The organism is Ulvibacter sp. MAR_2010_11 (assembly GCF_002813135.1).
In the GTDB taxonomy this organism is placed as follows: domain Bacteria; phylum Bacteroidota; class Bacteroidia; order Flavobacteriales; family Flavobacteriaceae; genus Altibacter.
This window is the reverse complement of record NZ_PHTY01000001.1, coordinates 2,247,226-2,304,896: the sequence shown is the minus strand read 5'-3', so window position 1 is coordinate 2,304,896 and position 57,671 is coordinate 2,247,226. Positions and strand designations below refer to the sequence as shown.

General features: G+C 39.5%; 55 protein-coding genes and 1 riboswitch (2 of these 56 only partly in view). Of the genes, 25 read left to right on the top strand and 30 right to left on the bottom strand.

The genetic code is table 11. The features are described from left to right. Positions 1-1,626, bottom strand: partial view of a primosomal protein N' gene (gene priA, locus ATE92_RS10535; protein WP_100803673.1) — the 5' portion only. 825 nt of this gene lie to the left of the window's left edge; 1,626 of the gene's 2,451 nt are visible here — the first part of the coding sequence; the start codon lies at positions 1,624-1,626; its stop codon lies beyond the left edge, outside the window. A gap of 489 nt (positions 1,627-2,115) precedes the next feature. On the opposite strand from priA, the gene ATE92_RS10530 reads away from it, so the two are divergent. Together ATE92_RS10530 and ATE92_RS10525 are read left to right on the top strand one after the other, a co-directional pair. After that, positions 2,116-2,817, top strand: coding sequence for a hypothetical protein (locus tag ATE92_RS10530; protein WP_157809617.1), 702 nt, complete (start codon positions 2,116-2,118; stop codon positions 2,815-2,817). Positions 2,818-2,838: 21 nt separating this feature from the next. Next, positions 2,839-3,390: a hypothetical protein gene (locus tag ATE92_RS10525; RefSeq protein WP_157809616.1), complete on the top strand. Its 552-nt coding sequence runs from the start codon at positions 2,839-2,841 to the stop codon at positions 3,388-3,390. Positions 3,391-3,469: 79 nt separating this feature from the next. On the opposite strand, the gene ATE92_RS10520 is transcribed toward ATE92_RS10525, so the two are convergent. The 4 genes from ATE92_RS10520 to nadC are packed head-to-tail and all read right to left on the bottom strand — an operon-like array spanning position 3,470 to position 6,288. Next, the gene (locus ATE92_RS10520; protein ID WP_100803670.1) at positions 3,470-3,901 is read right to left on the bottom strand and encodes a DUF2147 domain-containing protein; all 432 of its coding nucleotides are present in this window, start codon (positions 3,899-3,901) and stop codon (positions 3,470-3,472) included. A gap of 10 nt (positions 3,902-3,911) precedes the next feature. Continuing rightward, a complete protein-coding gene (locus ATE92_RS10515; RefSeq protein ID WP_100803669.1) occupies positions 3,912-4,475 on the bottom strand; it encodes a chalcone isomerase family protein in 564 nt (187 codons plus the stop codon). A 35-nt stretch (positions 4,476-4,510) separates the two neighbouring features. Next, on the bottom strand, positions 4,511-5,431 hold the full coding sequence (locus ATE92_RS10510; protein ID WP_100803668.1) for a YihY/virulence factor BrkB family protein: 921 nt from the start codon (positions 5,429-5,431) through the stop codon (positions 4,511-4,513). Further along, complete coding sequence (nadC, locus tag ATE92_RS10505) at positions 5,431-6,288, bottom strand: carboxylating nicotinate-nucleotide diphosphorylase (RefSeq protein WP_100803667.1); 858 nt, start codon at positions 6,286-6,288, stop codon at positions 5,431-5,433. The genes ATE92_RS10510 and nadC overlap by 1 nt, the downstream gene beginning before the upstream one ends. A gap of 101 nt (positions 6,289-6,389) precedes the next feature. Here nadC and rlmH point away from each other — a divergent pair, with 101 nt between their 5' ends. Further along, positions 6,390-6,863 carry a 23S rRNA (pseudouridine(1915)-N(3))-methyltransferase RlmH gene (gene rlmH / locus ATE92_RS10500; protein WP_100803666.1) on the top strand — a complete coding sequence of 158 codons (474 nt, stop codon included), beginning with the start codon at positions 6,390-6,392 and terminating at the stop codon, positions 6,861-6,863. 44 nt (positions 6,864-6,907) lie between these two features. On the opposite strand, the gene ATE92_RS10495 is transcribed toward rlmH, so the two are convergent. From ATE92_RS10495 to ATE92_RS10465, 7 genes are all read right to left on the bottom strand, one after another. Further along, complete coding sequence (locus ATE92_RS10495; protein WP_100803665.1) at positions 6,908-7,219, bottom strand: DUF6122 family protein; 312 nt, start codon at positions 7,217-7,219, stop codon at positions 6,908-6,910. A 6-nt stretch (positions 7,220-7,225) separates the two neighbouring features. After that, positions 7,226-8,002, bottom strand: a complete 777-nt coding sequence (locus ATE92_RS10490; protein WP_100804416.1) for a carboxypeptidase-like regulatory domain-containing protein — start codon at positions 8,000-8,002, stop codon at positions 7,226-7,228. A gap of 80 nt (positions 8,003-8,082) precedes the next feature. Further along, positions 8,083-9,990 (bottom strand): DEAD/DEAH box helicase, encoded by a 1,908-nt coding sequence (locus ATE92_RS10485; RefSeq protein ID WP_100803664.1) that lies wholly within the window; start codon positions 9,988-9,990, stop codon positions 8,083-8,085. A gap of 182 nt (positions 9,991-10,172) precedes the next feature. Further along, positions 10,173-10,745 carry a non-canonical purine NTP diphosphatase gene (locus ATE92_RS10480; protein WP_100803663.1) on the bottom strand — a complete coding sequence of 191 codons (573 nt, stop codon included), beginning with the start codon at positions 10,743-10,745 and terminating at the stop codon, positions 10,173-10,175. Positions 10,746-10,873: 128 nt separating this feature from the next. Continuing rightward, positions 10,874-11,248 carry a VOC family protein gene (locus ATE92_RS10475; protein WP_100803662.1) on the bottom strand — a complete coding sequence of 125 codons (375 nt, stop codon included), beginning with the start codon at positions 11,246-11,248 and terminating at the stop codon, positions 10,874-10,876. Positions 11,249-11,262: 14 nt separating this feature from the next. Further along, the gene (locus ATE92_RS10470) at positions 11,263-11,787 is read right to left on the bottom strand and encodes an SRPBCC family protein (protein WP_100803661.1); all 525 of its coding nucleotides are present in this window, start codon (positions 11,785-11,787) and stop codon (positions 11,263-11,265) included. A gap of 30 nt (positions 11,788-11,817) precedes the next feature. Next, the gene (locus tag ATE92_RS10465) at positions 11,818-12,477 is read right to left on the bottom strand and encodes an RNA methyltransferase (protein WP_100803660.1); all 660 of its coding nucleotides are present in this window, start codon (positions 12,475-12,477) and stop codon (positions 11,818-11,820) included. Positions 12,478-12,893: 416 nt separating this feature from the next. Here ATE92_RS10465 and ATE92_RS10460 point away from each other — a divergent pair, with 416 nt between their 5' ends. The 3 genes from ATE92_RS10460 to purB all read left to right on the top strand — a co-directional run bounded on the left by ATE92_RS10460 (position 12,894) and on the right by purB (position 15,617). Continuing rightward, entirely contained in the window at positions 12,894-13,571 is a 678-nt protein-coding gene (locus ATE92_RS10460) for an NAD-dependent deacylase (RefSeq protein ID WP_100803659.1), read from the top strand. 1 nt (position 13,572) lies between these two features. Then, positions 13,573-14,166 (top strand): adenylosuccinate lyase, encoded by a 594-nt coding sequence (locus ATE92_RS10455; protein ID WP_100803658.1) that lies wholly within the window; start codon positions 13,573-13,575, stop codon positions 14,164-14,166. A gap of 107 nt (positions 14,167-14,273) precedes the next feature. Further along, complete coding sequence (gene purB / locus ATE92_RS10450; RefSeq protein WP_100803657.1) at positions 14,274-15,617, top strand: adenylosuccinate lyase; 1,344 nt, start codon at positions 14,274-14,276, stop codon at positions 15,615-15,617. Positions 15,618-15,854: 237 nt separating this feature from the next. Here the strand turns inward: purB and ATE92_RS10445 are convergent, their stop codons facing one another. Genes ATE92_RS10445 through ATE92_RS10430 form a run of 4 tightly spaced genes read right to left on the bottom strand, consistent with a single transcriptional unit; the run spans position 15,855 to position 17,934 of the window. Continuing rightward, positions 15,855-16,412, bottom strand: a complete 558-nt coding sequence (locus ATE92_RS10445; protein ID WP_100803656.1) for a DUF4252 domain-containing protein — start codon at positions 16,410-16,412, stop codon at positions 15,855-15,857. Positions 16,413-16,414: 2 nt separating this feature from the next. After that, positions 16,415-16,951, bottom strand: coding sequence for a DUF4252 domain-containing protein (locus ATE92_RS10440; protein WP_100803655.1), 537 nt, complete (start codon positions 16,949-16,951; stop codon positions 16,415-16,417). 16 nt (positions 16,952-16,967) lie between these two features. Continuing rightward, positions 16,968-17,441 (bottom strand): hypothetical protein, encoded by a 474-nt coding sequence (locus ATE92_RS10435; RefSeq protein WP_100803654.1) that lies wholly within the window; start codon positions 17,439-17,441, stop codon positions 16,968-16,970. Further along, a complete protein-coding gene (locus ATE92_RS10430) occupies positions 17,428-17,934 on the bottom strand; it encodes an RNA polymerase sigma factor (RefSeq protein WP_100803653.1) in 507 nt (168 codons plus the stop codon). Before ATE92_RS10430 ends, ATE92_RS10435 begins: the two co-directional genes overlap by 14 nt. A gap of 209 nt (positions 17,935-18,143) precedes the next feature. Here ATE92_RS10430 and ATE92_RS10425 point away from each other — a divergent pair, with 209 nt between their 5' ends. Beyond that, positions 18,144-19,541, top strand: a complete 1,398-nt coding sequence (locus tag ATE92_RS10425; protein ID WP_100803652.1) for a S41 family peptidase — start codon at positions 18,144-18,146, stop codon at positions 19,539-19,541. 17 nt (positions 19,542-19,558) lie between these two features. Here the strand turns inward: ATE92_RS10425 and ATE92_RS10420 are convergent, their stop codons facing one another. Further along, a complete protein-coding gene (locus ATE92_RS10420) occupies positions 19,559-21,493 on the bottom strand; it encodes a TonB-dependent siderophore receptor (RefSeq protein WP_100803651.1) in 1,935 nt (644 codons plus the stop codon). Between the two features lie 114 nt (positions 21,494-21,607). Continuing rightward, positions 21,608-21,807, bottom strand: a riboswitch (cobalamin riboswitch). A 49-nt stretch (positions 21,808-21,856) separates the two neighbouring features. Between ATE92_RS10420 and ATE92_RS10415 the strand changes: the two genes are divergently transcribed. The 4 genes from ATE92_RS10415 to rmuC are packed head-to-tail and all read left to right on the top strand — an operon-like array spanning position 21,857 to position 26,161. Further along, positions 21,857-22,993, top strand: coding sequence for an ABC transporter substrate-binding protein (locus ATE92_RS10415; RefSeq protein ID WP_100803650.1), 1,137 nt, complete (start codon positions 21,857-21,859; stop codon positions 22,991-22,993). After that, a complete protein-coding gene (locus ATE92_RS10410) occupies positions 22,993-24,024 on the top strand; it encodes an iron ABC transporter permease (RefSeq protein ID WP_100803649.1) in 1,032 nt (343 codons plus the stop codon). Before ATE92_RS10415 ends, ATE92_RS10410 begins: the two co-directional genes overlap by 1 nt. Continuing rightward, entirely contained in the window at positions 24,024-24,818 is a 795-nt protein-coding gene (locus ATE92_RS10405; protein WP_100803648.1) for an ABC transporter ATP-binding protein, read from the top strand. The genes ATE92_RS10410 and ATE92_RS10405 overlap by 1 nt, the downstream gene beginning before the upstream one ends. A 26-nt stretch (positions 24,819-24,844) precedes the next feature. Beyond that, positions 24,845-26,161, top strand: coding sequence for a DNA recombination protein RmuC (gene rmuC, locus ATE92_RS10400; RefSeq protein WP_100803647.1), 1,317 nt, complete (start codon positions 24,845-24,847; stop codon positions 26,159-26,161). On the opposite strand, the gene ATE92_RS10395 is transcribed toward rmuC, so the two are convergent. The 6 genes from ATE92_RS10395 to rpmH form a co-directional block, all read right to left on the bottom strand. Continuing rightward, a complete protein-coding gene (locus tag ATE92_RS10395; protein ID WP_100803646.1) occupies positions 26,158-27,045 on the bottom strand; it encodes a T9SS type A sorting domain-containing protein in 888 nt (295 codons plus the stop codon). The genes rmuC and ATE92_RS10395 overlap by 4 nt on opposite strands. 182 nt (positions 27,046-27,227) lie before the next feature. After that, positions 27,228-27,803 (bottom strand): T9SS type A sorting domain-containing protein, encoded by a 576-nt coding sequence (locus tag ATE92_RS10390; protein ID WP_100803645.1) that lies wholly within the window; start codon positions 27,801-27,803, stop codon positions 27,228-27,230. 94 nt (positions 27,804-27,897) lie between these two features. Beyond that, positions 27,898-30,072 carry a DUF3857 domain-containing protein gene (locus tag ATE92_RS10385; protein ID WP_100803644.1) on the bottom strand — a complete coding sequence of 725 codons (2,175 nt, stop codon included), beginning with the start codon at positions 30,070-30,072 and terminating at the stop codon, positions 27,898-27,900. 17 nt (positions 30,073-30,089) lie between these two features. Then, positions 30,090-32,009 carry a transglutaminase domain-containing protein gene (locus ATE92_RS10380; RefSeq protein ID WP_100803643.1) on the bottom strand — a complete coding sequence of 640 codons (1,920 nt, stop codon included), beginning with the start codon at positions 32,007-32,009 and terminating at the stop codon, positions 30,090-30,092. A gap of 37 nt (positions 32,010-32,046) precedes the next feature. Continuing rightward, positions 32,047-34,899, bottom strand: a complete 2,853-nt coding sequence (carB, locus tag ATE92_RS10375) for a carbamoyl-phosphate synthase large subunit (RefSeq protein ID WP_100803642.1) — start codon at positions 34,897-34,899, stop codon at positions 32,047-32,049. A 102-nt stretch (positions 34,900-35,001) separates the two neighbouring features. Continuing rightward, positions 35,002-35,163 carry a 50S ribosomal protein L34 gene (gene rpmH / locus ATE92_RS10370; protein WP_100803641.1) on the bottom strand — a complete coding sequence of 54 codons (162 nt, stop codon included), beginning with the start codon at positions 35,161-35,163 and terminating at the stop codon, positions 35,002-35,004. A gap of 210 nt (positions 35,164-35,373) precedes the next feature. Between rpmH and ATE92_RS10365 the strand changes: the two genes are divergently transcribed. Beyond that, complete coding sequence (locus tag ATE92_RS10365) at positions 35,374-35,946, top strand: hypothetical protein (RefSeq protein WP_100803640.1); 573 nt, start codon at positions 35,374-35,376, stop codon at positions 35,944-35,946. A gap of 138 nt (positions 35,947-36,084) precedes the next feature. Then, entirely contained in the window at positions 36,085-36,750 is a 666-nt protein-coding gene (locus ATE92_RS10360; protein WP_100803639.1) for a redoxin domain-containing protein, read from the top strand. A gap of 23 nt (positions 36,751-36,773) precedes the next feature. On the opposite strand, the gene ATE92_RS10355 is transcribed toward ATE92_RS10360, so the two are convergent. Continuing rightward, complete coding sequence (locus ATE92_RS10355; RefSeq protein ID WP_100803638.1) at positions 36,774-37,706, bottom strand: lytic transglycosylase domain-containing protein; 933 nt, start codon at positions 37,704-37,706, stop codon at positions 36,774-36,776. Between the two features lie 62 nt (positions 37,707-37,768). Next, positions 37,769-38,431 (bottom strand): alpha/beta fold hydrolase, encoded by a 663-nt coding sequence (locus tag ATE92_RS10350; RefSeq protein WP_100803637.1) that lies wholly within the window; start codon positions 38,429-38,431, stop codon positions 37,769-37,771. A gap of 323 nt (positions 38,432-38,754) precedes the next feature. Here ATE92_RS10350 and ATE92_RS10345 point away from each other — a divergent pair, with 323 nt between their 5' ends. After that, the gene (locus ATE92_RS10345; protein ID WP_100803636.1) at positions 38,755-39,054 is read left to right on the top strand and encodes a GNAT family N-acetyltransferase; all 300 of its coding nucleotides are present in this window, start codon (positions 38,755-38,757) and stop codon (positions 39,052-39,054) included. A gap of 3 nt (positions 39,055-39,057) precedes the next feature. Here the strand turns inward: ATE92_RS10345 and mtaB are convergent, their stop codons facing one another. Then, positions 39,058-40,416 (bottom strand): tRNA (N(6)-L-threonylcarbamoyladenosine(37)-C(2))-methylthiotransferase MtaB, encoded by a 1,359-nt coding sequence (mtaB, locus tag ATE92_RS10340; RefSeq protein ID WP_100803635.1) that lies wholly within the window; start codon positions 40,414-40,416, stop codon positions 39,058-39,060. Positions 40,417-40,615: 199 nt separating this feature from the next. On the opposite strand from mtaB, the gene ATE92_RS10335 reads away from it, so the two are divergent. The 3 genes from ATE92_RS10335 to ATE92_RS10325 all read left to right on the top strand — a co-directional run bounded on the left by ATE92_RS10335 (position 40,616) and on the right by ATE92_RS10325 (position 43,227). Next, positions 40,616-42,214 carry an ABC transporter substrate-binding protein gene (locus ATE92_RS10335; protein ID WP_100803634.1) on the top strand — a complete coding sequence of 533 codons (1,599 nt, stop codon included), beginning with the start codon at positions 40,616-40,618 and terminating at the stop codon, positions 42,212-42,214. Positions 42,215-42,316: 102 nt separating this feature from the next. Continuing rightward, positions 42,317-42,622, top strand: a complete 306-nt coding sequence (locus ATE92_RS10330) for a hypothetical protein (RefSeq protein ID WP_100803633.1) — start codon at positions 42,317-42,319, stop codon at positions 42,620-42,622. Positions 42,623-42,720: 98 nt separating this feature from the next. Continuing rightward, positions 42,721-43,227, top strand: a complete 507-nt coding sequence (locus ATE92_RS10325; protein WP_198515617.1) for a hypothetical protein — start codon at positions 42,721-42,723, stop codon at positions 43,225-43,227. Here the strand turns inward: ATE92_RS10325 and ATE92_RS10320 are convergent. Both ATE92_RS10320 and ATE92_RS10315 read right to left on the bottom strand, forming a co-directional pair. Beyond that, positions 43,224-44,399, bottom strand: a complete 1,176-nt coding sequence (locus tag ATE92_RS10320; protein WP_100803632.1) for a GlmU family protein — start codon at positions 44,397-44,399, stop codon at positions 43,224-43,226. The two genes, ATE92_RS10325 and ATE92_RS10320, sit on opposite strands and share 4 nt — an antisense overlap. A 304-nt stretch (positions 44,400-44,703) precedes the next feature. Next, a complete protein-coding gene (locus ATE92_RS10315; RefSeq protein ID WP_100803631.1) occupies positions 44,704-44,961 on the bottom strand; it encodes a type B 50S ribosomal protein L31 in 258 nt (85 codons plus the stop codon). A 231-nt stretch (positions 44,962-45,192) separates the two neighbouring features. Between ATE92_RS10315 and ATE92_RS10310 the strand changes: the two genes are divergently transcribed. The 7 genes from ATE92_RS10310 (at position 45,193) to ATE92_RS10280 (ending at position 52,289) form a co-directional block, all read left to right on the top strand. Continuing rightward, positions 45,193-45,723, top strand: coding sequence for a DUF4199 domain-containing protein (locus tag ATE92_RS10310; protein WP_100803630.1), 531 nt, complete (start codon positions 45,193-45,195; stop codon positions 45,721-45,723). Between the two features lie 12 nt (positions 45,724-45,735). Next, on the top strand, positions 45,736-46,689 hold the full coding sequence (locus tag ATE92_RS10305) for a glycosyltransferase family 2 protein (protein ID WP_100803629.1): 954 nt from the start codon (positions 45,736-45,738) through the stop codon (positions 46,687-46,689). A gap of 59 nt (positions 46,690-46,748) precedes the next feature. Then, complete coding sequence (locus ATE92_RS10300; protein WP_198515616.1) at positions 46,749-48,458, top strand: phospho-sugar mutase; 1,710 nt, start codon at positions 46,749-46,751, stop codon at positions 48,456-48,458. Continuing rightward, on the top strand, positions 48,458-50,281 hold the full coding sequence (locus ATE92_RS10295) for an ABC transporter ATP-binding protein (protein ID WP_100803628.1): 1,824 nt from the start codon (positions 48,458-48,460) through the stop codon (positions 50,279-50,281). The genes ATE92_RS10300 and ATE92_RS10295 overlap by 1 nt, the downstream gene beginning before the upstream one ends. A gap of 491 nt (positions 50,282-50,772) precedes the next feature. Beyond that, entirely contained in the window at positions 50,773-51,324 is a 552-nt protein-coding gene (locus tag ATE92_RS10290; protein WP_100803627.1) for an RNA polymerase sigma factor, read from the top strand. 24 nt (positions 51,325-51,348) lie between these two features. After that, positions 51,349-51,852: a hypothetical protein gene (locus tag ATE92_RS10285; RefSeq protein WP_100803626.1), complete on the top strand. Its 504-nt coding sequence runs from the start codon at positions 51,349-51,351 to the stop codon at positions 51,850-51,852. Between the two features lie 2 nt (positions 51,853-51,854). Further along, on the top strand, positions 51,855-52,289 hold the full coding sequence (locus ATE92_RS10280; protein WP_100803625.1) for a sensor of ECF-type sigma factor: 435 nt from the start codon (positions 51,855-51,857) through the stop codon (positions 52,287-52,289). Positions 52,290-52,368: 79 nt separating this feature from the next. Here the strand turns inward: ATE92_RS10280 and ATE92_RS10275 are convergent, their stop codons facing one another. After that, positions 52,369-53,412 carry an oxidoreductase gene (locus ATE92_RS10275; protein ID WP_100803624.1) on the bottom strand — a complete coding sequence of 348 codons (1,044 nt, stop codon included), beginning with the start codon at positions 53,410-53,412 and terminating at the stop codon, positions 52,369-52,371. A 107-nt stretch (positions 53,413-53,519) separates the two neighbouring features. On the opposite strand from ATE92_RS10275, the gene ATE92_RS10270 reads away from it, so the two are divergent. Beyond that, on the top strand, positions 53,520-54,737 hold the full coding sequence (locus tag ATE92_RS10270; RefSeq protein ID WP_100803623.1) for an RsmB/NOP family class I SAM-dependent RNA methyltransferase: 1,218 nt from the start codon (positions 53,520-53,522) through the stop codon (positions 54,735-54,737). Positions 54,738-54,803: 66 nt separating this feature from the next. Here ATE92_RS10270 and ATE92_RS10265 read toward each other — a convergent pair whose 3' ends face one another. Continuing rightward, positions 54,804-57,671, bottom strand: the 3' portion of a protein-coding gene (locus tag ATE92_RS10265; protein ID WP_100803622.1) for a GEVED domain-containing protein. Its footprint extends 60 nt past the window's final position; 2,868 of the gene's 2,928 nt are visible here — the last part of the coding sequence; its start codon lies beyond the right edge, outside the window; it ends in the stop codon at positions 54,804-54,806.

Sequence of the window (57,671 nt, the reverse complement as noted above, 5' to 3'; positions counted from 1 at the left end):
GTGGAAGGTTAAACTCACATCACAGTTAGGGCATTGTGGCGCAATTCCGCAGGTAGTACATTCAATAACAGGAGAATAGCCACGCCTGTTCTGGAACAATATTATTTGCTCGTTGAGTGCCAATGCTTCGGTCATTTCGGCCAATAATTGATCACTGAAATGTCCCGTCATCCGCTTCTTGCGATGCTTTTCCTTGATATCCACCAATTCGATTTCGGGGAGCAACATATTCCCGAAGCGTTTTTTCAGCGTAACCAAACCATACTTGGGAGATTTGGCATTGTGATAGCTTTCCAAAGCCGGAGTTGCCGATCCCATCAAGGTTTTTGCGCTGTGAAGGTTTGCAAGCACAATCGCACTATCCCGACCGTGATAGCGTGGCGACGGACTGTATTGCTTAAATGAAGGCTCGTGTTCTTCGTCTACTATAATGAGTCCCAGATTGTTGAAAGGTAAAAACAAGGACGAACGTGCCCCGATTACAATTTGCGCCTTCGGTTTTTGTTGGAGCACATTATTCCACACCTCTACACGTTCATTGACGGAATATTTTGAATGGTACACCGACACTTTTTCACCAAAATAATTTTGTAATCGGCCAATAAGTTGCGTGGTCAAGGCGATTTCCGGAAGCATATAAAGCACCTGTTTCCCGGTTTCTATTATTTCTGAAATGAGTCTTACATAGATTTCGGTTTTCCCGCTGGAGGTAATTCCGTGCAGCAAGGTGACATCATAGGTTTCGAAAGAAGTTTTAATTTCATCGAAAGCCACTATCTGGGCTTCATTGAGTTCTTTTATTTCTGAAGCAGCCTCGCCTGAGTATTCTATTCGGTCTTTCTGAACAAAATATTCTTCCAATATCCCTTTATCGATTAAGGTTTTAATTACTGCCGAAGTAGTATCGCTCTTTTTCTGAAGCCGTATAGAATCGACCGGTTTTTTATCCTGTGCAGACAACATAAACAGTGTCATGAGTATTTGTCGTTGCTTGGGCGCTCGGGACATGCTGTCCAGCAGTTCACGTAACGCATCTTCCTGAGTATACTGCAGGGCTAGTTTTATATATCGCTTCAGTTTTGGAGTATATTGTTCAAATACTTCTTCCTGAACCTGAATCACTCCTTTTTCCAGTAGTTTCTGAAGCACTTTTACCACATTGCTTCGGTCCAAAATCGATCGGATGTCATTAATATGCAGCGACGGTTGATGTTGTAATGCATCAAACACCAAAAATTCGTCATCGCTAAAGTTAGATTCATCCACGTTTTTTTCCGAAGTCAGCATAACGATGGTCTCACTTTCCAGTAAAAAAGCACTTGGTAAGGCTGCTCGAATCACTTCGCCCAGGGTACACATATAATAACTCGCCATCCATTCCCAATGTTTAATTTGGAGTTTTGTAACGACGGATGTTTCATCTAGAATCTGATCGATAGATTTGGTTTCATAACCGGAAGGAGGAGATTGATGGACTGCATAGACAATCCCGGTATACACCTTCGATTTCCCAAAAGGCACGGCCACCCGCATTCCCTGTTTTAAGAAATGAGCCTCATCGCGGTTCACGTTGTAGGTAAAACGCTGCTTTAAAGGAATGGGAAGAATGACATCTATAAAATACAAATTGATTAGTAATTAGGAATTAGGGATTGGTGATTAGTGATTAGTGATTAGGAAAATAAAATACACATTGCAACCTTTCAACTTTCAACTTTCAAAAGCTAAAAATAAAAAAAGTGTTTGTTTTTAAACAGTTTATGGAAGTGTATTATAAACAATTCTCCAAATAATTTAAATTTTTGGAAACATATTGGTTAGAGCTCACTGTTCACACTTCAGTCTTCACACTTCACTGCTCACTACTCACTGCTCACTGCTCACTGCTCATTGTTCACAAAAAAAAAAGAACATGTTACATATGTGGTATACTTTGTAATATTTGTGCTATCTAATTAATTGATTTTCATATAGTTTTATACTAACTAAAACAATCATTGTATGAAAACAAAATTCATCACCGCAGTATTAATTGCCCTTTTTGGTATGTATTCTGCACATGGGCAGGTCGATTTTAAATTACAAAGTTTAACTAACAACTAATACCTAACGATTATGAAAATTCATAAACTATTTTTCGTTCTTATAATGCTGTTTCCATTTGTTGTTTCAGCACAACTTGAAGGTCTTGGGGAAGTTTTCAAACAAGCCGGTGAGGATATGAAAGAAAAACGGCGTAATACTCCTGAGTCGGACGCGAATCCCCAAGAACAAAATGTCACTTTGTCTCCCCAAGAGGAACAAAATGCTGCAGACTGGAAGGAGAAGTACGAGGATAATTTAGATGAATTAAAGGAAGGCACAAAGTATTTCAACACCAAAGAATTAAGCTGTATTTTTCTTATGGTTATTTATCTTGACAGTTATTTTGACCTGGTAGATATGACCGAGGAGGCCCAAAACTGTAAAGCAAAATACGATCTCTTTGGAATGCAAACCATGGCCATTGCCACCTCCACCACCTTTCTGTATTGTCCTGAAGGGCTCTACAATATGGGTTTAGGGCCGCTAAGCGATATTTATAGACGTGATCTAGAACCTATTATAAGGAACGAAAATAATGATCCATTTGTTGCAAAATGGGTAGCGAAACTAGTAAGAGTTTCAGGATTATCAGTTGAAGCCCTCTTAGATTGGCGAGATTCTTATCCTGGCGATACAATTCTAGAAATGACCTCGTATTGGATGCCTGGTTATATTTTACCTACGTTATTGGGAATTCAACAAAGAATGGAAGCTTTGGGCTGTGGAGGATAAATCCTATAAATATTAAAAACTATGAAAATTCTATTTGTACTAATTTTATGTATGCTCGGGGCATGCAATTTTGGGAATAAGGAAGTTCTAGCTACAGATGCCTCAACAGAAGTAACCAAATCCAATGATGTAAACGCAGTGAAAAAGATTGAAGCAGATTCTTGGAAAGGGTGGCAGCCTGCTGAACAATTGGATGGGTATACACTCGATGCATTTGTTGTTGACCCGTATAAACAAAACGACCTGTATTCGGCTTTGGCTGTATATATGCAAGGAGATCTTTTTATACGAGTACAAATTGTGGATGGTAGCACGGACAAAGGAGCCTCGGAAATCCGAGATCACTTTAAAATTGCAACTCAAAATATCAACAGTGAAAGTGACTATGGCTATGAAAAAACGCTGGAACACAAGGGTATGAAAACGAAAGAAGAATTCTTAAAAGCGCCCGGAGAATACCTCGTCAAATTCTTGTACAAGGAAAAATACGGCTGCTCTATAAAGTCTAATGCCGATAGTGCTGAAGCGGTTTGGAATCTAATCGATCAATTGGGCCTGGAACAACTACACTAATTAATTGTTTTAAAGAAAAAAATTAGTGGGTAATTAACTCTGTTCCTTCACCCCTTCACTGCTCACTGCTCACCGTTCACTATTTATTAGCACGATGCCAGTATTGTGTTCTTCCCAAAAGTGAAAAGCCAACATAGCCTCGTACTTTTAATTTATTGGGTTCCTCCAACACGATATAACATTTATAAAATTTACCATTTTCAGGATCTAAAACTTTTCCACCGTTATATTCATCCCCGTCTTTTTCTAATCCGCGAATAATCACCAAGCCCAGAACCGGTTTATCTTTATCCTCGCCTTCGCAAAAATCACATACAGCATCCCGCTTATTTTTATTGAAAATTTCGATCACTTTGCCATAGATCTTTCCGTTTTCTTCATAAATCTCTACAACCGATTTGGCAATGCCGGAGTTATCGTCTACCGTCTTCCATTTTCCAATAACGTTCTGAGCCGATATAGACAAAGAAAATAAAGAAAGACAAAAACCGGCAATTATTGAATTTTTCATGTAGGTGCTATTATTTGCCTAACATGGCCTTTTTCAACTTGCTATCGACCGGCTCGTTTCCTAACCAGATTCCAAAAAGGGCTTTTTTAAATTTCATGCCTGAAATAGTTCCTAGCTCCTTACCATTCTTATAGGCAACTACGCCGGTTCCTTTTTGATAGGTAATATCGAAGGTGTCGTTTTCTACAATTTCATCACTGAAAAAGCCTATGAATTTTTTAATTTCTGAAGCCAAAGAGGATGTATTTCCGTTCATAGAAGCATTAAAACCATCTTCTACAGCTTCGCTCATCGCTTCGCTCGATACAAAACCTGAAGTAATCACCAATTTAATGGCCATACTTTCGTCGGCACTCATAATATTTTTAGCATCACTAGATTTAGAAGTTAAGTAAAGACCCCCGGAATACAATTTTAATACCATGGCTTTTTTCCGGATTCCGGCGCCATTAAGTATGAGTTCCTGTCCGCCATAATTTACAGTATTTGGCAAGGTTACGCTTCCCACCTGGGTTTGAGCCACAGTTATATTGATAGAAGCAATGGAGATAAGAAGTAATAAAAGATTTTTCATTCGTGAATATTTAAAGTGTTAGGTTAAAAAGTGTATTAATATTTATCTTTTAGACGTTGCATCGAAATGTTTAGTTCGAACCCTAAAAGTAAGAGGTTTGCATTGATCCAAATATATAACATCATTATTAATAGTGCACCAATGGACCCGTATAACTCGTTGTAATTTGAAAAGTTATTGATATAAATTCCAAACAGATAGGTAGTTAACATAAACAATATTGTGGTTACCAAAGCTCCAATGGAGAAAAATTTTGTTGCCTTTCCCCGTTTGGTGCCATAGTAATAAAGGGTTGCAATGATTACATATACCATGACCACAAAGACCGTTAGCTGCAAAGCTGAAATCCAAAACAAATCATTTTCTATGTATGCTCTGCCCTTCAAACTGCTTATTGCATATTCACCATACAAGATGACTCCTACCGTAATTAACAACAACAATGCCAAAAAGATAGAGACTAATAACGCAACAAAGTATTGTCTTAAAAAGCCTCTGTTAATTGTGACATGAAATGAATACTCGAACGCACTAAAAATAGCATTTACCCCATTTGCTGCTAAAAACAACGATAGGAAAAACACAAAAGAAAGCAGGCCTCCACCTCTGGAGTTTACAGCAATGTCGGCAATGGTTGGATAAAAGAACTCGGCTGTTTGGGGTGGTAATAATTCTTCAATAAAAATTAAAAAACGAGTTTGGAAGCCTTCAATAGGGATAATCGGTATTAAATTCAACATAAAGAGCACGAAGGGAAACAGGGCAACAAAAAAGCTATAAGCAATCGAACTGGCCCTAGAAGAAAACGTACCGCGTACAATTCCGCGGCCGTACATTTCCAAAAAATCAAACATCGACAAACCCTTAAAACCCGGCAACTTAATTTGCTGACTGAGCTTTACCAGATTCCTAATCACAGGTATTTTTGTAGTGGTATCGTCGGTTTCTTCAGCCATTAAACAGCCTTTAAGCTTAAATCCATATTGTAAACCGAATGGGTTAATGCCCCGCTGGAAATGTAGTCCACACCGCAATCTGCATACTTTCTGGCAGTTTCCAAAGTAATTCCACCGCTAGACTCGGTAAGACATTTGCCGTTGATTAACTGAACCGCTTTGCGGGTATCTTCATAATTGAAATTATCGATTAGAATACGGTATACTCCGTCATTTTGCAGAATCTCTTCTATTTCCTGAAGGTTTCTCGCTTCAACGATAATTTTCAGGCCTAGGGTGTTTTCTTTCAGGTACTCTTTGGTTTGCTGAATTGCCTTCGTAATACTTCCGCAAAAATCGATGTGGTTGTCTTTCAGCATGATCATATCGTACAGCGCAAAACGATGGTTTTCACCTCCACCTATCTTCACCGCCCATTTTTCCAGGGCACGAATTCCGGGCGTGGTTTTACGAGTGTCTAAGATCTTTGTTTTAGTCCCTTCCAGCACTTTCACATATTCATTTGTTTTGGTCGCAATAGCACTCATACGCTGCATGGCATTTAACACCAAACGTTCACTTTTTAAAATAGATTGCGACAATCCCGAAACATAAAAACAAACATCACCATATTTCACCGGGCTACCATCAGTAATTCGAATATCCATCTTCAATCCCGGGTCTACAAACTCGAATACCTGTCGCGCAAATTCGATACCCGCAATCATTCCTTCGTCCTTTACCAACAGTTTGGCGCTGCCAATAGCATCCTCCGAAATACATGCCAGCGAACTGTGATCACCATCTCCTACATCCTCACGAATGGCATTCGAAATAATTCGGTCTATTTCCTTATTGAATTGTTTTTTTGAAATCATAGCGATTCAATTTTCAGTAAAAATAACAAAAAGAGTTGGCAGAATACAGTATTCGGTATACAGTAACTGAAAAAGCACATATTTTCTGTTATTTTTGTGATATGAAAATTACGCTTATCGCCATTGGCAAGACCGATGCCAAAGAACTCTCATCTCTTACCGAAGCCTATATAAAACGGTTGGGCTTTTACATTCCTTTTTCTTTTGACGTAATCCCAGATATTAAAAACACCAAAAATCTTTCGGAAACCCGGCAAAAAATACTGGAAGGTGAAGAAATTTTAAAGCGTACCGAAACAAGCGACACCCTCATTCTTCTTGATGAAAAGGGCAAATCCTACAGTTCCATTGCCTTTTCAGAATTTCTACAGAAAAAAATGAACACCGGACTTAAAAACCTGGTATTTGTAATTGGCGGGCCCTACGGATTTAGTGATGCGGTATATGAAAGAGCTAACGGCAAACTATCCCTTTCGCCAATGACTTTTTCGCATCAAATGGTGCGGTTATTTTTTATCGAACAATTATATAGAGCATTCACCATTCTAAAGAATGAGCCCTATCATCATCGCTAACTGTTCTTTTCGCTGTCTTTCGGAAACTATATGCAAACCGAAGCTTACTTTATCCACAAACAGTCCAAGGCATCGGTGAGCATGTGAAGCAGAAGTCCTACAGCTATAATGCGCGTCTTTTTGAAAACCAAAAGCACAACATAACCTGCAATTGCTAGGTAAGAGTGTAACGGGTGAAAGTTTATACTACACCTGTTTGAAGAAAAGATAGGATCTGCCAACAAATGATCTACATCCACTAACATGGTTCCTATCATAATAAGCCATGCCCTTTTCCACCGGCTCCTAAAAAAAACCCAGGCTATAAGACCCGGGAAAATTAAATGTAAACTGTAATGAATACTTTGTTGCAACATTACGTACTAACTTTTCTTTCGGTTTAGCACCTTATATTCTTCGTAACATTCGCTAATCGCATCCAGAATTTGCAAATCACTGGCAGTACGAATAAAGTCCTTGGAATAATTGCATTTACTTACAATTTCATCGATATCGGCCTTTTCCAGCTGCAAAACAGCCATCAGAGTTTCACGATCGTATTTGCTTTGCAACAGATTCCTAATCTCATCATCCTCCTTCATCTTACGAAGCTTTCGCATCTGCTGCGGACGTTTACCAAAGACGTTATAGAGGAAATCGGCCGGATTAAAGATGGCACTCAGTACTTTATTTACCGCTCCGGGTTGCTGGTTTCCTCCTTCGTATCCGGTATTTACACCACTAATTCGGTAGCGATAGTTATCGTAAATAGGAATGGTCTTGGCATCAACCTCAACATACCCCGTTAATTGTACCGGTCTTACAACTACCTCTTCCAAAGCTATGCCTAATTCGGTCATTTTAATTTTGATATCGCCAAATTTCAACCAGTCATTCGTCACTCTAACCCTTATGGATTTAAACCCTAAATAACTAAAATAGAGTGTGTCGTTTACCACTGCGCGAATCTCAAATTTCCCTTCTTGATCGGTGGTGGCACCAATCACACTGTTCAGGTTTACGATGTTCACATTCTCCAGTGCATTCTCGTCCGCATCGTTTAATACCTTCCCTTTTATGGTAGGAGGTTGCACAATCGACTCTTGTGCCACAACCAATGTAGAAGTGACTAATAAAAATAAAATCAGAATTTTTTTCATAGCATGTACAGGGTAAAAGTACATAATATAGACGTTAATTTTGCGCCAAAGTTTCATTGACGCAATCAAATTAAAGGTTTTTAACTTTTACGTCGACGTTTGCCTCCGGTTCCGGTATTCTGTGGCTTTTCGGTTCTTCTACGGCTCTTTCCTGCAAATTTAGGGCGATCATCGCTCGACCCGCTTTTGCGATCACTGAAACTACCGGTTCGTTCTCCCGAACCGCTGCGTTTGCTATAACTGCCTTTGTCTCCGCTTCCGCTTCCGCTTCCACTTCCGCCTTTACCTTTAAATCCGCGTCCGCCGCGATCACTTCTTCCTCCACGGTCTCTGTCACCACGTCCTCTTCCGCCACCCGATCTTCCACCGCCGGATCTGCTTCTTCCACCTCTGTCTTTTGAAATTTCGATAGAAATATTTCGTCCGTCCAATTTAAAGTCATTGAACACACCCATCACCAGCTCCTGGTGTTTTTCATCGGTGTTAAAGAATGAAAAAGTATCTTTTACATCTACCTTGTACACATCGTCTTTTTCAAGATCCAACAGATCACGCAAGAAATCTTTCAAGGTCATCCAATCGAAATCGTCTTTGGCTCCAATATTTACAAAGTACCGAACCGAATCTTTCGAATCGCTGTCACCGTAATCCACATTACCTCCAGAAGGAGCATTCAGGTCTTTCGCGTTCTTGTAGTAGTTGTAGAAACGTGTAAATTCAACAGAGAAGACCTTTTTAATAAGTTCTTCCTTGCTGAAATCTGCCAATACTTCATTGATGTTTGGCAAATACAAATCTATTTCGTGATTGATTTTGGTGTCTTTTATACTGTTGGCCAAATGAAACAACTGTACTTCGCAAATTTCCATGCCACCCGGAATGTCTTTTTGCTCAAATTTTTTCTGAATCATTTTTTCAATACTGTGAATTTTTCTCACTTCACTTTTTGAAACAATGACCATGGAAACACCACTCTTTCCGGCACGACCGGTACGGCCGCTACGGTGAGTGTACGTTTCAATTTCATCGGGTAATTGATAATGAATTACATGCGTAACATCATCTACATCAATTCCACGAGCAGCAACATCGGTGGCAACAAGCATTTTAATTTGACGGCTTCGGAAGGATTTCATCACGATATCCCGCTGGTTCTGACTCAAATCTCCATGCAATGCTGCAGCGTTGTAGCCGTCGGTAATTAATTGTTCGGCAACTTTTTGTGTATCACGCTTGGTTCTGCAGAATATCACCGAAAAAATATCGGGGTTGGCGTCGCTCAATCTTTTTAAAGCAGCATAACGATCTCTCGTATTCACCAAATAGAACTCGTGCGAGACATTTTCGGTACTTACGTTTTTAGAACCCACGGTAATTTCTACCGGAGTGCGCATAAACTTTTTAGCGATACTGGACACCTCTTTTGGCATGGTAGCACTAAACAACCAGGTACTTTTGGTTTCGGGTGAATGTGAAAGAATTTCAGTAATATCTTCATAGAAGCCCATGTTTAGCATCTCATCTGCCTCATCAAGCACACAGTATTCAATTTTTGAAATATCGATCATGCGTCGCCCAATCATATCCTTCATACGACCCGGAGTAGCAACGATAATCTGTGCTCCCTTTTTAATTTGTTTGGCTTGATCGGTGATACTAGCACCCCCGTAGATAGCTACAACGTTTAGTCCTTTTACATACTTTCCGTATTGGGCCATTTCATTGGCGATTTGCATACACAATTCGCGTGTAGGAGAAAGAATTAATCCTTGAGTGGTTCTGCTTTCGGAATCGATTTTCTGAAGCATTGGAAAACCGAAGGCAGCCGTTTTACCGGTTCCGGTTTGTGCCAGAGAAACAAGATCTGTTTCTTCGTTTAATAGTAAAGGGATTGTTTTAGCTTGTACTTCCGAAGGGGTTTCAAAACCCATATCGGTAATGGCCTTGAGTAAATTCTCGTTAAGGCCTAACGATTTAAATGTAGACATATAGTGTTATAAAAGTTTATTTGTACTTACTGAAGTTAGTTGGACAAATAAACCTTATCACTTCGTGCAGTACTACCTCACCCTGAGGATTTTTGAAGGTGCAAAGATACTCTTTAAAATGAGTTCTTGATTATAGTTTTGAATTATTTATGAAACAGCATAATTAAAAGGCTAATTAGCTGTCACTCTGAAAGATATTCAATTAATTGTCGCATGGCTTTTCCGCGATGTCCTATTTCGCTTTTTTGCAGCAGTGACATTTCGGCAAATGTTTCGGCAGAACCGTTGGGTAAAAAGATAGGATCGTACCCAAATCCTTTCTCTCCACGGGGAGCTTTGGTAATACTGCCTTCACAAATTCCCAAAAAAATAGTGTGTGCCCCTTTAAGAGTTAATGCAATTGCGGTTTTAAATCGCGCTTCCCTGTGTTCCTCACCTTTTAGCTTGGCAAGTAGTTTGTTAATATTGGCTTCGGCGTTGTTTTCAGGTCCGGCATAACGAGCACTATATACTCCCGGTTCCCCATTCAGGGCTTTTACCTCCAATCCGGTGTCATCGGCAAAACAATCAAATCCGTAGACACTTTTAACGTAATTTGCCTTTATCACCGCGTTACCTTCAATCGTATCGGCTGTCTCAGGGATGTCTTCATGGCAGCCAATATCGGTGAGACTAAGTAAGTCCAAATCGTGAGATAGAAGTGCTTTTACTTCTCTGAATTTATTCAGGTTATGAGTTGCGAAAACAAGCTGCATTCTAGATTGCTGGATTATTAGACCCGTCCGAACATCCGCCTGAACGTTTTTGGGCAGGTACCGTTCGGTATGGGCTGGTTGTTAGATTTAAGTTGATAATTGAAAGCTTACAAATTAATACTTACATCTTATTTTCGAGAATGTACTGCCACTCTGTTTCCTTCAGTATCGATAAAGACTCCCATGTAGCCGTGTTCCGGAGATATCTGTGTCTTCTCCTGATATATCTTACCGCCGGCCGCTTTTACCCTGCCCAATTCAATTTGTGCATCTTCGCTGTAAAAATAAACCAAAGGCCCTTCGGCGCTGGGAATATAGCTTTCTTGTTTGATAAGAGTTCCCGCAGCTCCTGGAGCATTTTCAACAAATGGGAACCATCCCATTTCCATACCACCAAAATTTACGAGATGCAGCTCGACTTTAAATACGGCCTCATAAAATTTTTGAGCCCGTGCCATATCGTTAACGGGTATTTCAACCCAGGCAAACATATTGTGTTTCATAGTATCAAATAATATTATTTTTCTAATTCCGTTTTTAAGGAGGCCAATCCTTCTTCAAAATCCTTACCTACCGCCTTATCCATATTGAAAAAAAGCATCATAATATTCATAGGCACCTTATTTGTGCCTTTAAATCCCCAAATAACTTTAGTTGAAGATGCATCCACAGCCTCAACGAGCAAATAACCATCGCTGGTAGATTTCCATGGTTTAAAGAATCTGAGTTCGGTATCGACCCGTTCATTTTCAACAATTTTTGTGATTTCTTGTTCGCCCGAACCTACCTGTTTATTTCCTTCCCATTTATTGATAAACCCAACCGTACCGTCAATTCCGACTGATTCACTTTTCATATCGGGGTCCTTTTTCTTCCAGGGTGACCAATGATCCTGATTTTTAACCAATTTTAAATACTGAAATACGTCACCCAAAGGGCGTTTTATCACCACACTGCGTTGAATGTTATAGGTTTTAGGAGCAACCAGCATGAGGATGAGCAAAATTGCGAGAATCCCTCCAAGAATGTATATTACTATCATGTTATATTGCTTTACTATGTTTCTTTAAAATTACGAATTATTATCCTTGTAATAGCGTTCTATAATCTCGGGAGCGCTTTTTATGGTTTTTTGAGTCCAGTGCATCTCCAATTCCAATTTTTCGGCTTCTGTCAAGCTCCATGGAACGCCTTCAATACGCATGCGTGTTACCACTTCTTGCAATATTATTGCCGCCGAAACCGAAATATTCAAACTTTCCGTAAAACCATACATCGGAATTTTTAAAAAGCCATCTGCCTGTCGCATTACCACATCACTCAGGCCGTCGTTTTCCTTTCCGAAGAAAAATGCACTTTTATTCGCCACATCAAAATCGTGCAATAAGGTAGAATCGTTGTGAGGTGTTGTGGCAATAATTTGATACCCCTTAGACCGCAAGGCTTCAATACAACTGTTCACACTGTCATAGCGATACAAACTCACCCACTTTTGAGCCCCCATGGCTATTTCTTTGTCAATCCGCTTTCCGTATTTCTCTTCAACCACATGCAAATCCTGCACTCCAAATACATCGCAGGTTCGCATCACGGCACTTGTGTTATGCAACTGATACACATCTTCGGTCACTACGGTAAAATGTCGTGTTCGTTGATCCAGAACCTCCTTGAAAAGTTCCCGGCGCCGTTCCGTTAGCAATGATTGTAGGAATTCGAAAAGTTGTAAATCCACTTAAAAATTTAGTTTTTGCTAAGATAAATGTAAATTGTGTAATTGGATAAAGGAATTACGAATTACGGGATTTTAGATTTTAGATTTTAGATTTTAGATTTGAAAACTATGATCAATAAATTAAATTATAATTTCTTCTCACGACTAACGTCTCACGTCTCATGACTCACTGCTCACGATGTACGATTTGGGATTTGGGATTTTAGATTTTAGATTTGAAAACTATGATCATTAAATTAAATTATAATTTCTTCTCACGACTAACGTCTCACATCTCATGACTCACTGCTCACTACTCACTACTCAATACTCACTACTCAATACTCACTACTCAATACTCACTACTCACTATTTGGCATTTGATATTTTTGAGTTGTATTTTAAAAGTAATAATTTAGTGATTTAATGCAAACTCTATGAAAATTGCAGTACTTACCGGTGCCGGGATGAGCGCGGAAAGCGGACTTAATACATTTCGAGACAGCAACGGATTGTGGGAAGGACACGATGTGATGTCTGTGGCTTCTCCCGAAGGGTTTCAGCGTAATCCGACTCTGGTTCTGAATTTTTACAATGAGCGGCGACGACAGTTATTGCAGGTCCAGCCCAATTCGGCTCATATTGCCCTGGCCGAACTTGAGAAGGAACATGAAGTAGTGATTATCACTCAAAACGTCGACGATTTACACGAACGAGCAGGGAGCAGCAGGGTGGTTCATCTACACGGCGAATTATTAAAAGTGAGAAGCACTTTTAAAGAAGACTTAATATTAGACTGGCGCGAAGACCTCAACCTGGGCGATTTTTGTGAATTTAATCACCAACTGCGTCCCCACATCGTTTGGTTTGGTGAAATGGTACCCATGATGGAGGTAGCAATGGAATTAGTTGCCGAAGCCGATGTAGTAATAATAGTTGGCACCTCTATGCAGGTCTATCCGGCTGCGGGTTTGGTGCAATATGCTTCTTATACCACCGAAATCTATTTTGTAGATCCCAATCCGTCAATGGGTTCCTCTGAAAGAATTACTGTTTTTGCTGAAAAAGCCACCACGGGAGTTCCTAAGGTAATCGATGCATTGAAAAAATTATAACATGGCTTCTGAAGTACTCTTCGAAAAATTAAGTTATACAAAAGCTTACAGGCAAACCCGTTTGGATGTGGCACAATGGGTGCTCGATCATCCCGAATCTTTTCCCGATTTGTTAGAGTACTGTTTTTTGGATAAAACCGAAATTTCGTATAAGGCTTCCTGGATACTGGAATTTGTTTGCCTGGAAAAATTATCGCTGCTGTATCCGCATCTGGATTTCTATTTTGAGCATTTGCCACACGTAGTTAGAGATCAGGCGTTGCGACCGTTGGCCAAGATTTGTGAAATGTTGGCGGTTGCCCACTATAAGGAAGATGACCCTAAGCTTAGGAACAACTTTACCGCAGCCCATAAAAAAGTAATGACCGAATGCTGCTTCGACTGGTTACTAACCGAGCAAAAAGTGGCGTGTAAAGCCTACGCAATGACCGCACTCTACTTTTTGGGGACAGCATACAAATGGATTCATCCCGAGCTTCAGCATATCATAAATGAAAATATCCATCAAAATACTGCAGCTTACAAGGCTCGTGGTAAAAACACCCTTCAGAAAATTGAACGGTTTCAGAAAAAGCAACAGCAATCACAAACATAATTAGGCTTTTCATTCCGACTTCTGAAAAGAATCTCCTTAAAACTTCCCTTATCCCGCTTCGTACTTCGTACTTAAAAGATTATCTTTGCACCTTCAAATTTACGCCAATGACAACCAACGCATTACAAGCAATTTCACCTATAGACGGCAGATACGCTTCAAAAACGGCATCGTTAATTCCTTTCTTTTCTGAAGAGGCACTAATACGCTATCGCATGCAGGTAGAGATTGAGTACTTTATTGCCTTGGTAGAATTGCCCTTACCGCAATTAAAAGATTTCAATAAAGAACTATTTACAGACCTTCGTGATTTGTATTTAAAATTTTCGGTGCAAGATGCAGTGCACATTAAAAACACCGAAAAAATTACCAATCACGATGTCAAGGCGGTCGAATATTTTATCAAGGAAAAATTTGATGCATTCGGACTTCAGCAATACAAAGAATTTATCCACTTCGGACTTACATCACAGGATATCAACAATACAGCGATCCCGCTTTCCCTGAAAGATGCCATGAATGAAGTGTATGTCCCGCAATTGTTCGCTGTTTTGGATAAACTGAAAGAATTGTCCAAAGAATGGGCAGATATTCCCATGTTGGCACGAACGCACGGACAACCCGCCTCTCCTACCCGACTAGGTAAAGAAATTGAGGTGTTTGTAGTGCGAATTCAGGAGCAATTCGATTTGCTGAATGACATAAAAAGCGCTGCCAAATTTGGAGGTGCTACAGGAAATTTTAATGCTCATAAAGTGGCATATCCCAAGGTCGATTGGAAAGCCTTCGGAACCCGGTTTGTGCAAGAACGTTTAGGCTTGCATCACTCCTTCCCTACTACTCAGATTGAGCATTACGATCATATGGCAGCCTTGTTCGATACCTTAAAGCGCATTAATACCATCCTTATAGATTTAGATCGTGATATCTGGGCCTATGTGTCGATGGAGTATTTCAAACAAAAAATTAAAAAAGGAGAAGTCGGCTCCAGTGCAATGCCGCACAAGGTAAATCCGATAGATTTTGAAAACAGCGAAGGGAATCTTGGGATTGCCAATGCGTTATTTGAACATCTTTCGGCAAAATTACCGGTAAGCAGGCTACAACGTGATCTTACTGATAGTACTGTGTTGCGAAACATTGGTGTGCCTATGGGACATACCGTCATTTCGTTTCAATCTACCTTGAAAGGACTGAACAAATTATTGTTGAACGAAGCAAAATTTGCTGAAGATCTTGAAAATAATTGGGCCGTAGTTGCTGAAGCCATTCAAACTATTTTACGTAGAGAAGGATATCCCAATCCGTATGAAGCCTTAAAAGGACTTACACGGACCAACGAAAAAATAAATAAGACTTCTATCGCAAATTTTATTGAGACATTGGAAATTCCTGAAGCCGTTAAAAAAGAAATGCGTGCTATCACCCCCGGAAATTATACCGGAATCTAATTGAAAAAGGCTTCCAAATGGAAGCCTTTTTGCTTTTCAACCTATCCCTCACAAAACAGGGGTCTCTGGTTGTAAGAAACGATTCATAAATGCGGGGACCATTTTATAAATCATTCCCCTTAGTAAGTACAAAGTACATACCAGACCTCTTAATAAGGTGTTAAGAGAAATTGGTTTTCGACCAAAAACAAAAAAGGCTCCGTAAACGGAACCTTTTTATTGGTAATAAACTCATTTTTAGATACTGTCGCCTTTTGTACCGAATAATTCTCCGATACTTTTAAGCTTCGAAGCATCAATATCACCACTGTTTATGGAGTTCATTAATTTCAGCATACTATCCGGCCTCATATTATCTCCCAACAATCGGAATATTGCAAAACCCCTTTCATCGTCGCTTGCAAATACAATTAATTCGTCTATCGCGTCTTCTTCGCCTAAATACTTCAATGTAGCACCCTTGTTATTGGAGCCGTACTTAATAAGCGTCTTATATTGCTCCTGTGCAATTATAGTGTTCAATTTGGCCTTTTCTGCTTCGTACTCAACCATATTGCCCTGCTTTACAGGATAGGCAACTACATTTATTTTCTTAACTGTGTTCAAAATGTCCCGCTCTTCCTTAGTAAACTGTGCATTCTCGCTTTGAAGCAAACTAGTAGCCAAATCGACCTTTACAAAGTTGTTGTCCTCTTGTTTGTCTACCAAATAACGTTGTAGCGATTCTTCAGAATTACATCCAAACAAGGCAAGAGCCATAATTCCTAATCCAATTATAAATTTAAAGAGTACCATGTTTACGATTTTTTCTTTTTGTCAATATTTTTTAATTCTTCACTTCCCGGAACCTTGAGATCCTGAGTAAGTTTTGAAATCTTTTTAAGATCAATATTGCCGGTAATACTCATAATTACCGTGGTCATTTTACCGTCGATCATGCCATTTAAATGCATAAAGAGTTCACTCACAAAATTTTCATTTTTTCCTTCCTTAGAGTAAAACTTAATATTTTTTCCATCGTCATTTACCCGCATGAGCTCGCTTAGTCCTTTCGACTTGCTAATATAACCGGTTACGGCAGTATTCATGCGGTCGGCGACTTCAGGGTTGCTAGTGGTGTAAATCTTTATATTTTCAAGATTGTTTACCAACTCCATATATTCTTTGGCATCGGGGTCGTTCGATTCTAAATCGATCTTGCTCAATAGTTTGAACATATTCTTAGTAACCACAACCGAGGTTACATCCTTTTCATTTTCAAAGGAGTCGAAAGATTGCGCCGTCGCGACTAACGGGGCTATAATAAGGGCGATTAAAACTGCTAACTTTTTCATATATGTGTGTTTTAGATTATTTTAAAATTTTGTTTGTAGTGTCTGTAAATTCATTGATATGCGTAATTACTGAAGAACCTTTGGTAAATTCTTCCAAATAGGCCAACTCTTCGGCACCTTTGTTCAAACTAGAAGAAAGTAAAAGCAAAGTTTCCTTGGTTTTATCAAAGGCTGCCAGGGCTTCTTTTTCTTCCTGTGACAATTGCGGTTGGGAAAATAAAAACCCTCCAACCGTCACTCCAACAACCAATAAGGCTGCTATACCGTACCACCATTTATTAGATTGAGTTGTATTTTCGGGTAAATCGATTTCCTTATCGGAAACTTCGGTCTGCGCCTTTTGCAATCCTATAAAAAGCGGTTTGTACATCGCTAGATGTGGAGCAACCTTGTCGCCTGTAAAATACTCACGCAGTGAGGCTTCTTCAGCAAGAGTGGTATTTCCTTCAAAATAAGTCTCTAATAAGACTTCTATATTAGCTAACTCCATAATTGTACTGTTGTATTAATTGTTCTCTAACTGTTTTACGAGCTCGTGATAACGTTACGCGAATCGCGGTTTCATTACTTTCGAGCATTTGTGCTATTTCAGCAAATTCAAATTGTTCTACGTCCCGAAGCTGTAAAATCATTCGTTGTTGTTCGGGCAGGGATTCCATAATTTTAAAGACCATACTCACTCCGTCATTCGCTTCGACCTGTTTTTCGATATTTTCGGAATTTTGATAATTGCTGTGTACAATTTTTAAATTTCCGGCTTGTTTCGATTTTAATCGGTCTAAACAATAATTCTTAGTCATTGTGATGGCAAAAGCTTCGGGATTTTTATAGTCTTTAATCTTTTCCCTCCCATTCCATAATTTCAATAAAACTTCCTGAACAGCATCTTCTGCTTCTTCACTCGAAACAAGGAGCCTCTTAGCAAGTCGGTATAACTTGTCTTTAAATGGCATTACAGTTGTTAAAAACTCCTGTTGTTTCATTGTTTTGTTGGTTAGCGAACTCACATACTATGCTGTTCTGTCTTTACGACGAACCACCTTAGTTTTTGTTACAATTTATTTTCTGAAAGATACTATTCCCTTTTTATGGATCTTTTATAAACTCAAAATTTTATAATAACATATTTTTTTACTCACAATAATGTAGCTATTTTCGGGGTTACAAGATATATTCAGATAAATTCCCATACATGAAAAAGAAATTCCTTGTCCTGCTGTTAGTTGTTTCAGTAACATTTACCTCTTGTTTTACCGATAAAGACGATACTATTCAAATTTCATCGGCTTTAGACATTCAAAATTTTATATACCGCGGACTCAACTTTTTTTATCTCTATAAGGCAGATACGCCCGAATTGGCCAATGACGCATTTGCAACTACCGAAGCGAGGGATGCCTTTTTAAACTCCTTTGATTCCCCCGAATCTCTTTTCGATTTTCTGAAATCCTCTCAGGACAGATTCAGCCTCTTGGTAGATGATTATATCGCTCTGGAAAATGCGCTTAACGGAATTTCTCTTAGCAACGGAATGGAATTTGGTCTGGTGCGCTATCCCGATCAAGGCGGAAATGTTTTTGGCTATGTACGCTATGTAATTCCTAATACCAGCGCAGCTACCGAAGGATTACAACGCGGAATGATCTTTAACACCGTAGACGGCCAACAAATCACCGAAACCAATTTCAACGCCCTCTTGTCGCCGGAAACTTATTCCATTGGACTGGCAACTTTCGACGGACAAACAGTAACACCTACAGGCGAGAGTAAAACGCTTACTAAAACTCAGGTTTCCGAAAACCCGATTTATATTGCGCAAACACTTACCGTAAATAGTCAGAAGATTGGATATTTGATGTACAATGCCTTTACCGGCACTTTCGACACGCAATTAAATGCTGCCTTCGGACAGTTTAAAGCCGATGGTATTACCGACCTTATTCTCGATTTGCGATATAACGGCGGAGGCTCGGTACGTACAGCTCAAGACCTTTCAAGTATGATAACCGGGCAGTTTGCAGGACAACTTTTCTATTCCGAACAGTGGAATGAAGACAGACAGGCCGATTATGCCGAAGATGGAGTATTTAATACTACACTAAGTACAGGAGAAGCAATTAACAGCCTCAATTTAACAAGAGTATACATACTTACAACAGGGAGAAGCGCATCTGCAAGCGAGTTGGTCATCAATAGCCTTGATCCCTATATTCAGGTTATTCAAGTGGGAGGCACTACAACTGGAAAATTCCAGGCTTCTTTTCTGTTATACGATGCTCCGGCACCCAACTTTAGCAGAAATCAGGCCAATCCCGGCCATACATACGCCATGCTGCCCCTGGTCTTTAAAACCGCAAATGCTGCGGGGAATACCGATTTTATTGACGGACTTTTCCCGGACATTCAGTTAAACGAAGATTACAGCAATTTAGGCACTTTGGGCGATGTAAATGAGCCGCTCTTAGCAGCCGCTTTAAATGATATCTTTCCTACCCCACAGCCGGCAAGGAACAGTGTGCCAACATTGGAAGAAGTTTCAGAAAGTAAAGCTACACTCCCCAACTATCAGATCATGATTGCGGAGCATTAAAATTACAGGTTCCTTTCTTAAAATTCGAGACTAAATCCGGCTCTAAAATTGCGTCCTAATGTTTGATAGCGATACAATTCTTCATATTCTTCGTTTAAGATATTACTCACCGTAGCAAATACCGTGACGTTATGGTAAACTTTCGAAGATGCTGTAGCATCCAACAAACCATAACTTTTTAAAATAACGGTCTCAGTTTCAAATGTAGTAGGATTGAAATATGAATCTGAACGCTCACTGTTGTACTGGTAACTAAGGCCAAAAAACGTTGATGCAACGGGTCGGTAGCCAATTGATGCATTTACTTTATGCTCCGGAATTCGCAACGCAAAACGCTTGTCGGGCTGTGTATTCGTATAGTTCGCCGAAGCCGTAAGCTTTTCTCCAAAATTTTTGGAAATTTCTACTTCCACGCCGTTTGCTTCAAAGGTTTCTGAAATATTTTGATAGCTGTAAGAATATGTTTCAGGATCCAGCAGTACAAAATCGATAAAGTTTTCTTCATTTCTATTGAAATATACCGTACTTATTCTGAAATTGTTTTCGGTCATAAACTCCAATCCGCCTTCCATCGTCGTGTTTTCCTCGGGTTGCAGGGCTTCATTTCCATACAACGGATCGTACAGTTGAAACAGTGACGGTGTGATATAAGCGGTACTGTATGAAGCCAATACTTTCAGCGTGTTTTTTCCGATGTCGAAAACATAGGAAGGATTTATATTATAAACCCAGTGCGAGTTGTACACACTATGCAAATTCAATCGAGCGCCGGCATTCAACTGCAAACCAAAGCTTGAGATATAGGTGAGGTTAAGGTACGGATCTACAGTATTAAATTTTGCCGTATCCTCATACACATCTTGTGCAAAATCAGTCTCTCCAAAAGGAATGGTAAACGAATTAAACCTTGAGGTGTTAAAGTTAAAACCTACCAAAAGACTTATCTTCTCTGAAAAACGATGATGTATGTAATTGTCCAAGGTATAAGACTTCGAATCGTATTTGGTGGGAAAGGAAGAAACCACTTCCCGCTCTATCCAACTGTAGTTATCGTTAAAAACATAAATTCCTTTTTTGTATTTCCACTCGAAGTGCCCTCCTGTCTTGCGCTGCCGGGTAATCGATAAATGTTCGGCATCGGTATAGTCGAAATTATCGAATCCGGCTTTAAATGTATCGAAACTAAAAAACTGACTCATACTCACATTTTTACTGAATCTATATCCCAAATTAATCCGGCCGTCGAATCTGTTAAACACATCGGCTTCAAATCGAGCTTCCCCTTCGGGAGCTGCAATTGCCGACAATCCGTTGACATATTTATTACTGAAACTCGCCCGGTAAAAAAACTTTTTTAGACTTCCGTTTATCGAAACCGCATTTGTAAATTCTTCCAAGGTGCGTGAGCTATCGTCCTCTTCAGAAGCAGAGTTAGTCCCCACAGCCGAAGTAAAACTAGCCGCAATCGTTTTTTCTGAAACTTTTTTAGTCGAAATGCTTATAACTGCCGTAGCGGCTCCGCTTCCGTACAACACACTGGAAGCGCCTTTGATAATTTCAATATGATCTATTTCAGAAGTGGGAATCAATCGCAGATCGTAATCGTTTTGAATTTGCGAAGGATCGTTTAACTGTACCCCGTCTATCATAATCACTACTTGTCGGTTGCGACCTCCACGTACAAAATAGCCCAGATTCTGTCCTACATTGCCTCGGCTACCGTTTATCTCGATTCCCGAAACTTCGTTTATTAATTGGGCAACCGATTTCCCTTTGTTGTTTTCGATGGTTTCGCGGGTAATTTTTGCGATAACCTTCCCGCTATTTTTTTCAGCTATAGGAACCTTTGTTACCACCGTAACCGAGTCCAATTGTTCAATTTGAGAGTTTTCCTGCGCCAGCATAAAGCCTCCAAAGTAAAGGCACAAGGGTGTAATAAGTAGTTTTTTCATTTTAAATAATTAAAACGGAAAAAGAAAGAAGATTTAAAAAGGGTAACAGCGCGTGCAATGACCAATCGAAGCAAACTCGGTTACATTTTTTAATCTAAACTTTTATCCCGAAAGTTCGACATTAGTGAATGTGGCAGGTCTCCTGGCTCGCCTGTGTACAACCTTCCCGCTTACGCAGTGGTTTTTGAAGTTTTGTACAATCCCCCAAAGGCGGACGGCTTACAGTTGCGGGTACAGCTTCGGTTTTTAACCGAATTCCCTTTTAAGAGTAATAGCAATGACTGCTATCGCTCGCCAAAATTCAGGACAAAAATAAGACATAAAAACCATAGGCAAGCCAAACAAATTCTATTATTTTTGAACATGCAAAAACTCTTGCCACTCTTCCTTTTGGTACTGTTGGGGATTTCCTGCAAGGAAATTCAAAAGTCTCCATCAATTGTCCATAACACAACTGAAAGTACTACGATTACATATGCTGAAGGCTTTGCTATTTCGCATTTTGAAGGCTTTAAAACAATCACTATAAATACACCCTGGCCGGATTCTGAAAATACCTTTACCTACGCCTTTGTCGAGAAAGGGACACAATTAAAAGATATTGAAAAGTACGACGCCGTTGTTGAAGTGCCCATACAGCAAATTGTGGTTACCTCTACTACTCATATTCCTTCTCTTGAAATGTTGGACGCTACCAAAACTCTGGTAGGATTTCCGAATCTTGATTATATTTCTTCCGAAGCAACCCGAAAACGCATCGATGCCGGAAAAATCACCGAACTCGGCAAAAACGAAGACATTAATACCGAAGTACTTATCGATTTAGCCCCGGATGCCGTGATAACCTTTGCAGTGGAAGGCAATAATAAAACAGTGGCTACCATTCAAAAAACGGGTATTCCGGTGCTTTACAATGCCGATTGGACCGAAACTTCACCTTTGGGCAAGGCAGAGTGGATTAAATTCTTCGGCGTGCTTTTCAACAAGGAAAAAGAGGCGGATAGTATTTTTAAAACGATTGAAACCGAATATCTGGCGGCAAAAAAACTGGCTTCCGAAGCCACACAACGTCCAACTGTACTAAGCGGTGCCATGTACCGGGATGTTTGGTATTTACCCCAAGGCAATAGCTGGGCAGCACAATTTATTGCCGATGCCAATGGGGAGTATCTGTGGCAGGATACGGAAGGAACCGGAAGTCATTCACTTAATCTGGAAGCCGTTTTGGAAAAGGGTCAGCATGCCGATTTCTGGATTGGTCCCGGGCAGTTTACCAGTCTGGAACAACTGAAGAATACACATAGTGTGTATACCAAGTTTGATACATATACTAACCAAAAGATTTTTAGCTCTACCACTAAAAAGGGAGCAACAGGAGGCGTTATTTATTACGAATTAGCTCCCAACAGACCCGATTTGGTGCTTAAGGACATCATTAAGATTTTACATCCTTCCCTCCTGCCTAATCACGAATTATTCTTTTTTAGTAAGATACACTAGTGGAAACAACGACGACATATCGCGGTTCTTTTGTGTTGCTATTCGTCTTTTTAGGAGTTGCTTTTTTGCTGAATATTAGTCTGGGTTCGGTTTCCATCCCCTTAGATGAAGTAATAGCCGGTCTGTTTGGAAGCGGTGCCTCCAAAGATTCCTGGCAGTATATTTTAATGGATTACAGATTGCCGAAAGCCATTACTGCAATTTTAGCGGGCGGCGGACTCGCAGTTTCGGGCTTGTTGATGCAAACCCTCTTTCGGAATCCGTTGGCAGGTCCGTTTGTTTTAGGTCTTAGCAGCGGTGCGAGTTTGGGTGTAGCTATTCTTATTTTAGGTGCCGGCGCTTTTGGTGGTTTTCTCGGAAGTATTTTGGTGAGTCAGTGGAGTTTGGTAATTGCTTCGGCCCTGGGAAGTTTTTTGGTACTATTGGCGGTTTTAGCCATTACTTTCAGAATAAAAGATACCATGGCGATATTAATCATTGGTTTGATGTTTGGCAGTGTTACAGCTTCGGCAGTAGCAATATTATCTTATTTCAGTAATGCGGAACAGCTGCAACAATACATTTTTTGGAGTTTCGGTAGTTTGGGCAACCAATCCTGGAACGGTGTTTTTGTTTTAACGCTCTGCTGCTTTGTGGGTTTGGGGTTGAGTTTTTTCAGTAGTAAATCCTTAAACGCTCTGCTTTTAGGTGAAAACTATGCAAAGAGCATGGGGCTTCGTATAAAGAGAACCATTTTTGTCATCATTATCGCGACCAGTATTCTAGCAGGAGGTATTACCGCCTTTGTGGGACCTATTGCCTTTATTGGTTTGGCCGTACCGCATCTTACACGGCAGGTATTTACAACCTCCAATCATTTGGTCCTACTTCCGGCCGTATTGCTCTGTGGAGCTGTTTTAATGCTTCTATGTGATACTTTGGCGCAACTGCCGTTTAGTGAATACACCTTGCCTATTAACGCCATTACGTCGCTTGTAGGTGCTCCGGTGGTTATTTGGTTATTGGTTAGAAAACGTAAATTGTTGTTTTAATGGCTACGGAAGGAAAACATACATTGTTGGAGGTGCAGGATTTAGCTATAGGCTATTTCAGCAAGAAAAGCCGTACCGTGATTTCCGAAGCAATCAATTTCACGCTGAAGGAAGGCGAGCTGGTAGGCTTGGTGGGCGCCAATGGAATTGGAAAGTCTACTTTGTTGCGAACCCTGGCGGGAATGCAACCCAAATTGGAAGGAAATATTTTATTAAAAGAAAAAGATCTTTCCTCCTATTCCACTATTCAATTGGCAACCGAGCTGAGTGTGGTTTTAACTGAAAGTCCGGCCTCCAAAAATCTGAGTGTTTTGGAATTGATCTCTTTGGGAAGACAGCCGCATACCAACTGGATGGGACGTTTATCTGAAACCGACAAGAAAGCCATCCAATTTGCGTTACAAGCAACCGAGACCGAAAATTTAGCACATAGAAAATGTTTCGAGTTAAGCGACGGACAACTACAGAGAGTTTACATAGCAAGAGCTTTGGCGCAGGATACTCCTTGTATTTTCTTGGATGAACCTACCACACACCTGGATTTATATCATCGCGCCTACATTTTAAAACTTTTAAAAAATCTGGCTTCCGAAACCAACAAAACAATTTTATTTTCAACACATGAGGTTGATCTGGCGATTCAGTTAAGCAACACAATGATAGTGATGACGCCCGAAACTACCTATGCCGATTCACCATGTAACTTAATTGCTTCGGGAAGATTTGATGCATTATTTCCGAAAGAAACCATCGAATTTGATGAAAAAACGGGTCGGTTTAGCATAAAGAAATAAGTATCTTTACAAGAAAGTCGATTACAATGAATGAAACTTTTCTCTTTTTATTACTAGCCGGCATCTGCCTGCTTATTGGTGCGTTTATAGGCAATCTCCTTGCGCGTTTAAAAACCAAAAGTGAAACCGGAAAGCTGGAGGCAAAATTGGAGCAGCTTGCCCATCAGGAGGAGAAACTCAATGAACGGTTCGATCATGTGCTGGAGGAACGCGAAGCCATTCGCAAGGAAAAGGATTTTTTAAATCTCGAATTGACAAAACGTAATTCACAATATGAGAGTCTGGACGATAAGCTTCGGGAAGAGCGCATTAAGTTTGAAAAGTTTGAAGAAGATTTCAGAGAAAAATTTGAAAATCTCGCCAACAAGATTCTCGAAAGCAAGTCGGAAAAATTCACCAAGCAGAATAAGGAAAACCTCGATTTTATCTTAAAACCCCTTCAGGAAAAAATAGAAAAATTCGAAAAAAAGGTAGAAGACACCCACAAGGAAAGCATCGACAGACATGCCATGCTTCGGCAACAAATAATTGGCTTAAAAGAGCTCAACGAACAAATGAGCAAGGAAGCGACCAATCTCACCAAAGCCTTAAAAGGTGACAGCAAAACCCAGGGAAACTGGGGCGAATTGGTTTTGGAAAGGGTTTTGGAGAAAAGCGGACTCGAAAAAGATCGGGAGTATTTTGTGCAGACAGGCTTTACCAACGAAGAAGGAAAGCGAGTCCTGCCCGATGTAGTGCTGCATCTGCCCGATTACAAAAAAATGGTAATCGATTCGAAGGTGTCGCTGGTCGCGTATGAACGCTTTGTTAATGAAGAGGATGATGTGCAACGCGCCGTATATTTAAAAGAGCATATCAATTCACTTAAAAAACACATCGAACAATTAAGCGCGAAAAACTATCAGGATATCTATAAAATTGAGAGTCCGGATTTTGTTTTGTTGTTTGTTCCTATAGAGCCGGCGTTTGCCGTAGCTATAAATCAGGATAACAGCTTGTACAATTGGGCTTTCGAAAAGAATATCGTTATTGTTACACCTACCACATTGTTGGCAACACTTAGAACAGTTGATAGCATGTGGAATAACGAAAAGCAACAGCAAAATGCATTGGAGATAGCAACTCAGGCCGGAAGGTTGTACGATCAGTTTGTGAATCTAACCGACGATTTACTTAAAGTTGGTAATCAGTTGAATACCGTAAAAGGAAGCTACGACAGTACGATGGTAAAATTAACCGGAAAGGGAAATTTAATTTCCAGAGTTGAGAAAATCAAAAAATTAGGAGTAACGGCCAAAAAGCAACTCAATGAAAAACTCTTAAAAAAAGCAGACGAAGATTAGATCTTTACAAGCTTTTTAGTAGTAGTTGAGGTGGATGTTTTTACACTAACCAAGTACATCCCGCTTGTGAGTTCTGCAAGGTTTACAGTAGAACGAACATTTAATAATCTGGCAGTCAATACTTTTTTCCCAAGTACATTGTAAAATTCGGCATTACCTGTTTCGTTATCGGGAAGGGTAATTGTTACCATATCTTTTGCCGGATTGGGAAACAACTTAATTTTGGAAAGTTCTTGCTCCCCGGTCGACAAAAGAATCATTTTAATGAGTTCGTCTATTTCGAGCGTGCCTGTTTCAAGCTTTCCGTCATACTCTATTTGATCGTTGTGGAAAATCCGAAACTCGATTACATCTTCAAACATCGTCTCAACATTTTCATAAATTTCTTCAAATGTCAGACCGCTGGTATCGTTTAAAATGGTAAGGTTATTAATTGTGGGGAATTCAATATGATGAGGGCTGGAATAATATCCCCAATCAGATTGTGCAGGAACTACTATAGGATCGGTGGTCACTACCCTATATCCATTGGATCCCGTATACCCGAAACGCACATACAAATCGAACGAATTAGAATTTCTCATAAGAATTTCATCAATAGTATACATTGCCTCGTCGGTTCCGCCCGTGGGAGAATAAAAGTAGTTTCCCACCCAATTTTGGGTATTGATGATGGTCATTTCGCCAACTGCGGTGTTGGTACCATCGCAAATTTTTTGTAAATGATTTCCGGAAGCATTGGGCTGCACTGAAAGTTCATTTACAGTTCCGTCATTATTTGTCCATCCTTGTAAGGTACCATCATCGAAGTCACTATAAAAATCCTGGCTCGATCCTGAAAAGGGAAGCACAAGACAGCATAGAAAAGTAAATAATATCCTCATAATCAAAAGATTTACTTAAAAATACGCATTAATTTTGAATTCTTTCGAATGCGCACATTACTAAATTGACTGTATGAGGCATCTCTTTTTTGGCAGGAACTTGTAAAGAAAAATCCCTATTGAACAATTGGAACAAAAAAAACCCGCACATGGCGGGCTCCCTTCAACATTTTAACTAGAAACTAATTTTTAATAATTTTACGCGTAGTTTGGAATTCACCGGAAGTAACTTTTATAAAATACACTCCCGAATTAAGATAGGAAGTATTTAGATGTGTAAAAGTTCCGTTTCCGTCACCCCAACCTACTTTTTTTCCCAATAGATTATAGATTTCATAAGAATCCAGTTTGTATAAGGAGGCAATTACAAGCATTTCATCCACAGGATTTGGATAAAAAGTGACATTTCTTTCAAATTTATCCTGAACAGAAAGAACAGCTTCAACAGTAATTGTCCCGGCCATCATAACAGGATGTACTTCACAAAGGTAAGGGTTGTCACCTACAACTGTAAAAGTATATTGAAATTCTGTTCCTGCACCGGTAAGTGTCCCGCTGTCAAAGGTTTCAACACTACCTGCCTGACTTGTTACTGTGTGCGGAACTCCATTGGCCCAGGTCCAAAGTACTGTGTCACCTACTTCAATAGTAAAAGTTGCATTGGCACCAACGGCTTGATCCCAATCTACAGGGTATGTGGTTTGTGCCGATGCCAAAGTAATCGCAAAGGCAAACAGATAAAAGGTAATTGTTTTCATGGTTGCGGTTTTTAGATTTGATTATTGTAAGGTACTAATAAATAGCCCATTTACACAAAGAACAGCCTTACAACCATTTACCCTACCACAAAATTTACATTTTTTTAAACATTACTTTCTCCTGACTAAAATCGTACGCTGCTTGCAGCCATGAAATCATCTGAGACCATTCTGCTGCGCTATAGGTTCGCTTTGCATACATCTTTTTTGTGGTGTAGCTTAGTATCCCGTTGGCAATTGTAGCAGTGCTAATAAATGCGCCCGTGGGGTTGGATACATTCTTTTGAAGTTTTTCCAAACCTACTACTTCGTAACCTTCGGGTATTTTTATGTCGACTACATACTCATAGGTTTTTGCATGGTCCAGATACACCCCTAACTCGCGCTCCTTTTCATCTTCTTCAATTTGTACCTGGCCTCCGATAAACTTTCCTACTTCCACCAAATAATTGGGACCGGCTTTTTTTACAAATTCATCACTTAGGCTAAACGAATCGTTAATCGACAACGGGTCTTCAGAATATCGGGCTGCATCTTCTATTTCATAAATGTAATCTTCAATTTTTATATCGAAATTTGAACTTACCACCTCTTGTATGCTTTCTTCTTTTTGTTTTTTATAGGTGGCTAATAAGGCTTCCATTTTTTGTTGAGCTTCTTCATCGCTCTTACCTTGTCGGTTTCGGCAATTATAGAAATTCTTGGTGCCGTAATGTGTAAATTCTTCGGATAGAAAATCACCAAAAAATAATCTTCTGGACAATTCGCGGGTTTTAAAGTGACCTGTAAATTGCAGATTTCTGTTCATGGCAACTTTTTTGAAATCATCCATAAATTCGATTACTATTTTTTCGGCACTTTTATTTACTTCTGCCGAAGTAGTCGGCATCACATCGAAAGTAACCGCTTCCAACTTCCTGTTCTTTTCCACACTCATCTTATACACTTTGGTGCCTTCCAGGTTCTCAGGGAAGAAATCTGCCTGTACATGGGGAGAAAGATTGAAAAAATACAATGGATCGGGAAAATTGAAACGCAATCCGTACGAGACATTAGAGCGCAATAACAACTGGTCTATGGGCCCGTTATAATCGGATGTCGCAACAATCACATCGTAATCGATATCCAACTGCTTCGCCAGACCGGCCATATAATTTACAAATCGGTTTTCATTTAATATCACATAATCTGTATCGCAAGGCATGGCCGAATAGCGAATTTGATTGTCGCGGGCCATATACAATTCGATAAAACGATTGAAGCTCATGTGCCTAATGTAATACAGTCCCTGCACCATCTGCTCACGCCTATCCATGATTCCCTTCTCTTCCAGGTATCGCAACACATCTTTTACAGCACTTTTACTGTCGGTATCGAAACGATCTCCGTAGTATTCAATTATTTCTTCTTTCGTTACACCGGATTTTCGTTCGGCGTCGTTTTCTGAAAGAAAGACAGCGGCAGCCGCTTCATTCTTTGCCTTTAGTGCAAAGGTCACCTGAAACTTGATAGCGGGTAATTCGGTGAGAGGGTAAAACCATCTTGGAAAATCACTTCGTTCAATATCTGAAGCTTCCAAGCTATACCTTCTGGTCGATTTCTTATCGGTCGGAATTTCTTTAATCTGTGGAGCTCCGTTGTAGGACTCCATATTTAAAAAGTAATCGTTTTCCACAATTACATCCAGCTTTCTATATAAAATGGGATATTTTGTACTTAGAATTTTTTCCTCGGGTTCGTAAATATGTGTTCCCGAAAAACTGCGTAAATAATCATCTTCGTAAATGAAAAGATCGATGATATCACCTACCTCCAGATTAGGAATCGCCACCTTGTTTTCCTCATCCTGAGTTACCGTTTCGGCATCTATGTCTAAAATAATTTCTTCACCGTCGGGCTTTATTATTTTAATTCCAATCGTTGTTTCTTCCTGAAAATAATTAATAAAACCGGCACCAACTTGTTTGTTTTTTTCGAAGGTGAATTCCGAAAAGCTTTCAACCGCAGCCTTGTCTAACAACTTTACACGTTGATGAAAATACGAGGGGTTGTACATCTTTTTACCGTTGTTGGTGTACTCATAAAACTCCTCAAGATACAATATTACCCCACTTTCCCCATTCCATTTTTCGGGAACTTCCACTACATTTTTTAAGGGATCGCCGGTGTCCCAAAATTTATTTTGCAATTCTTTTTCTTTGGCAGCCTGTGCAACACTTATAGATGAAAAAAGTAAAAATGAAGCCAGGGCAATGTAAAATTTGAACATAAGTATGTTTTGTGGTGTTATTCTTTGGTAAGCGTAATTTGCTGCTTTAAATTATCTTTTAAAAGTTCGAAAGCCGAATTCCATGTGTCGAATTTTTCCTTTTTAATAAGGCGCTTCTTTAAATTGATATCCTTCTTAAAGATAATTTTGTTCCCGGTCTTGGTATAACTTACGTCAATGCCTACCAGTTCGTTATTCACCGAAATATTCTCGGGCATCTCAACCGTATACCCTTCCGGAATTTGAAGCTGAATCTCGGTGATAATGCGTTCTTTTATCTGAAACTTATAATCGGATGTGCGTTTGGTGAAAATCCAACCCGAAGCGTCTTTTACGGGATCAATGTCTATATACATCGTTCCATCGAAGCTTGTAATTGCCTTTGCAATGCTAACATCATAAGAAATAGTGAGGTCTTCGTCTCTATTTTCCTGATCGAAGGGTTTAATTTCCTTCACATTGTAATTTGAATTGCCCGATTTAAGATATCCGGACAAGACATCGGTCTGATTATCTTTCCCGAGGCTGCTATATACATTCTGAAAAGCAACTCTGGACTCCCCGCCGTAATGTCTGCTGGCATCTCCAACCAAAGTCTCATCTTCAATTGTTAAGCGGTAGCTCGTTTTATCTATATTAACATCACTTTCAGCAACAGGAACGGTAAGAATTTTAAATCCGTCTTTGTCCTGTAACAAGGCTTGTTTATTCTGAATTCGGGTAGCATATTCACCAAAACGATTGTATTTTTCGGTGCCATCCAAAAAGATGGACTTCCCGTTTAAATCGACCGCACAAATCATATGATTGTCCACCGAAAGTGAAGGAATGGAATAATCGTATGCCAATCGGTCGGTGCCTATCCAGACCAATTGCGAGTCGAAACCGGCAACTTCCAGCATGGATTTGGTTAAAATTGCCATCCCCTTGCAATCTCCGTAACGCTTTGTAAACACATTTTGCGGACTGTCCGGTTTAAAGCCGGCAATCCCGTCTTCGAAGGCGATATACCGAATATTATCTTGTACCCAATAAAAGATATTCTTTATTTTTTCTTCTTCAGAAATAGCACCTGCAGTTAGTTCATCCACTTTTGAAGCAAAAACCGTGGCATCTATATCCACACTATTTGCCAGACCATTATACCATCCATACAAATCGTCAACCCTGCCAAAAAGGGTTTTGGTGGCTGTTCCGTCATTATAAGATTTTGCAATAAACAACACATGCGGATACACATAGGAAGGCCCGGGAGTATTCGCTTCGTCAGACTGAGGGTCGATTCCTTTAAATGTATAGGTGATTTTTTGTCCTTCCCTGACAGTTTCAGCAGTCTTTTGAATGTCGAAACCTTCAAAATTGAATTCTTTAATCTCCATATCCAGCCAATCGGGGATGGTGATACTAAGTTCGCCGTCCAGTATTCGATACTGATCTGAAAAGTATTCACTCGTAAAGTACTTAACATCATTGTACTTCTTTTCTGTGTCTATTTCAATGGCGTAACCCTGCAACGGAAATGTAATATTGGCGAATTTCACACGATAGTCTGTATGAAACATATCCTCGCTCTTTAAATGTTCATCGTAAATTCTGGAACTGGCCCCTCCAAGGTCCTTTCCCCGGTAATCTTTTAGCTGAAAGCGCTCCACTTCAGACTCTGAGTCGTAAAATACAGGATACTGCAACCGTGAATTAGAACTAATATTCAGTAGAGTGATGGATTGCTGCTTGATTGCTTCCACGAAGCCGGCGCGTTTATTTCGGTTAAACGATACCACTATTTTTTTTGACAGCGCAATTACATCTTCATCTTCAAAAGCGCTTTTTAACTGCTTCGCCTGTTCAATCGCTTCGGGTGTGGGGTCGGATTTTCTTTGGGCAAAAGAGGAAACAACAATAAGCCCTGCAAAAAGGCAGTATAGGAAACGATTCATTCAGTAAAAAAATGGTTCAGCCGTAAATATAAAACTATTATTTACTTAAATACATTTTTCTTCTTGCATATAAATCATAAAAAGCGTCGTCCTTAAGGCTGTCTATAAACAAAATACTTTCTCCGGTACTCTTCATTTCAGGTCCCAGTTGTTTGTTTACATTCGGGAACTTATTAAAACTGAAAACCGGCTGCTTAATAGCATATCCTTCCAATTGCGGATTAAAATTGAAATCGGTTACCTTATTATGACCCAACATTACCTTTGTGGCATAATTTACATAGGGCTCTTTGTACGCCTTTGAAATAAACGGAACTGTTCTCGAAGCTCTCGGATTGGCCTCAATGATATATACCATATCATCCTTAATAGCAAACTGAATATTGATAAGCCCTACCGTCTTTAAAGCCTTTGCAATTTTTACGGTGTGATCCTTAATTTGCTGCATCACAAATTCCCCTAAATTGAAGGGTGGCAAGGTAGCATTCGAATCTCCCGAATGGATCCCGCAAGGTTCTATATGCTCCATGATACCAATAATGTAGACGTTTTCACCATCGCAGATAGCATCTGCTTCGGCTTCAATGGCTCCATCTAAATAATGGTCGAGTAAGAGTTTGTTATTTGGAATTTTCCGAAGTAAATCGACCACGTGTTCTTCCAGTTCTTTTTTGTTAATCACAATCTTCATTCCTTGTCCTCCCAAAACGTAGGAAGGTCTAATAAGTAGCGGGAAATCTAAACGATCTGCCAGTGCAAGGGCTTCTTCGGTGGTTTCGGCAACACCAAACTCGGGATAAGGAATATCATTTTCTTTCAGCAAGGCAGAAAAACTTCCGCGATCTTCGGCCAAATCCAAACTTTGGTAACTTGTTCCCAACACCTTTATTCCGTAGCGATCTAACTTTTCAGCAAGCTTTAAAGCCGTTTGTCCACCCAACTGTACAATAACCCCTTCGGGTTTTTCATGACGAATAATATCATAAATATGTTCCCAGAATACCGGTTCAAAATACAGCTTGTCTGCCACGTCGAAATCGGTTGAAACCGTTTCCGGATTACAGTTAATCATAATGGTTTCGTAGCCTATTTCGCTAGCGGCCAGGACTCCGTGCACACAGCAATAATCGAACTCAATTCCTTGTCCGATACGGTTAGGTCCCGACCCCAGTACAATTACTTTTTTCTTGTCGGTTACAACACTGTCATTTTCCGAATAACGCTCCCCTTCCTTGGTTTGCATCTCGTTTTCGAAGGTAGAATAGTAGTAAGGTGTTTCAGCTTTAAATTCGGCTGCACAGGTATCTACCAACTTGTAAACACGCTGGATATTCATCTCTTCACGCTTTTTGTACACCTGACTCTCAAGGCATTTAAGCATATGTGCAATTTGACGATCACCGTAGCCTTTTTGTTTCGCTTCCAATAGCAATTCGCGAGGTAAGGTGGCCAGGCTAAAACGTGATATTTCCTGTTCCAGCATGTACAATTCTTCATACTGCTTCAGGAACCACATGTCTATTCTTGTAATTTCGTGGATTCTACTTAGCGGAATTCCCATCTGAATGGCATCGTAAATCACAAAAACACGATCCCAACTGGCATTTTTAAGTTTGTCGAGTATTTGTTCGTAGTTGGTATAACTTTTTCCGTCGGCTCCCAGACCATTTCGCTTAATTTCCAGCGACTGAGTGGCTTTGTGCAATGCTTCCTGAAAAGATCTCCCAATTCCCATTACTTCTCCAACCGATTTCATTTGAAGTCCGAGGGTGCGCTCTGAACCTTCAAATTTGTCGAAATTCCATCGTGGAATTTTTACGATGACATAATCTAGGGTAGGTTCGAATAACGCCGAAGTAGACTTTGTAATTTGATTGTCCAATTCGTCCAAACGATACCCAACGGCCAGTTTAGCAGCAATTTTTGCAATTGGATATCCGGTAGCTTTGGATGCTAATGCTGAAGAGCGCGACACTCTAGGATTAATTTCGATGGCAATAATATCTTCATTTTCATCGGGGCTTACGGCAAACTGTACATTACAACCCCCGGCAAAATCCCCTATGCTACGCATCATTTTAATGGCCATATCCCGCATGCGTTGATAGCAGGTATCGCTCAATGTCATGGCAGGAGCTACGGTGATTGAATCTCCGGTATGGATTCCCATAGGATCCATATTTTCGATGGTACAGATAATTACCACGTTATCGTTGTTATCGCGCAGCAGCTCTAATTCGTATTCTTTCCACCCCAACAAAGCCTTATCAATTAGCACTTCGTGAATGGGAGACGCCTCCAAGCCATAGGTTAGTAGGGCATCAAACTGATCTTCGGTATGTACAAAGGACGCACCGGAGCCTCCAAGGGTGAAGGACGGACGAATAACCAATGGAAAACCAAATTCCTGAGCGATTTCTTTTCCTGTTAAATAGGAATTCGCAATTCTAGCAGGCGCAACAGGAATCCCGATTTTTATCATTAAATCTTTAAATTGATCTCTATCTTCGGTAATATTGATTGCGGCAATATCCACACCAATAATTTTAATATTGAAATCTTCCCAGATCCCCTTTTCATCGGCTTCGATACATAAATTCAATGCTGTCTGACCTCCCATTGTTGGCAGAACAGCATCAATTTGAGGATGTTCTTTTAAAATTTTTATTAGGGATTTTGTGGTAAGTGGTAACAGGTATACATGATCGGCCATTGAAGGGTCGGTCATAATGGTTGCCGGGTTGGAATTTATAAGAACGGTTTCAATTCCGTCTTCTCGAAGCGATCGCAAGGCTTGCGATCCGGAATAATCAAATTCACATGCTTGCCCAATAACGATAGGGCCTGAGCCAATAATTAAAACAGATTTTAGATTAGGATTTTTAGGCATTGTAAGGGATTCTTTTTCGGTACTACAAAATTACGATTCGAGAGGGTATAAAAAAAAGGTGTTGCTTTTAAACAACACCTTTTTATGTATAACTTATCAACATTATTTTTTGTGACGAGATTCAGAGGATACAGAAATTTTCTTTCTTCCTTTCGCTCTACGCGCAGCTAAAACTTTTCTACCGTTTACAGATGCCATACGCTCTCTAAAACCGTGTTTGTTTCTTCTCTTTCTCTTTGATGGCTGAAATGTTCTTTTGCTCATTTTCTAATTCTTTATCTTCTGAAAAAATCTTTTTCTTAATTGGATCAAAAACCCGTTACAGTGTCTCGGGCTTGCCATTTAAAGCAAACATATTTTTTGCTTCGCGTAGGCGGGTGCAAATATACAATCATTTTTTACTTTCCCAAACGGAAAACATAAAATATTTTTGAATGTTTTTAGTACCTTTGCTGCCCTACAAAAATAGAATTCATGTTCAATAAAAATATAAAATTAGTATTAGCCGTTTTAGTGTTCGCCTGGGCCATCTGGCAATTTGTCGAAGGAAATATAGGAAACGGGATCATGTTGATTTTCCTTTCGCTTATATTTATATTCCTCTACTTTAAAAATGAGCTTATCCTTATGGCGTTTCTACGCCTCAGGAAGCAGGATTTTCCCGGAGCTAAGAAATGGCTCGATAAAATTAAAAACCCCGAAGCCGCCCTGGTGACAAAACAACAAGGGTATTACAATTACCTCAACGGACTCATGGTCTCACAGACCAATATCAACGAAGCTGAAAAATATTTCAAGAAAGCAGTGGGTCTGGGCTTGTCGATGGACGCCGATATGGCTATGGCAAAATTAAACCTTGCCGGAATTGCAATGACCAAGAATCGCAAAAGAGAAGCCGAACTTTTACTTGCTGAAGCCAAAAAGCTGGACAAGCACAATATGATGGATGAGCAAATAAAAATGATGAAGCAACAAATGAAGCGTGCCGGACAGCCAAGACAACAATTTGGAGGTGGCAGATCTGGCCGAGGCGGACGTGTACGTTAGTAACAAATTGTTTGTCAAATTGTTATAATAGCATGTTTTAATTCCATTTAAAACCAAAAATGTTAATATAATACCATTTTCTAAAGGTTTTTCAGGAAAGACTTCCTAAATTTACAGTGCTAAAACGCTATGTTGCCTATGGGTAAATTGCTACTTGCCCTTCTGCTGTTCCTACACCTTCCTGCGCTCTGTCAAGATGTCGAGTCGGACAATCTATTTTCCGAGAAGATTGGTAAAAACATTCGCAAATACCGTAAAGAGGCAAAGCTTGCATATATCCAGAAAGACGAGGATCGGGCTCAGTTTCTTTTCGACTCCTTAATACAAAATGTGGTGAATGGAAGTATTCTGGACAACTTTAAAGTGCGGAAATTTTCAGGTAAAAAAATAGAATTATACAAATTTGAAAAGCCAACCTACCTCATAACCTATGCTTCCTGGTGTGTTCCGGGAATTGGAGAGATACCTGCTTTTAATGATATTGCCGACTTACATCATAAAGAAATTGATTTTGTAGTGCTCTTTTGGGGTCCAAAAAAGAAAATCAAAAAGTTTAAGAGGAAATTTAGCAAGCATGTTCAGGTCTTGTTTGTAGACGAAAAAGAAAACAAAAACGACTTTACGATAAAAACCATGAAGCACAGCCTTGGGTTTCCTACTTCTTTCTTTATCGATGGCGACAAAAAAATACTGGATGTACGGCGTAATTTATTTCACCATTATTTAGAAGGGTACGCAAATTCCTATACCGCAAACTACCAAAGCTTTATGAGTGGTGTCTCTATGCTGTTAAATAAGAACTAAGTTTCTCTCCAAACTTTCCGTCTTTATTGCCCCAGATTGTAATATCCTTTTTCAGGAATTTCAATAAAATATTCCTTTTTTGATGCGTTTTTAAGGAAAGTATCCCGCAACCACGGATTGTGAATCTTTAATATTTTATAATTGATTCCGTGTAATTTTGCAAACTCTGCAAAATCGGTCACCTCAGTATCTACCTTTACCTTGTAGGTGGGAATTTGTTTGTATAAATCCTTATCTCTGTAATTGAATCCGTACTTCTTCGGATTCGATAAAATTTCTTTAAAAGCCAAAATCCTGAAAACATACCTACTTGTTTCATCATTCAACAACAAATCGTAGTAATTATTATCCGATTTTTGTCGGTCAATCTGCTTGTTTACGCCTCCGTTACCTGCGTTATAAGCTGCGGCGGCCAAAGTCCAGCTTCCAAATTTTTGTTTCGAATTCTTCAAGTATTCGGCAGCTACCTTGGTGGCTTTTTCCAAATGATAACGCTCATCTACATAATCATTCACTTCCAGACCGTATTCTTTACCGGTACTGCTTAAAAACTGCCAGAATCCGGCGGCTCCTGCTGGAGATTTTACATTGTCTAATCCACTTTCGGCCACAGCCAAATATTTAAAATCGTCCGGAAGTCCGTATTGCTTCAAAAGGGGTTCAATTATGGGAAAATACTTATTTGCCCTTTTTATCATTAACAAAGCATTGGATTGCCAATAGGTGTTAACTAACAATTCTCTATCCAATCGTTCTCTAATATCCGGTTCATTTAAAGGAACAGCCTCTCCTGCAAATTCAATATAATCGGGAAGCGGTAACGCATACACATTGTAATCGTTCACTAACTTCTTTTCCAAAGTCTCATCGGTAGGAGCTTCCTGCACGGCAAATACGCACAAACTGCCTACCCCAATAAGCACTGTAAACAATCCTATTTTCGATAAAATGGTCATAACTAAAAATTTTGATTAAAGATAAATAATAATGTCTGGTAATATTGGCCTCGAGATGTTAATTATTCCCGGATTATTTCAAGGATCTTTTCAGAAATTTCCTTGCCCTTTAAAATAATCATCACGTGAGTACCTCCAGCAACAATCGTGCTGTTTTTAATATGTTTTATTGGAAAAACGATGTCTTTATCACCGTGAATATGCACTACTCCATCCACGGGCATTTTTCTGTTCCAACACACCATATTTTGAATTGCCCAATCCAAATACTGTTTGTCTCTTACATGCAGGTATTCCTGATACAATCTGAGCCTTTTTTCGCTTCGGGGACCCACGGCAAATTTTGTGAGATCTTCGGCACTTAAAACCAAACTGGTGGGAACCAATTTGTAGAAAAAAGTTCTCCTAGCAAACTTCAATCTTCTGGGCAATTCGGCTCTTGTCTTAACGCTGGATATTATAATTAATTTCTTCAACTTTAAAAAAGTGCTCATTTCCTGAACAACTACTCCACCAAACGAAACTCCAATAAGTACACTGTCTTCTTCGGTTACCAAAGCTGCCATCCGCTTCGCATAAGACAACATCGTTTCCTTTTTTTCAGGAATAAGCCATTGTAAAATGTGCAGTGCGTAAGGCTCTTCCGGCAGACTTATATTTCTGAATATTTCAGGTCCGGCTGCCATTCCGGGAACAAAGTAAACGTGTGTCTTGTTGTGGGTCATATTGTTTCAGAAGAGAATTATGGTTTCGCCCGAAGATTATTCGTAAATTTACATCACAAAGATACTATTATCTTATCCTTTAGGGGCAAAATCAATGAAGAAGGACTTATTTATAGTATTTCCCGGCAGGGAATTGAGAAATTGCAGGTGTAACATTTACAATACTTTGTATCGGTTTTATGACCCCATTCTTTCTCTCCCTTCCAACTTTAGATTTACTCATTTTGAGAAACTTATCCGCCAAACTATTCTTGCATTAACGCTCAACAAAGGCGGTAATTTGGTATCTTTGTAGTCGCTTTGAATAAATAAAATTAACTCCCATGATTGAAGATGTGCAAATTACCGACAACGAATTTTTGAGACAGTTTGAACTAGAGGTGGGCGATAATATGGCGCGCATAGAGTATGCATTGCAGGACAGGAAAATTTTCCTTACCAAATACGATATGCCGCAAGACATGGAAGATCAAGGTTTTCGGGATATTTTTATAAAAGCCGTTTTCGAAGAAGTGAAAGAAAGAGGAATTAGTTTGGTTCCCACTAGTCCGGAAATTGCCGGTTTTATGCGTAAAAATCGAAGAGTTTACAAAGATCTGCTTCCCGTTGGAATAAGTCTCTAATGTTTAGGGCGTTCCCTGCATCGCGGGCAAGGCTGGACAACTCGCTTCGATCCATTCAAAGCGTACTAATCCGTCTTCATCAATTTTATTGAGCTCCACAGCATGCAACGTATTTACCAATTCGGGATTCCAGGGTGCCTTTACTTTCACATAATTCTCGGTAAATCCGTGAATATATCCTTCCTTATTTTCCCCTTCAAACAAAACTGTACGAGTGCTTCCTAACTCCCTCTCATAAAAGGCGTGACGTTTTTTGGCCGAAAGTCCGCGTAACATCTTACTGCGTTTATTTCTTATTTTTTGAGGCACCACTCCTTCCATAGTAGCTGCAGGTGTATTGTCTCTTTCAGAATAGGTAAAAACATGTAAATACGAAATATCCAATTCATTTAAAAAATGATAGGTTTCCAAAAAATGTTCTTCCGTTTCGCCCGGAAATCCTACAATCACATCTACCCCTATACAGGCATGAGGCATCACTTCGCGGATTGCAGCCACGCGTTCCACATATAACTCACGCAAATACCTGCGTCGCATCAACTTTAAAATAGCATTGCTCCCACTTTGTAGCGGTATGTGAAAATGAGGCACAAAGGTTTTAGATTGTGCCACAAAACGAATGGTTTCATCTTTTAGCAGATTGGGTTCTATCGAAGAAATACGCAAGCGTTCAATTCCGGGAACCGTATCCAGGGCTTTTACCAAATTTAAAAAGGTGTGTTCATGTTTTTTGTTGCCAAATTCACCTTTTCCATAGTCACCTATATTCACCCCGGTAAGGACAATCTCTTTGATCCCTTGCTTCGAAATTTCCTCGGCATTGTACAACACATTTTGCAGGGTGTCACTTCTTGAAATTCCTCTTGCCAGCGGGATAGTGCAATAGGTACATTTGTAATCACAACCATCCTGAACTTTTAAGAAAGCGCGTGTTCGATCTCCAATGGAATAGGATCCTACGTAAAAATTGGCTTCCTCAATCTCACAAGAGTGTACTTCGCCATAATCGTTCTTGGTAAGGTCATTTAAATATGCAGTTATATTAAATTTTTCGGTAGCGCCCAGGACGAGATCTACACCTTCCACATCGGCCAATTCGTGCGGTTTTAATTGGGCATAACACCCAACGGCCGCTACAAAGGCTTCAGGATTAACCTTTTGAGCCTGCTTAACAATATTTTTAAATCGCTTGTCTGCATTTTCAGTAACACTACAGGTGTTAATTACATAGATATCTGCTTTTTCAGTAAAATCTACACGCTCAAAGCCTTCCGAAGTAAAATTTCGGGCAATGGTAGATGTCTCACTGAAATTGAGCTTACAACCCAACGTATAAAATGCAACTTTTTTTGTAGCGTTCATTCTTGTTCTTGTATTTTTGACAAACGAGAGGGCAAAGATACGAAGAATTGTAGATAGTGATTAGTGATTAGTGATTTGGGATTTGGGATTTGGAATTTGGAATTTGGAATTTGGAATTTGAAAGTTGAGATTTATAGAAGTATTCATTCCCCGAAATTGTACCTTGGGCACACTTAAGAAATTCGTAAATTTAGTTAGTATGATTCGTTTCCTTTGGACAGTTTTTATTGCAACTACACTATTTTCCTGTGGGAAGGATACCTCTTTTAAAAACGACCACCTTGTCTTTCGTTATAACGAACACGGGAACATTCCAACTCTGGATCCGGCATTCGCCCGAAACCCCCAAATTATCTGGCCTACCAATCAGTTGTATAACGGACTCGTACAGTTAGACGATTCATTGAATATTCAACCGGATATTGCCAAATCCTGGATGGTAAACGATTCTACTTTTACCTATACTTTTTATCTGCGTGACGATGTGTATTTTCATAAAAATAAGGTGTTTGGAAAGGATTCCACCCGACTCGTAACTGCATCCGATTTTGTGTATAGTTTCGACCGTTTAAAAGATGAAAAAGTAGCGTCTTCAGGAAGCTGGGTGCTCAATGCAGTAGATTATTATAAAGCAGAAAACGACACCACCTTTGTCATACAGTTACAAAAACCCTTTCCGGCGTTTTTGGGATTACTTTCCATGCGGTATTGCTCGGTAGTTCCGAAAGAAGCAGTTGATTATTATGGAAGTGAATTCCGAAGAAATCCGGTGGGAACAGGTCCTTTTCAGTTTAAATTATGGGAAGAAAATGTAAAATTGGTATTTCGGAAAAATCCGTTGTACTTCGAAAAAGACGTGGTCGGCATCCAACTCCCTTACTTAGAAGCTGTTTCCATTACGTTTTTACCCGACAAACAGAGCGAGTTTTTACAATTTGCTCAAGGAAAACTGGACTTCCTGAACAGTCTGGACAATTCGTATAAAGATGAGATACTTACTACCCGAGGCGAATTGCAAGAAGCATACAAAAAAGATTTCTACCTTATTAAAGGGCCTTTTTTAAATACTGAATATCTAGGCTTTTTTATGGGTGCACAAACCCCTGAAATACAATCCAAAGCTTTACGGCAAGCATTTAATTATGGCTTTGATCGAAGTAAAATGGTCACCTATCTCCGCAATGGAGTAGGGATTCCGGCTGTTCACGGCTTCATTCCCGAAGGCTTACCCGGTTATGCTAATATTGAAGGTTATTATTACAATCCCGAAAAGGCCACAGCGCTCATCGACCAATATAAATCTGAAAACGGCGACAAGACTCCGCAGATTACTATCGGGACTAACAGTCAGTATCTGGATCTTTGCGAATACATACAAAGAGAACTTCAAAAATTAGGTTTACAAATCACAATCGATGTGATGCCTCCCTCTACCTTAAGACAGATGAAATCGAGTGGCGAATTAGATATTTTTCGCGCAAGCTGGATTGCCGATTACCCCGATGCCGAAAATTACCTGTCGCTTTTTTACAGTCCGAATTTTACACCCAACGGTCCTAACTACACACACTTTAAAAGTGAAATATTTGACAGTTTGTATGTAAAAGCACTCACTATTTCTAATATTGATGAACGCAAAATACTTTACACACAGATGGACTCTATTGTAATCAATGAGGCGCCTGTAGTGCCGCTATTTTATGATATGGCCATACGTTTTGTCAATAAAAAGGTAAGCGGGCTGGGTATCAATCCGCAGAATTTTTTAATTCTGAAACGGGTAAAAAAAGAAAAGTAATTTCTTCTGCATTGTCACATTCCAAATAAACCTGCCGAGTATTTCTTTAATAGTAAATTCGTAACTTTTCATTTAACTCATACGTATAATTAATAAAGCACTATGAAATATAAAAGTACAGGCACAAGAGCCGGTCATAAAATATTTGTTCGGAAACGGGAAACCAATTTCGATAAAAGTGCACCCCTAAAAAGTTCTTTTGGCACGTTTGAAGATCACAAAGAAATGAAAACCTATGCATATGCAGCTTTTCAAAAACGAATGTTTAAGAAAAGACGAGGTGAGCAGCGAAAACTAAGACTCATTGTAATAACTACCATTGCGATTGTTATTATCATCTATCTTTTGACACCATCAATTATTGAATTTATGTTCGGGGACAGGCATAGACCTATACTATTTCAGTAAGCAACTATAATTTCAAAACGGGCTTCGCAATACGTTAATTACCAAATAATTAACAAACCCTCTTTATCTATTGTCGTAATTTTCTGGAAAACATCATCATGAAACGAAACGACTTTTTAAAAACTGTAGGCGGCACCGGATTATTAGTAGCTGCCACTCCCCTCATGGCATTTGGCTACTCGACCGATCCAGATCCGCAATTGGACAAGGATTTGGTTGCAACTTTTGTGGGAGCCGGGCATGGGAAATTTGACGTGGTAAAAGAACTGCTGGAAGAACATCCCACTTTATTGAACGCAGCTCACGACTGGAAATTTGGCGATTTTGAAACTGCTTTAGGCGCGGCTTCGCATGTAGGCCATAAAGAATTGGCGCAGTATTTAATCGATAAAGGCGCTCAGACAAATATTTTTACTGCAGCGTTATTTGGAAGGATGGACATTATAAAACCTATGCTGGAAGCCTTCCCTGCGACCTTGCATGCCAAGGGTCCACATGGATTTACATTATTACATCATGCCCAAAAAGGGGGAGACGAAGCTGAAGCTGTTGTCGAATATTTACAGAGTTTGGGAGCTACAGAAGCAAAAGTGGCTTTGTACTAATCGCGGCGCCATTTGGCGGACGTTTCAAAAATATGCTCCAGAATTCGAGCATCGGGCTGGGTAAATTCCACCCCACGGCGCGACATAACAACCTGTGCTACTTCAAAGGCTTTGTCGGTTTTAAACGTGGTCATGCCTCCACTTCCGCCCCAACTAAAGCTGGGAATAAAATTCCTGGGAAAACCGCTTCCGAAGATATTGGCGCTTACACCTACCACCGTACCTGTATTAAACATGGTGTTAATACCGCATTTGCTGTGGTCACCCATCATCAAGCCGCAAAATTGCAATCCGGTACGTGCAAAACTTTCGGTTTCGTAGTTCCAAAGACGTACTTCGGCGTAATTGTTCTTCAAATTTGAATTGTTGGTATCGGCACCCAGATTACACCACTCCCCTATAACCGAATTGCCTAGAAATCCGTCGTGACCTTTGTTTGAATATCCAAACAACACCGAATTGTTTACCTCTCCTCCTACCTTACAATACGGTCCTACCGTTGTGCCACTGTAAATTTTGGCCGCCATTTTAACGGTGGCACCTTCACAAAGCGCAAAGGGTCCGCGTATCATACTCCCTTCCATAATTTCGGCATTTTTACCAATATAAATGGGTCCTTCGGTTGCATTTAGAGAACAAAGTGGCAATTTGGCTCCTTCCTCAATGAAAATCTGCTCTTTATTAAAAGCAACCGTTGTTTCAGGGATGGGCAATGAAGTTCTCCCCTTGGTAATTAAACTGTAGTCACGCTTAATGGCTTCGTGATTTTTTGAAAAGATATCCCATGTATTTTCAATTCGGAGCACATCTTCTTCGGTGTATTGTAGTATGGTATAGCCGTCAAAATCGACCTCCTGCCCTTCAGTTGTAAAAAAAGCAATGGGTTCATCCTCATAAAATACTGCCTGATTTTCAAGGAGACCTTTAATCGTTTCCGTCAACTTTTCAGAAGGAATAAAAGATGCATTGATGAGCACGTTTTGATCCATTTCGACCATGGGCCATTTTTCAGATAAGTAATCTTCGGTGACAGTTGTGGTAGTGAATCCCAAATGTTTTTCCCATTTCTCCCGAAGCGTTAAAATACCCACGCGGATATCGGCTACGGGTCGGGTAAATGTGAAAGGAAGCAACTGATTGCGAACGTTTCCGTCGAATAGGATGTAATTCATAAAGTAGTATTCAGTAAACGGTTAACAGTTTGCAGTAAATATACTAAAGAAGTTACGAAAAGCTCTAAATTGAAAACGCAGTTTTGACAAACTAAATTAATCTAGTATCTCCAAACCCATTTGTTTGTCCAACCGAACTTGATTGGGTTTCTAGTTCGCTCATGTAAAAACTTTATTTAGGTTTCGGCTTCGCTCAACCTACAATAAAAAACCAAGTTTGATTCTGTTTCGGCTTCGCGCAACCTACAAACAAAAAAAACCCTCGATTTCTCGAAGGTTTGTATGGTATGCTAAAAAAAAAAGACTATTCTTCTTTTTTGAATTTAGCGTATTTGTTTTTGAACTTGTCAATACGTCCTGCAGTGTCTATTAGTTTAGACTTACCGGTATAGTAAGGGTGAGAAGTTCTGGAAATTTCCAATTTCACCAAAGGATACTCTACACCATCAACATCAATAGTCTCTTTCGTATCGGCAGTAGATTTGCTTAAAAAAACATCTTCGTTAGACATGTCTTTAAAGGCTACTAATCTATAATTCTCGGGATGGATACCTTGTTTCATTTTCTTGTAATTTTAATACTTCTCGATTTTGAGTGTGCAAATTTAAGGATTATTACCAAATGCACAACAAATTTATTTACTTTTTTAATGGAAACCTAAAAAGTGATTAAAATTGGAAAATACAAATGTATAAGATTCTTAGTTTCACAAAAAACATCTGTAACGTTTTGCTATCTTTGTTAACTAACAAACCAAACCAATTCCGTTTACGGAACCAAAAAACTTCAACTCATGGAATCACAAAAAGCTTCTGTTAAAAAAATTGCATTGAATTACGGTCTAATGATGGCCTTAGGTACAATTGTAGTATCGGTTATTGTTTATGTTATGGGCATGCACATGGAACAACCATGGTGGCAATCTGTACTTAACTTTGCCATTATGACCGCTGCGATTGTTTACGGATTAAAAACCTTTAAAAAAGAGGGAGACGGATTCCTATCTTTAGGAGATGCATTAAAAACAGGACTTGCCATTTCATTGGTGGCCGGACTTATAGGTTCTATTTTTACCTATCTCTTTGTGACTGTTATCGAACCCGATTTTGTCACTCAGATGCTGGATGTAACACGGGAAAAAATGATTGAAAATAATCCGCAAATGACTAACGATCAAGTAGAAATGGCCATGGGAATGACCGAAAAGTTTATGTCACCCTGGATTATGACCGCGATGGGCTTAATTGCCTCATTATTCTTCGGATTTATAATTTCACTAATTGCAGGTTTAATTATGAAACAAAATCGTCCGGAAAATTACTAGAAATTTCTTTTGATGAATCTATCTATCGTAATTCCACTTCTTAACGAAGAAGAATCTATAACCGAATTATACCATTGGATTGCACAGGTGATGCAGTCCAATGGTTTTTTATATGAAGTAATTTTTATAGATGACGGAAGTACCGATAAATCCTGGGAGATAATCGAAGCCTTAGCTGCGCAAAACACCCAAGTAAAAGCAATTCGATTTTTGAGAAATTTTGGTAAATCTCAAGCACTTCATGCCGGTTTTGCTATGGCACAAGGCGATGTGGTAATTACCATGGATGCCGATTTACAAGACAGCCCTGAAGAAATTCCCGAACTCTATAAAATGATTACCGAAGCAGGCTTTGACCTGGTTTCGGGATGGAAAAAGAAACGCTACGATTCGATTGTTTCTAAAAACCTACCTTCAAAATTGTTCAATTTTGCCGCCCGAAGAACTTCCGGTGTTCGTTTGCACGATTTTAATTGCGGCTTAAAAGCCTATCGGAATGATGTCATAAAAACCATTGAAGTGACCGGCGAAATGCATCGCTACATTCCGGTATTAGCCAAAAATGCAGGCTTCGACGCGATTGGTGAAAAAGTTGTGCTACACCAGGCCAGAAAATATGGAACCACAAAATTTGGCGCCGAACGCTTCGTTCGCGGCTTTTTAGATCTTATTACCATTTGGTTTTTATCACGCTTCGGAAAACGACCAATGCACCTTTTTGGCGCCTGGGGAGCCATCATGCTCTTTGTAGGTTTCTGTTTCGCACTGTATTTGGGTATTGACAAACTTTTTATCAATCCTTCCGGCAGACTTATCACCGAAAGACCTCAGTTTTATATCGCCCTCACAGCTATGATACTTGGGAGTCAGTTGTTTTTAGCAGGCTTTTTAGGAGAATTGCTACTTCGCACCAAAAAAGACAACGCCAACTACATCGTTAAAGAACAGCGAAACTTCAAACAATAACCGTTAAGTTTCTTATTTTTGCAGATGATTGCCAAATTGGTAGCGATTAATTTTTCAGAATGATTTACGTAGATCCTAACATCCTTGAGCGCGTCAACCGATGGCTCACCCCTACATTCGATACAGAAACACAGCAGACCATCAAAGAAATGATTGCCTATGACCCCGAAGGTCTCGAAGACAGTTTTTATAAGAATCTGGAATTCGGGACAGGCGGAATGCGAGGTATCATGGGAGTTGGTGATAATCGTATTAATAAATTTACATTGGGGAAAAACACTCAAGGAATTTCAAATTATTTGAAAAAACAATTCCCCAATCAACCCATCAAAGTAACCATTGCGTACGATTGTCGTCATAACAGTAAATCGCTGGCTAGGTTGGTTGCCGATGTGTTTTCAGCCAACGGAATACAGGTTTTTCTATTTTCTGAATTACGCCCTACACCCGAACTCTCTTTTGCCGTAAAATACTTGCAATGTCAATGCGGAATTGTGCTTACAGCCTCTCACAACCCTCCCGAATACAATGGTTATAAGGTGTATTGGGAAGATGGCGGACAATTAGTTCCACCACAGGACGGGGAAATTATAGCCGAAATCAATGCATTGAAATATTCCGACATACAATTTGAAGCGAATAGTGCTTTAATTACATTGATTGATACGGAAGTGGATGAGGCCTTTGCTGAAGCTTCAGTTAAAAACGGAAGTTTTGATACTCCTCAGCAAATGAAGGACAATCTGAAGATTGTTTTTACCCCGCTCCACGGAACGTCCATCACTATGATTCCGAAGGTATTGGAAATGGCAGGTTATAAAAATGTAAGTGTTGTAGCAGCACAGGCAACACCGGACGGGGACTTCCCAACGGTAACATCTCCCAATCCCGAAGAACCCGAAGCCTTGCGAATGGCCATTGAGCTTGCAGACGAAACAGCTGCAGATATTGTAATTGGTACCGACCCCGATTGTGATCGCCTGGGAATAGCGGTTCGTGACACTAACGGAAAAATGACCATCCTTAACGGGAATCAGGCGATGGTGATAAAAACTTACTTTTTGTTGGAACAATGGCAAAAAGCAAGTAAGCTCAACGGAAAACAATTTGTAGCAAGTACTATTGTTTCAACACCGATGGTTTCAAAAATTGCCGGTAATTTTGGAGTACACTATAAAGAAGGACTTACCGGATTTAAATGGATCGCCAAAATGGTAAAAGACTTTCCCGAACTTGAATTTATTGGAGGAGGCGAAGAAAGTTTCGGATATATGGTGGGCGATTTTGTGCGTGACAAAGACGCGGTGACCGCTACCCTACTCGCCTGTGAGATTGCCGCACAGAAAAAGGCTTCAGGCAGCAGTTTATTCCGGTATTTGCAGGAAATCTATTCAAGAGTAGGTTTTCACAAGGAACATCTGGTGTCACTGGTAAAAAAAGGCAAAAAAGGAGCGGAAGAAATTTCAGAAATAATGAAACAGCTTCGTTCCAATCCCTATGACCAAATTGCAGGCAAAAAAGTACTAAAGATTGAAGATTACCAAACCGGAGTTGCTAAAAATATACTTGGTGGCACATCAGAAATTATGGATATCCCAAAATCGAATGTCCTAATTTATTATACCGAAGACGGCAGTAAAATTGCTGCCCGACCCAGTGGTACGGAGCCAAAAATAAAATTTTATATAAGTGTGCATACTTCAAAAAATGATGAAAAAGCACTTCAGCAAAAAATAGATGCGATTCTATTACACCTAAATATCAGCTAGTGAAATACTTCAAGAAAATATTAAAATATGCCATTCCTTATAAAGGATATGCCTGGCTGAATATTATTTCGAACATTTTTTATGCCTTATTCGGGACGTTAGCGATGATATCCTTGTTTCCTATGCTATCGGTCTTGTTCGACAATACAAAGCGACTTGATGTAAAACCGGTTTGGACAGGCATTGCAGATGCGAAGGACTTTATTGAAAACTCACTTAACTATTTTGTCACACAAAAGGCCAATGAAGGTACAGAAGATGTCCTAATATTTATGGTGGTACTGGTTATTGGTATGTTCTTATTAAAAAACCTATTCGGATATTTGGCAATGTTTTTTATAACTTTTCTTCGGAATGGGGTATTGAAAGATTTGCGTAACGATTTATACAAAAAAACCGTTGATCTTCCGGTTTCTTTTTATTCTGAAAAGCGCAAGGGAGATACAATAGCAAGGCTTACCAGTGATGTATTAGAGATTCAACATTCCTTTTTATCGATATTAGAATTAATTGTACGTGAACCTTTAACCATACTTTTTGCAATTGCTGCCATGCTCATTATTAGTGTGAAGCTTACACTCTTTGTGTTTATTTTTATTCCGGTGTCGGGTTTTATTATTTCCCGAATAGGCAAGAGCCTAAAGAGTCATAGTGATAAGGTGCAAAAGGAACAGGGCTTTTTTCTTTCTATTTTGGAAGAAACGCTTGGCGGACTTAAAATTATTAAAGGATTTAATGCCGAACCTATTTTCAACAACCGTTTTAAAGAATCTACATCTCGCTTTTTTAAATTTTCAAATTCATTATTGAATCGTCAAAACCTGGCTTCTCCCACCAGTGAGTTCTTGGGGATTGTGGTAATTTCTATACTTTTATGGTATGGCGGACAAATGGTTTTGGTTGAAAAATCCTTGCAACCTGAACTCTTTATTGTTTATATGGGACTGGCATATCAAATTCTAACACCAGCCAAAGCGATAAGTAAGGCAAGTTATGGTGTAAAAAAAGGAAATGCCGCTGCCGAACGTGTCTTAGAAATCCTCGAAACCGAATCGGCCATCAAAGATGCTCCCAATGCCATTGAGAAAGAAGGATTTTCGAGTGAAATTGCTCTCGAAAATATTTCCTTTAAATATGAAGACGATTGGGTGCTTCAAAAATTTTCACTTACCGTTCCCAAAGGACATACCGTTGCACTTGTGGGTCAAAGCGGTAGCGGGAAGAGTACGATTGCTAATTTGGTAACCAGATTCTATGACGTAAATAAAGGTGAGATTAAAATTGACGGGCTAAGTATTAAAGACATCACTCAAAAATCGTTACGAAGCCTTCTAGGGTTAGTAACGCAAGACTCCATATTATTTAACGATACTATTAAGGGAAATTTGTTGGTTGCCAAGGAAACCGCGACCGATGATGAGATCATTGAGGCTTTAAAAGTTGCCAATGCCTGGGAATTTGTTTCAATTTTACCAAAGGGAATCGATACCAACATTGGTGATAGCGGTAACAAATTAAGTGGCGGACAAAAACAACGCCTGAGCATTGCTCGAGCCGTTCTGAAAAATCCACCCATAATGATTTTGGACGAAGCAACTTCAGCGTTGGATACCGAAAGTGAACGATTAGTACAGGAAGCATTGGAAAACATGATGAAGAATCGAACCTCTATTGTAATAGCACATCGACTATCAACTATTCAAAATGCCGATACTATTGTTGTGCTCTCCAAAGGTACCATAGTGGAACAAGGAAAACACAAAGAATTACTGGACAAAAAAGGGGTGTATTACAGCCTCGTAGAAATGCAATCTTTTGCATAAAAAAAAAGAGCGATTTGGGGCACCGCTCTTTCTTTATTTTTGTCACCGCATTTGGGGCACGCGGCAACACTTTTAACATAAGTATGAGTCAAATATATATTTAACTTTTGAATCTACCAAATAAAATTTGCATTTTATCTATAAACTATGCATTTCATCGATTTTTTTAATAAAGTGAAATTATCTTTTCCTACAAACAAAGATAATTTCACTTACAAACTTTTAAGCATAAAAAAAACGGGCCAGCCCCCGCTTAGGCCCGTTTAGTGCGTTCTTATTACAGTTGGGGCTAATAATAAAGAACATATACATAAGAAGTATCTAGCGAAAGTAGTAAAATTTTTCCTACAAAAAAATAAAATTTGCATTTTATCTAAAAAAAGTGCTTTTAATCGGGAATATTTAACATTTTGCTTCTTTTATAGTAGCATAAAAAACTAAAATTAAACCCTTGGGAGTTATATTAGTCATAGTTTAAACGAAAATAGTCTGTGATTGAAGAACAGTCTTTAGTAAGTGCCCTACAATCGGTAGCACATAAGGAAACGGCGTTTAGAGAATTAGTTTCTTTATATAAGGAGCGATTGTATTGGCATGTGCGAAAGATTCTTTTGGACCACGACGATACCGATGATGTTTTACAGAACACCTTTATAAAAATCTTCAGAAATATTGATAAGTTCAAAGGAGATAGCAAATTATATACCTGGATGTATCGAATTGCGACTAACGAAGCACTTACATTTCTTTCAAAAAAAGCCAAAAGAGCCGGAACTTCGAGTGAAGAAGTGATGAACCACGCAATTTCTAATCTTGAAAGTGATGTGTATTTTGAAGGAAGTGAGATTCAGTTACAACTACAAAAGGCAATTGCTACCCTTCCACCGCGACAACAACTAATTTTTAATATGAAGTACTTTGATGATATTACCTATGAAGACCTTTCAGAAGTATTAGACACATCGGTTGGCGGACTAAAAAGCAGTTATCATATTGCTGTGCAAAAAATTAAGGCCTATTTAACCGATAATGAAACTTTTTAAAATTTTTAAAGTCAAAAGTGTATCATGAAACAAGAAGAAGAAAAATACAAGCACGGTTTTAAAGTCCCCAAAGGCTATTTTGAGGGTTTTGAGAAGCGTTTATTCGATTCTTCTCAAACCAATGAGCTGCCGCAACAATCGGGTTTTAAAGTTCCGGAAGGCTATTTTGAGCAACTCGAAGAAAATGTGTTACAAAAAGCTGCTTCCGCCGAAGCCCCATCCAAGGTGGTTTCGTTGCTAAACAATTCCTATACGAGGTATGTAGTCGCAATAGCTGCTGCTTTGGTTTTATTATTTTCAGTTATAAAATTAAATCAGTCCGGAACCAATACGTTTCAGGAAATAGAAATAAGCAGTATTTCAGACTATATAGAAGGAAATTCAGATTTTGACGTGTACGACGTGATGGCCCTTATGCAAGACGATGAAATTTCAGGAATAACTTTGGAAAACAATTTACTTTCAAAAGATCTTATCGAATCATATCTTTTGGATACCATAGACGAATCAGCACTACTAATAGAATAGAGATGAAAAAATTATTATTGTTAGTTTTATTTATAGGTGTAGCCGCGGGTGCACAAGAAAATAAACACGAAAAAATCAAGGCTCTTAAAAGAGCCCATATAACCGAAGTTTTAGCGCTATCAACCGCCGAAGCAGAAAAATTCTGGCCGGTCTACAAAGTCTATGAAGACAAAATGGACGTAATGCGGCGCTCCGAACGAAAGGAGCTGGGAGTCTTTAAGCGTGACAGCCTGGAATCTCTTACAGATGCGGAAGCAAATACATTAATCGACAAATTGTTGGAGATAAAATCCAAAGAATTGGAATATAGGCGTGAATTAATTTTGGAACTTCGGAAGGTAATATCGCCTAAGAAAGTGCTTAAGCTAAAAAAGGCAGAGGAGGAATTTAAAAGAGAGTTGTTAAAACAATACAGAAATAGAAAAGGAAAAGAATAAATGTTGGTTTTTGTTAGTGATTTCGGTTAATTAGTACTTAATCGAGTTTTTAAAAAGGAGTCTTAAAGGCTCCTTTTTTCTATTTCTTAAATGTTAGTTTCGATATCTTGTTTGGACCGCTTGCAAATGCCACTGTATCATTCACAAACTCGATGGCGTAAAAGCCTTCCGATGACAATTCTATCCAACTCTCTCCTCTATCATTGCTATAAGAAATACCGGGCGAGCCTACGGCTACAATTCCATTTCCTTTTGTTCCCGGCACAAACCGTACACTCGAACGATACCCGGGTCCTTTTCCATTACTGATTAAATTCCATGTTTTACCACCATCGGTAGTAATTGCTTTATTTCCTTCGTTAAAATCTTTATCGTCCCAATTTCCACCAAAGATTACTCCTACCGATTCATCATAAAAATCGATACTGTATATTCCGGTCATCACCTTTCCCTGAATTATAGGTGTAGCATACACTTCCCATGTTTTGCCTTTGTCCGGCGAATGAAAGACTCGTGCCTTAATTCCCCCGGTTGCAATCCAAACATGATTCCCATAAAGTGCAATATTCGAGTTACTGGCAGCAAAGGCGGCCTCCCCTTCTACCGTTTTTGGCAATTGACTGCAGGGCAGTTTTTTCCAGGTGGATCCACCATCTTCTGTCATAATTACCGATAAACAATCTTCGGTGGGATCACCCATAGCAATTCCTTCTTTGTCATTCCAGAATGCCATGGCGTCATAAAACACCTTTTCTCCTTTTTCTACATAAACTTCTTCTACTGCTGTTGCTTCGTTAGAATCGAAACCAATTTTATACAATACGCCGGGATTGGCTACACTTAATACAAACACTGTATTTTTGGTAGTGGCAATGGCTCTGAACTGCAACAATGAATCGCCGTATTTAAAAGCCGCTAATTTGGGAGTTTCCTTATCAATAAGCCCAACCATACCTTTGTTTGCGGCAAACCACACCCTATTTTCATCTAAGGGAGCAATGGCTCGAATACTTAAACTGTCTGTAAACACAGGTTTAATCTCAAGGTGAGTGAATTCGGGAGCTGTAGGATTTCCACAGGCAATGAGTAAAGATGCTATTAGAAAAGAAAGTAGTATACGCATTGGAAAAAATTTTGTCAAAAGTAATCAAAACTATTCATTGTGTTTGTGATACCTTTGCAGCTTTCATTCCCAAGTTATTACAGGGAGTGTTTTCAATTTAATGCTTTATGAAATTACATCGAAATTTAGTTTTTGCAACCATAGATTCTCTTGACTTAATTTTTAACCAAAAGAAACAAGCAGACAAAGTCCTCAAAGGAACCATAAAGCGCGATAAGCGATGGGGTGCCCGTGATCGTGGTTTTATTGCCGAAACCACCTATGATATAGTGAGATGGAAGCGTCTCTATGCTGAAATTGCTGAAGTAAAAGAGCCTTTTGACAGACCCAATCTCTTTCGTCTGTTTACCGTATGGGCTACACTTAACGGTATAAAACTCCCCGATTGGAAACAATTGGAAGATACTCCCGTGCGAAGAATTAAGGGAAAATTCGACGAGCTTTCAAAAATTAGAAAATACCGTGAATCTATCCCCGATTGGATGGATGAATTGGGTGAAAAGGAGCTTGGAAAACGCTGGGATGGGGAAATTGCGGCACTAAATCAGTTGGCAGCAGTTGTCCTACGCGTAAATCCATTAAAAGCGACATTGCAGCAGGTAAAAGACCATCTGGCAGATCTTGAAATTGAAACCGAACCAATTAGCGGTGTACCTCATGCTTTACAACTAAAGGAACGTGCAAATGTCTTTACTTCCGAAGCTTTCAAAAATGGCTGGTTCGAAGTACAGGATGCCTCTTCACAACTTGTAGCACAGCTATTAGATCCTAAACCCGGGATGCGTGTAATAGACGCCTGTGCCGGTGCGGGAGGTAAAAGTCTGCATATCGCATCCCTTATGGAGAACAAGGGACAGGTTATTTCCTTAGATATTTACGAGAATAAACTAAACGAATTAAAACGCAGAGCCAAACGCAACGGCGCATTTAATATCGAAACACGGCTAATAGATTCCACTAAGGTGATTAAAAAATTAATAGAAAAGGCCGACAAGGTTTTAATTGATGCCCCGTGCTCGGGTCTTGGCGTATTAAAACGCAATCCCGATACGAAGTGGAAAGCACAATCCGATTTTCTTGAAAAAGTAAAAGCAACTCAGGCAGAGTTGTTGGATTCGTATTCCAGAATGGTAAAACCTGGTGGTGATTTGGTGTATGCAACCTGTTCTATTTTACCTTCCGAAAATGACAAGCAAGTAAAAGCTTTTTTAAAGCGGGAGGCGGGGAAAGATTTTACCTTGACAAAAGATAAAAAAGTTTGGCCAAGTGAATCGGGTTATGATGGATTTTATATGGCCTTGCTTAAGAAAAAAGAAGCAGAATAATTAGCCTCGCACAAAATAAAAAGAGCGGCAAATAGCCGCTCTTTATCTTTTAAATAAATAATTGAATTATTTTACGATAATTCGAGCTGTTTTAAATGTTGAAGTTGCTTGTCCTCCCATTTTTATAATGTAAACACCACTCGCAGCTTTTGTCATATCCAGATTCATCCTGTATGCACCATCAATACGAGGTACTCTTTTATTAAATCCAACTACCTGTCCTACGACGTTATAAACTCCCATATACACACCATCTTCAAAATCTGTATTTAATATTACATCAAACTGATTATTCTTATTTGTAACAACAATCAAATTAGAATTATTAATCAATACATCATTTACTCCTAAATCTCCAATATTGACTGAATAGTCTTCGGTTTCTCCAAATAAAACATCAGCGCAAGCATCGGCAGGAATAGGACCCGTACCACTCGCTCTAGCTCGCATTCTATGCTCTCCTAAAGCCGCGTTGGCAGGAACTACCAAATCCATAGTTTCGGTGTAGGTACCAGAGCCTTGTCCGGTTGCGAATTGATAATTATCCACAGCAAGTTCATCTGCAGTGAATTCTAAATCATCATTATAATCTATCCAGACACTCATATGCTGATTTCCATATTCAGAAGTAACGGTTAAAGAATTTGTGCTATCAGGATCTAAAACGGCTATTAGGTTTGTGAAATCTCCAAAGCCTTCACATCCGGAAGGGTTATTAATTCCACCTACTTCAAATAATCTAAATCCATGTCCTACTGAACAATCTGAAACCGGGTTACATAATAAATTCTCTACAATCTTAGTAACTTCATTGTTTGAGGCTTGTTGATCGCCCGACAAAGTTGTCCCGGAAGTAATGGTATAGGACCCAACAGCACTTAAATCGGCTGTTTGTGTAAAACTAAAATTCACTATTTGTTCAGAAGCTATTGAGCCGGGAAATGCCTGAACAACAGGCGTACCACCGTCTACGGAATACTGAACATTGAATCCGGATTGGGTAACTGCCCCAAAGTTCTTAACTCGTACTGAAACTGTTTCATCTCCCAATTCACTTGAAGTTGAAGGCGCTGTTATTGCCAAAACCCCAACATCGTTATTAAACAAATGTGTGACTTCCTTTGTAAAGGCGTTATTAGGTACATACCCATCTCCTGCCAAAATTGTTTTTGCTTCGATGGTATACGTTTGTCCGGCAGTAGATAAATTTACAGTTTGTGCAAATTGAAAGATAGCCGTGTCGTTAGAATTAATGGTACCGTTAAAAGTTTCGGTGGCAACAAGATTTCCATTTACCCTAAGTTCCACCGGAATATTTGAAATTGGATTTGCACTAAAATTTTTAATACGAATTTCTACAGTTTCAGCATTGGTTAATATTCCATTAGATGGATCATTAATCGCATTCACGCCTACATCGTTTGTAATGAAGCCTAAAATTCTGAGAGCTGCAATACGAGTTCTCCATTGGTTGTTGGATGAAAAATAATCTCCTGTATACCAAAAAGTTAAATCGTCAGGATCCATTGTCATATGAGAATAATCTCCATATCTGTTTGAATTCGTTCTTACCCCGGGTCCGTCAAAAATAGTAGTTTCGGCCACTGTCATTGTTCCAAGCGGATCTCCGTCGAAACGACCTGTATATCTTAATGATGGTGCCAGCGTTGTACTTCCGGTTGTATAAGCCAAGGCGATATTTCCTTCAATATCCATAGCAGCACTACTCATTAATCGACTATGTCCATCTGCAATTGAGTATGTCCCTTCTTGGAAAATACTCCATGCGTTTGCTCCGTTATTACGTAATTCGATCCAACGTATTCCTCCTGTTTCGCTAGGATCGATAAAAGTATTGAAAGTAATGAGCCAGGAATTATGCGTTCCGAAACTTCTGTAATTGGCAGCAAAAGAAATGATACCTCCATGACCTGCCAATCTCTGACTGGTTCCGGGTTGTCTTAAAGCGCCGTTTCCATTTCCGAATAACTCGCCTGCATCGAAAGGACCTGTTGCGATTTCCAACGGAGCAGAAATTGTTGAATTGGCAGTATTTCCCCAATCAACATCTATCTCCCAAACTTTTAGGTGATCGAAGGTAATAGCTGCAGACCAACCATCATCCTGAAGATAGGTGATATATCCCGGTGTATTGGTATCGATTGTAGTCCCTAAGAGGTTAGCCGGCTCAGGACTTTTCACCTGGTTCGGATTTACTATTACACCCGGAAGATTAAAGATTAGAATCTGTGGAGCAGCACCCCCATTTAGCATCTCATCTCGCTCCATAACAAAACCTTGAGTTGTGGAACCATCCAAGTTAACAGTACCGTAATAACCATCATGCCAAACACCGTAGTGCGGATAATCCGGAAATCCGGAAAAGGCATATTGATAAACGTTATAAGCTCCGGCCGGGTCATTTGTTTCGGAAACTCCTATAGCTAAACCGAGGTCGGCGCCTAGAGAGCCAAACTCACTCACCACCCAACGATCGGCCAATTGATCGTATAACACGATTGGATCCCCGTTATTGGAGGGTATTCCTAAAAAAGTTGATAGATTCACCGGACCTACTAAGAGTGTTCCTGCTTTATCAAAAATTTTAACCAGCGAATTTACCGAATGTACATAGTGATTTGGACCTGCCGCTCCTGTAGGATCGGGAGGAAAAAAACTAGATTCGGACTGTGACGCACCTATAAAATTTTGCAATAAAGGAAAACTGGCAATTTGGCCCGGTTCGGTTTGAAGATTTTGGATAATTGTGGTTGTTGGATTTACAACCCCATTGCCCATTACAACCTGTTGGTCTATAACCATCGTTGGAACAATAGTGGTGCTCACTTCGATTGGAGCTGTAAATTCATCCATTCTCACAGTTTTCCCAATATAGGTTCCTGTAATAATTTCAGTGGGCGGAAATGATTCTTG

Bases quoted from the DNA above. Each gene is read 5' to 3' on its own strand.
- ATE92_RS10275 (WP_100803624.1), bottom strand. From the start codon at position 53,412: ATGCGTATACTACTTTCTTTTCTAATAGCATCTTTACTCATTGCCTGT.
- purB (WP_100803657.1), top strand. From the start codon at position 14,274: ATGACAACCAACGCATTACAAGCAATTTCACCTATAGACGGCAGATAC.
- ATE92_RS10515 (WP_100803669.1), bottom strand. From the start codon at position 4,475: ATGAAAAATCTTTTATTACTTCTTATCTCCATTGCTTCTATCAATATA.
- ATE92_RS10300 (WP_198515616.1), top strand. From the start codon at position 46,749: ATGATTTACGTAGATCCTAACATCCTTGAGCGCGTCAACCGATGGCTC.
- ATE92_RS10425 (WP_100803652.1), top strand. From the start codon at position 18,144: ATGAAAAAGAAATTCCTTGTCCTGCTGTTAGTTGTTTCAGTAACATTT.
- ATE92_RS10350 (WP_100803637.1), bottom strand. From the start codon at position 38,431: ATGACCCACAACAAGACACACGTTTACTTTGTTCCCGGAATGGCAGCC.
- ATE92_RS10365 (WP_100803640.1), top strand. From the start codon at position 35,374: ATGTTCAATAAAAATATAAAATTAGTATTAGCCGTTTTAGTGTTCGCC.
- ATE92_RS10380 (WP_100803643.1), bottom strand. From the start codon at position 32,009: ATGAATCGTTTCCTATACTGCCTTTTTGCAGGGCTTATTGTTGTTTCC.
- ATE92_RS10455 (WP_100803658.1), top strand. From the start codon at position 13,573: ATGGCTTCTGAAGTACTCTTCGAAAAATTAAGTTATACAAAAGCTTAC.
- ATE92_RS10480 (WP_100803663.1), bottom strand. From the start codon at position 10,745: ATGCAGCTTGTTTTCGCAACTCATAACCTGAATAAATTCAGAGAAGTA.
- ATE92_RS10530 (WP_157809617.1), top strand. From the start codon at position 2,116: ATGAAAATTCATAAACTATTTTTCGTTCTTATAATGCTGTTTCCATTT.
- ATE92_RS10285 (WP_100803626.1), top strand. From the start codon at position 51,349: ATGAAACAAGAAGAAGAAAAATACAAGCACGGTTTTAAAGTCCCCAAA.
- ATE92_RS10435 (WP_100803654.1), bottom strand. From the start codon at position 17,441: ATGGAGTTAGCTAATATAGAAGTCTTATTAGAGACTTATTTTGAAGGA.
- carB (WP_100803642.1), bottom strand. From the start codon at position 34,899: ATGCCTAAAAATCCTAATCTAAAATCTGTTTTAATTATTGGCTCAGGC.
- ATE92_RS10310 (WP_100803630.1), top strand. From the start codon at position 45,193: ATGGAATCACAAAAAGCTTCTGTTAAAAAAATTGCATTGAATTACGGT.
- ATE92_RS10315 (WP_100803631.1), bottom strand. From the start codon at position 44,961: ATGAAACAAGGTATCCATCCCGAGAATTATAGATTAGTAGCCTTTAAA.
- ATE92_RS10305 (WP_100803629.1), top strand. From the start codon at position 45,736: ATGAATCTATCTATCGTAATTCCACTTCTTAACGAAGAAGAATCTATA.
- ATE92_RS10280 (WP_100803625.1), top strand. From the start codon at position 51,855: ATGAAAAAATTATTATTGTTAGTTTTATTTATAGGTGTAGCCGCGGGT.
- ATE92_RS10395 (WP_100803646.1), bottom strand. From the start codon at position 27,045: ATGAGGATATTATTTACTTTTCTATGCTGTCTTGTGCTTCCCTTTTCA.
- ATE92_RS10360 (WP_100803639.1), top strand. From the start codon at position 36,085: ATGGGTAAATTGCTACTTGCCCTTCTGCTGTTCCTACACCTTCCTGCG.
- ATE92_RS10510 (WP_100803668.1), bottom strand. From the start codon at position 5,431: ATGGCTGAAGAAACCGACGATACCACTACAAAAATACCTGTGATTAGG.
- ATE92_RS10520 (WP_100803670.1), bottom strand. From the start codon at position 3,901: ATGAAAAATTCAATAATTGCCGGTTTTTGTCTTTCTTTATTTTCTTTG.
- rmuC (WP_100803647.1), top strand. From the start codon at position 24,845: ATGAATGAAACTTTTCTCTTTTTATTACTAGCCGGCATCTGCCTGCTT.
- rpmH (WP_100803641.1), bottom strand. From the start codon at position 35,163: ATGAGCAAAAGAACATTTCAGCCATCAAAGAGAAAGAGAAGAAACAAA.
- ATE92_RS10335 (WP_100803634.1), top strand. From the start codon at position 40,616: ATGATTCGTTTCCTTTGGACAGTTTTTATTGCAACTACACTATTTTCC.
- ATE92_RS10390 (WP_100803645.1), bottom strand. From the start codon at position 27,803: ATGAAAACAATTACCTTTTATCTGTTTGCCTTTGCGATTACTTTGGCA.
- ATE92_RS10420 (WP_100803651.1), bottom strand. From the start codon at position 21,493: ATGAAAAAACTACTTATTACACCCTTGTGCCTTTACTTTGGAGGCTTT.
- mtaB (WP_100803635.1), bottom strand. From the start codon at position 40,416: ATGAACGCTACAAAAAAAGTTGCATTTTATACGTTGGGTTGTAAGCTC.
- ATE92_RS10495 (WP_100803665.1), bottom strand. From the start codon at position 7,219: ATGTTGCAACAAAGTATTCATTACAGTTTACATTTAATTTTCCCGGGT.
- ATE92_RS10430 (WP_100803653.1), bottom strand. From the start codon at position 17,934: ATGAAACAACAGGAGTTTTTAACAACTGTAATGCCATTTAAAGACAAG.
- ATE92_RS10415 (WP_100803650.1), top strand. From the start codon at position 21,857: ATGCAAAAACTCTTGCCACTCTTCCTTTTGGTACTGTTGGGGATTTCC.
- ATE92_RS10475 (WP_100803662.1), bottom strand. From the start codon at position 11,248: ATGAAACACAATATGTTTGCCTGGGTTGAAATACCCGTTAACGATATG.
- ATE92_RS10385 (WP_100803644.1), bottom strand. From the start codon at position 30,072: ATGTTCAAATTTTACATTGCCCTGGCTTCATTTTTACTTTTTTCATCT.
- ATE92_RS10485 (WP_100803664.1), bottom strand. From the start codon at position 9,990: ATGTCTACATTTAAATCGTTAGGCCTTAACGAGAATTTACTCAAGGCC.
- ATE92_RS10325 (WP_198515617.1), top strand. From the start codon at position 42,721: ATGAAACGAAACGACTTTTTAAAAACTGTAGGCGGCACCGGATTATTA.
- ATE92_RS10460 (WP_100803659.1), top strand. From the start codon at position 12,894: ATGAAAATTGCAGTACTTACCGGTGCCGGGATGAGCGCGGAAAGCGGA.
- ATE92_RS10490 (WP_100804416.1), bottom strand. From the start codon at position 8,002: ATGAAAAAAATTCTGATTTTATTTTTATTAGTCACTTCTACATTGGTT.
- ATE92_RS10525 (WP_157809616.1), top strand. From the start codon at position 2,839: ATGAAAATTCTATTTGTACTAATTTTATGTATGCTCGGGGCATGCAAT.
- ATE92_RS10330 (WP_100803633.1), top strand. From the start codon at position 42,317: ATGAAATATAAAAGTACAGGCACAAGAGCCGGTCATAAAATATTTGTT.
- ATE92_RS10405 (WP_100803648.1), top strand. From the start codon at position 24,024: ATGGCTACGGAAGGAAAACATACATTGTTGGAGGTGCAGGATTTAGCT.
- nadC (WP_100803667.1), bottom strand. From the start codon at position 6,288: ATGATTTCAAAAAAACAATTCAATAAGGAAATAGACCGAATTATTTCG.
- ATE92_RS10445 (WP_100803656.1), bottom strand. From the start codon at position 16,412: ATGGTACTCTTTAAATTTATAATTGGATTAGGAATTATGGCTCTTGCC.
- ATE92_RS10320 (WP_100803632.1), bottom strand. From the start codon at position 44,399: ATGAATTACATCCTATTCGACGGAAACGTTCGCAATCAGTTGCTTCCT.
- ATE92_RS10270 (WP_100803623.1), top strand. From the start codon at position 53,520: ATGAAATTACATCGAAATTTAGTTTTTGCAACCATAGATTCTCTTGAC.
- ATE92_RS10355 (WP_100803638.1), bottom strand. From the start codon at position 37,706: ATGACCATTTTATCGAAAATAGGATTGTTTACAGTGCTTATTGGGGTA.
- ATE92_RS10440 (WP_100803655.1), bottom strand. From the start codon at position 16,951: ATGAAAAAGTTAGCAGTTTTAATCGCCCTTATTATAGCCCCGTTAGTC.
- ATE92_RS10345 (WP_100803636.1), top strand. From the start codon at position 38,755: ATGATTGAAGATGTGCAAATTACCGACAACGAATTTTTGAGACAGTTT.
- ATE92_RS10470 (WP_100803661.1), bottom strand. From the start codon at position 11,787: ATGATAGTAATATACATTCTTGGAGGGATTCTCGCAATTTTGCTCATC.
- rlmH (WP_100803666.1), top strand. From the start codon at position 6,390: ATGAAAATTACGCTTATCGCCATTGGCAAGACCGATGCCAAAGAACTC.